The sequence below is a fragment of the Pseudoflavonifractor phocaeensis genome (assembly GCF_021531375.1).
Lineage (GTDB): Bacteria > Bacillota > Clostridia > Oscillospirales > Oscillospiraceae > Lawsonibacter > Lawsonibacter phocaeensis_B.
The window spans coordinates 1-55,654 of sequence record NZ_JADYTU010000007.1; the positions used below are offsets into that span (position 1 = coordinate 1).

Annotated in this window: 59 protein-coding genes and 2 pseudogenes (1 of these 61 cut by a window edge); 49 read left to right on the forward strand and 12 right to left on the reverse strand. The window is 62.0% G+C overall.

Annotated features, from left to right (window positions below):
- Window positions 1-265: 265 nt before the first annotated feature.
- From I6E39_RS04135 to I6E39_RS04265, 27 genes are all read left to right on the forward strand, one after another.
- Complete coding sequence (locus tag I6E39_RS04135) at window positions 266-469, forward strand: DUF1858 domain-containing protein (RefSeq protein ID WP_235380296.1); 204 nt, start codon at window positions 266-268, stop codon at window positions 467-469.
- Window positions 470-575: 106 nt separating this feature from the next.
- Window positions 576-1,184, forward strand: a complete 609-nt coding sequence (locus I6E39_RS04140; RefSeq protein WP_235380298.1) for a flavodoxin family protein — start codon at window positions 576-578, stop codon at window positions 1,182-1,184.
- Window positions 1,185-1,247: 63 nt separating this feature from the next.
- Window positions 1,248-1,955, forward strand: coding sequence for a tRNA (adenine(22)-N(1))-methyltransferase (locus I6E39_RS04145; RefSeq protein ID WP_235380300.1), 708 nt, complete (start codon window positions 1,248-1,250; stop codon window positions 1,953-1,955).
- Complete coding sequence (locus tag I6E39_RS04150) at window positions 1,943-2,740, forward strand: Nif3-like dinuclear metal center hexameric protein (RefSeq protein WP_235380302.1); 798 nt, start codon at window positions 1,943-1,945, stop codon at window positions 2,738-2,740. Before I6E39_RS04145 ends, I6E39_RS04150 begins: the two co-directional genes overlap by 13 nt.
- Complete coding sequence (locus I6E39_RS04155; protein WP_235380305.1) at window positions 2,727-4,376, forward strand: hypothetical protein; 1,650 nt, start codon at window positions 2,727-2,729, stop codon at window positions 4,374-4,376. Before I6E39_RS04150 ends, I6E39_RS04155 begins: the two co-directional genes overlap by 14 nt.
- 156 nt (window positions 4,377-4,532) lie before the next feature.
- Window positions 4,533-4,874 carry a 50S ribosomal protein L19 gene (rplS, locus tag I6E39_RS04160; RefSeq protein ID WP_276530266.1) on the forward strand — a complete coding sequence of 114 codons (342 nt, stop codon included), beginning with the start codon at window positions 4,533-4,535 and terminating at the stop codon, window positions 4,872-4,874.
- A 124-nt stretch (window positions 4,875-4,998) separates the two neighbouring features.
- Window positions 4,999-5,880, forward strand: coding sequence for a ribosome biogenesis GTPase YlqF (ylqF, locus tag I6E39_RS04165; protein WP_235380308.1), 882 nt, complete (start codon window positions 4,999-5,001; stop codon window positions 5,878-5,880).
- A gap of 276 nt (window positions 5,881-6,156) precedes the next feature.
- Entirely contained in the window at window positions 6,157-6,762 is a 606-nt protein-coding gene (locus tag I6E39_RS04170) for a ribonuclease HII (RefSeq protein WP_235380310.1), read from the forward strand.
- Window positions 6,759-7,127 carry a YraN family protein gene (locus I6E39_RS04175; protein ID WP_235380312.1) on the forward strand — a complete coding sequence of 123 codons (369 nt, stop codon included), beginning with the start codon at window positions 6,759-6,761 and terminating at the stop codon, window positions 7,125-7,127. Before I6E39_RS04170 ends, I6E39_RS04175 begins: the two co-directional genes overlap by 4 nt.
- A 133-nt stretch (window positions 7,128-7,260) precedes the next feature.
- On the forward strand, window positions 7,261-8,745 hold the full coding sequence (gene thrC / locus I6E39_RS04180; protein ID WP_235380315.1) for a threonine synthase: 1,485 nt from the start codon (window positions 7,261-7,263) through the stop codon (window positions 8,743-8,745).
- A 4-nt stretch (window positions 8,746-8,749) separates the two neighbouring features.
- On the forward strand, window positions 8,750-9,436 hold the full coding sequence (locus I6E39_RS04185; protein ID WP_235380316.1) for a metallophosphoesterase: 687 nt from the start codon (window positions 8,750-8,752) through the stop codon (window positions 9,434-9,436).
- A gap of 140 nt (window positions 9,437-9,576) precedes the next feature.
- Window positions 9,577-10,941 (forward strand): trigger factor, encoded by a 1,365-nt coding sequence (gene tig / locus I6E39_RS04190; protein ID WP_235380318.1) that lies wholly within the window; start codon window positions 9,577-9,579, stop codon window positions 10,939-10,941.
- A gap of 188 nt (window positions 10,942-11,129) precedes the next feature.
- Entirely contained in the window at window positions 11,130-11,711 is a 582-nt protein-coding gene (gene clpP, locus I6E39_RS04195; RefSeq protein WP_235380321.1) for an ATP-dependent Clp endopeptidase proteolytic subunit ClpP, read from the forward strand.
- 84 nt (window positions 11,712-11,795) lie between these two features.
- On the forward strand, window positions 11,796-13,109 hold the full coding sequence (gene clpX, locus I6E39_RS04200; RefSeq protein ID WP_235380323.1) for an ATP-dependent Clp protease ATP-binding subunit ClpX: 1,314 nt from the start codon (window positions 11,796-11,798) through the stop codon (window positions 13,107-13,109).
- A gap of 89 nt (window positions 13,110-13,198) precedes the next feature.
- A complete protein-coding gene (gene lon, locus I6E39_RS04205) occupies window positions 13,199-15,643 on the forward strand; it encodes an endopeptidase La (protein WP_235380325.1) in 2,445 nt (814 codons plus the stop codon).
- Window positions 15,644-15,662: 19 nt separating this feature from the next.
- Window positions 15,663-16,253, forward strand: coding sequence for a ribosome biogenesis GTP-binding protein YihA/YsxC (gene yihA / locus I6E39_RS04210; RefSeq protein ID WP_235380420.1), 591 nt, complete (start codon window positions 15,663-15,665; stop codon window positions 16,251-16,253).
- Window positions 16,254-16,438: 185 nt separating this feature from the next.
- The gene (gene murD / locus I6E39_RS04215; RefSeq protein WP_235380327.1) at window positions 16,439-17,824 is read left to right on the forward strand and encodes a UDP-N-acetylmuramoyl-L-alanine--D-glutamate ligase; all 1,386 of its coding nucleotides are present in this window, start codon (window positions 16,439-16,441) and stop codon (window positions 17,822-17,824) included.
- A 14-nt stretch (window positions 17,825-17,838) separates the two neighbouring features.
- Window positions 17,839-18,879 (forward strand): zinc-binding metallopeptidase family protein, encoded by a 1,041-nt coding sequence (locus I6E39_RS04220; protein WP_235380329.1) that lies wholly within the window; start codon window positions 17,839-17,841, stop codon window positions 18,877-18,879.
- On the forward strand, window positions 18,872-19,897 hold the full coding sequence (locus I6E39_RS04225; RefSeq protein WP_235380331.1) for a M42 family metallopeptidase: 1,026 nt from the start codon (window positions 18,872-18,874) through the stop codon (window positions 19,895-19,897). The genes I6E39_RS04220 and I6E39_RS04225 overlap by 8 nt, the downstream gene beginning before the upstream one ends.
- Before the next feature lie 26 nt (window positions 19,898-19,923).
- Window positions 19,924-20,934 (forward strand): M42 family metallopeptidase, encoded by a 1,011-nt coding sequence (locus tag I6E39_RS04230; RefSeq protein WP_235380333.1) that lies wholly within the window; start codon window positions 19,924-19,926, stop codon window positions 20,932-20,934.
- Window position 20,935: 1 nt separating this feature from the next.
- Complete coding sequence (locus tag I6E39_RS04235; RefSeq protein WP_235380334.1) at window positions 20,936-21,406, forward strand: SufBD protein; 471 nt, start codon at window positions 20,936-20,938, stop codon at window positions 21,404-21,406.
- A gap of 1 nt (window position 21,407) precedes the next feature.
- Window positions 21,408-22,655 carry a methionine gamma-lyase family protein gene (locus tag I6E39_RS04240; protein WP_235380335.1) on the forward strand — a complete coding sequence of 416 codons (1,248 nt, stop codon included), beginning with the start codon at window positions 21,408-21,410 and terminating at the stop codon, window positions 22,653-22,655.
- 54 nt (window positions 22,656-22,709) lie between these two features.
- A complete protein-coding gene (gene yunB / locus I6E39_RS04245; protein WP_235380336.1) occupies window positions 22,710-23,417 on the forward strand; it encodes a sporulation protein YunB in 708 nt (235 codons plus the stop codon).
- A 23-nt stretch (window positions 23,418-23,440) separates the two neighbouring features.
- Window positions 23,441-24,094, forward strand: coding sequence for a VanZ family protein (locus tag I6E39_RS04250; protein WP_235380337.1), 654 nt, complete (start codon window positions 23,441-23,443; stop codon window positions 24,092-24,094).
- A 2-nt stretch (window positions 24,095-24,096) separates the two neighbouring features.
- Window positions 24,097-26,070 carry an NAD-dependent DNA ligase LigA gene (ligA, locus tag I6E39_RS04255; RefSeq protein WP_235380422.1) on the forward strand — a complete coding sequence of 658 codons (1,974 nt, stop codon included), beginning with the start codon at window positions 24,097-24,099 and terminating at the stop codon, window positions 26,068-26,070.
- 161 nt (window positions 26,071-26,231) lie between these two features.
- Window positions 26,232-27,179 carry a DMT family transporter gene (locus I6E39_RS04260; RefSeq protein WP_235380338.1) on the forward strand — a complete coding sequence of 316 codons (948 nt, stop codon included), beginning with the start codon at window positions 26,232-26,234 and terminating at the stop codon, window positions 27,177-27,179.
- A 48-nt stretch (window positions 27,180-27,227) separates the two neighbouring features.
- Window positions 27,228-28,349: a DUF362 domain-containing protein gene (locus I6E39_RS04265; protein ID WP_235380341.1), complete on the forward strand. Its 1,122-nt coding sequence runs from the start codon at window positions 27,228-27,230 to the stop codon at window positions 28,347-28,349.
- 70 nt (window positions 28,350-28,419) lie between these two features.
- Here I6E39_RS04265 and I6E39_RS04270 read toward each other — a convergent pair whose 3' ends face one another.
- Window positions 28,420-28,929 carry a manganese catalase family protein gene (locus I6E39_RS04270; protein WP_235380424.1) on the reverse strand — a complete coding sequence of 170 codons (510 nt, stop codon included), beginning with the start codon at window positions 28,927-28,929 and terminating at the stop codon, window positions 28,420-28,422.
- Between the two features lie 110 nt (window positions 28,930-29,039).
- On the opposite strand from I6E39_RS04270, the gene I6E39_RS04275 reads away from it, so the two are divergent.
- From I6E39_RS04275 to I6E39_RS04350, 16 genes and pseudogenes are all read left to right on the forward strand, one after another.
- On the forward strand, window positions 29,040-29,600 hold the full coding sequence (locus tag I6E39_RS04275) for a TetR/AcrR family transcriptional regulator (protein ID WP_235380343.1): 561 nt from the start codon (window positions 29,040-29,042) through the stop codon (window positions 29,598-29,600).
- Window positions 29,601-29,672: 72 nt separating this feature from the next.
- On the forward strand, window positions 29,673-30,338 hold the full coding sequence (locus I6E39_RS04280; RefSeq protein ID WP_235380344.1) for a hypothetical protein: 666 nt from the start codon (window positions 29,673-29,675) through the stop codon (window positions 30,336-30,338).
- On the forward strand, window positions 30,338-30,757 hold the full coding sequence (locus I6E39_RS04285) for a DUF2871 domain-containing protein (protein ID WP_235380345.1): 420 nt from the start codon (window positions 30,338-30,340) through the stop codon (window positions 30,755-30,757). Before I6E39_RS04280 ends, I6E39_RS04285 begins: the two co-directional genes overlap by 1 nt.
- A gap of 207 nt (window positions 30,758-30,964) precedes the next feature.
- Complete coding sequence (locus I6E39_RS04290; RefSeq protein WP_235380346.1) at window positions 30,965-31,318, forward strand: hypothetical protein; 354 nt, start codon at window positions 30,965-30,967, stop codon at window positions 31,316-31,318.
- 15 nt (window positions 31,319-31,333) lie between these two features.
- Entirely contained in the window at window positions 31,334-32,374 is a 1,041-nt protein-coding gene (locus I6E39_RS04295) for an alcohol dehydrogenase (RefSeq protein WP_235380347.1), read from the forward strand.
- Window positions 32,375-32,376: 2 nt separating this feature from the next.
- Window positions 32,377-33,081, forward strand: coding sequence for an SDR family NAD(P)-dependent oxidoreductase (locus I6E39_RS04300; protein ID WP_235380348.1), 705 nt, complete (start codon window positions 32,377-32,379; stop codon window positions 33,079-33,081).
- 19 nt (window positions 33,082-33,100) lie between these two features.
- Complete coding sequence (bcp, locus tag I6E39_RS04305; RefSeq protein WP_235380349.1) at window positions 33,101-33,565, forward strand: thioredoxin-dependent thiol peroxidase; 465 nt, start codon at window positions 33,101-33,103, stop codon at window positions 33,563-33,565.
- A gap of 3 nt (window positions 33,566-33,568) precedes the next feature.
- On the forward strand, window positions 33,569-33,958 hold the full coding sequence (locus I6E39_RS04310) for a rhodanese-like domain-containing protein (protein WP_235380350.1): 390 nt from the start codon (window positions 33,569-33,571) through the stop codon (window positions 33,956-33,958).
- Window positions 33,959-33,984: 26 nt separating this feature from the next.
- Window positions 33,985-34,187 (forward strand): annotated as a pseudogene (locus I6E39_RS04315) (EFR1 family ferrodoxin); the annotation flags it as partial.
- Window positions 34,184-34,951: a peroxide stress protein YaaA gene (gene yaaA, locus I6E39_RS04320; protein WP_235380351.1), complete on the forward strand. Its 768-nt coding sequence runs from the start codon at window positions 34,184-34,186 to the stop codon at window positions 34,949-34,951. The pseudogene I6E39_RS04315 and the gene yaaA, both read left to right, overlap by 4 nt.
- On the forward strand, window positions 34,936-35,460 hold the full coding sequence (locus I6E39_RS04325; RefSeq protein WP_235380353.1) for a DUF6933 domain-containing protein: 525 nt from the start codon (window positions 34,936-34,938) through the stop codon (window positions 35,458-35,460). The genes yaaA and I6E39_RS04325 overlap by 16 nt, the downstream gene beginning before the upstream one ends.
- The gene (locus tag I6E39_RS04330) at window positions 35,457-35,837 is read left to right on the forward strand and encodes a DUF5655 domain-containing protein (RefSeq protein WP_235380354.1); all 381 of its coding nucleotides are present in this window, start codon (window positions 35,457-35,459) and stop codon (window positions 35,835-35,837) included. The genes I6E39_RS04325 and I6E39_RS04330 overlap by 4 nt, the downstream gene beginning before the upstream one ends.
- Window positions 35,838-35,857: 20 nt before the next feature.
- Window positions 35,858-36,208 (forward strand): DUF2200 domain-containing protein, encoded by a 351-nt coding sequence (locus I6E39_RS04335; protein WP_235380356.1) that lies wholly within the window; start codon window positions 35,858-35,860, stop codon window positions 36,206-36,208.
- A 49-nt stretch (window positions 36,209-36,257) separates the two neighbouring features.
- Window positions 36,258-36,821 (forward strand): GDSL-type esterase/lipase family protein, encoded by a 564-nt coding sequence (locus tag I6E39_RS04340; RefSeq protein WP_235380358.1) that lies wholly within the window; start codon window positions 36,258-36,260, stop codon window positions 36,819-36,821.
- 117 nt (window positions 36,822-36,938) lie between these two features.
- Window positions 36,939-37,106: a hypothetical protein gene (locus I6E39_RS04345; protein ID WP_235380359.1), complete on the forward strand. Its 168-nt coding sequence runs from the start codon at window positions 36,939-36,941 to the stop codon at window positions 37,104-37,106.
- A gap of 38 nt (window positions 37,107-37,144) precedes the next feature.
- Window positions 37,145-38,701 carry a recombinase family protein gene (locus I6E39_RS04350; protein ID WP_235380361.1) on the forward strand — a complete coding sequence of 519 codons (1,557 nt, stop codon included), beginning with the start codon at window positions 37,145-37,147 and terminating at the stop codon, window positions 38,699-38,701.
- Between the two features lie 38 nt (window positions 38,702-38,739).
- On the opposite strand, the pseudogene I6E39_RS04355 reads toward I6E39_RS04350, so the two are convergent.
- Window positions 38,740-38,934: pseudogene (locus tag I6E39_RS04355) on the reverse strand (manganese catalase family protein); the annotation flags it as partial.
- Window position 38,935: 1 nt separating this feature from the next.
- Window positions 38,936-39,394, reverse strand: coding sequence for a spore coat protein CotJB (locus I6E39_RS04360; RefSeq protein ID WP_235380426.1), 459 nt, complete (start codon window positions 39,392-39,394; stop codon window positions 38,936-38,938).
- 244 nt (window positions 39,395-39,638) lie between these two features.
- Here I6E39_RS04360 and I6E39_RS04365 point away from each other — a divergent pair, with 244 nt between their 5' ends.
- The 4 genes from I6E39_RS04365 (at window position 39,639) to I6E39_RS04380 (ending at window position 43,674) form a co-directional block, all read left to right on the forward strand.
- Complete coding sequence (locus I6E39_RS04365) at window positions 39,639-40,376, forward strand: N-acetylmuramoyl-L-alanine amidase (protein WP_235380363.1); 738 nt, start codon at window positions 39,639-39,641, stop codon at window positions 40,374-40,376.
- 197 nt (window positions 40,377-40,573) lie between these two features.
- Entirely contained in the window at window positions 40,574-41,947 is a 1,374-nt protein-coding gene (radA, locus tag I6E39_RS04370; RefSeq protein ID WP_235380365.1) for a DNA repair protein RadA, read from the forward strand.
- Window positions 41,948-42,317: 370 nt separating this feature from the next.
- The gene (locus I6E39_RS04375; protein WP_268842185.1) at window positions 42,318-43,310 is read left to right on the forward strand and encodes a tyrosine recombinase XerC; all 993 of its coding nucleotides are present in this window, start codon (window positions 42,318-42,320) and stop codon (window positions 43,308-43,310) included.
- 1 nt (window position 43,311) lies between these two features.
- Complete coding sequence (locus I6E39_RS04380) at window positions 43,312-43,674, forward strand: SdpI family protein (protein ID WP_235380366.1); 363 nt, start codon at window positions 43,312-43,314, stop codon at window positions 43,672-43,674.
- 59 nt (window positions 43,675-43,733) lie between these two features.
- On the opposite strand, the gene I6E39_RS04385 is transcribed toward I6E39_RS04380, so the two are convergent.
- The gene (locus tag I6E39_RS04385) at window positions 43,734-44,276 is read right to left on the reverse strand and encodes an amidase domain-containing protein (RefSeq protein ID WP_235380368.1); all 543 of its coding nucleotides are present in this window, start codon (window positions 44,274-44,276) and stop codon (window positions 43,734-43,736) included.
- Window positions 44,277-44,420: 144 nt separating this feature from the next.
- On the reverse strand, window positions 44,421-45,389 hold the full coding sequence (fba, locus tag I6E39_RS04390; protein WP_235380369.1) for a class II fructose-1,6-bisphosphate aldolase: 969 nt from the start codon (window positions 45,387-45,389) through the stop codon (window positions 44,421-44,423).
- Between the two features lie 145 nt (window positions 45,390-45,534).
- On the opposite strand from fba, the gene I6E39_RS04395 reads away from it, so the two are divergent.
- Complete coding sequence (locus tag I6E39_RS04395) at window positions 45,535-46,776, forward strand: 6-phosphofructokinase (protein ID WP_235380371.1); 1,242 nt, start codon at window positions 45,535-45,537, stop codon at window positions 46,774-46,776.
- 123 nt (window positions 46,777-46,899) lie between these two features.
- Here I6E39_RS04395 and I6E39_RS04400 read toward each other — a convergent pair whose 3' ends face one another.
- The 6 genes from I6E39_RS04400 to leuC all read right to left on the reverse strand — a co-directional run bounded on the left by I6E39_RS04400 (window position 46,900) and on the right by leuC (window position 54,324).
- A complete protein-coding gene (locus tag I6E39_RS04400; protein WP_235380373.1) occupies window positions 46,900-48,201 on the reverse strand; it encodes an AI-2E family transporter in 1,302 nt (433 codons plus the stop codon).
- 28 nt (window positions 48,202-48,229) lie between these two features.
- Window positions 48,230-49,666 carry an adenylosuccinate lyase gene (purB, locus tag I6E39_RS04405; RefSeq protein WP_235380374.1) on the reverse strand — a complete coding sequence of 479 codons (1,437 nt, stop codon included), beginning with the start codon at window positions 49,664-49,666 and terminating at the stop codon, window positions 48,230-48,232.
- A gap of 204 nt (window positions 49,667-49,870) precedes the next feature.
- Entirely contained in the window at window positions 49,871-51,070 is a 1,200-nt protein-coding gene (locus tag I6E39_RS04410; protein ID WP_235380376.1) for a pyridoxal phosphate-dependent aminotransferase, read from the reverse strand.
- A 353-nt stretch (window positions 51,071-51,423) separates the two neighbouring features.
- Window positions 51,424-52,500 carry a 3-isopropylmalate dehydrogenase gene (gene leuB, locus I6E39_RS04415; protein ID WP_235380378.1) on the reverse strand — a complete coding sequence of 359 codons (1,077 nt, stop codon included), beginning with the start codon at window positions 52,498-52,500 and terminating at the stop codon, window positions 51,424-51,426.
- On the reverse strand, window positions 52,497-52,982 hold the full coding sequence (locus I6E39_RS04420; protein WP_235380380.1) for a 3-isopropylmalate dehydratase small subunit: 486 nt from the start codon (window positions 52,980-52,982) through the stop codon (window positions 52,497-52,499). Before I6E39_RS04420 ends, leuB begins: the two co-directional genes overlap by 4 nt.
- Before the next feature lie 85 nt (window positions 52,983-53,067).
- The gene (gene leuC, locus I6E39_RS04425) at window positions 53,068-54,324 is read right to left on the reverse strand and encodes a 3-isopropylmalate dehydratase large subunit (RefSeq protein ID WP_235380382.1); all 1,257 of its coding nucleotides are present in this window, start codon (window positions 54,322-54,324) and stop codon (window positions 53,068-53,070) included.
- A gap of 169 nt (window positions 54,325-54,493) precedes the next feature.
- Here leuC and I6E39_RS04430 point away from each other — a divergent pair, with 169 nt between their 5' ends.
- On the forward strand, window positions 54,494-55,138 hold the full coding sequence (locus I6E39_RS04430) for a Crp/Fnr family transcriptional regulator (protein ID WP_235380384.1): 645 nt from the start codon (window positions 54,494-54,496) through the stop codon (window positions 55,136-55,138).
- Between the two features lie 102 nt (window positions 55,139-55,240).
- Here the strand turns inward: I6E39_RS04430 and I6E39_RS04435 are convergent, their stop codons facing one another.
- Window positions 55,241-55,654: the end of a SulP family inorganic anion transporter gene (locus I6E39_RS04435; RefSeq protein ID WP_235380386.1), read on the reverse strand. The gene runs 1,245 nt beyond the window's last position; only the last 414 of its 1,659 coding nucleotides appear in the window; its start codon lies off the right edge, out of view — the gene reads right to left on this strand; the stop codon is at window positions 55,241-55,243.

Here is a 55,654-nt window from a genome sequence, read left to right on the forward strand (position 1 = left end):
GGCCAAAAGGGGGAGGGATAAGCCCCCGCCCTACCAAGCCCTCACCCTACATGAAACGATAAACTAAAATTTACAATTACTGAAAGAGGAGAAGCGATTCCATAGACGCGTCTCGACTTGAACAAAAAGCATCAGAGGGGCGCACAGGCACTGAGAATTCGGCAGAAGCGTCAACCGCCGGGAAAAATATTGAAAACTCCGTTGCAAATTCCGACGTCTTAGGATATACTATCTCCATCCCAAAGAAAAATGGAGGAATCCTGTCATGACTATTACCAAGGACACCATCATCGGTGATATCCTGACCATCGCTCCCCAGACCGCGCCCCTGTTCATGGGCATCGGCATGCACTGCCTGGGCTGTCCCGCCTCCCGTGGCGAGACCGTGGAGCAGGCCTGTATGGTCCACGGCGTGGACGTGGACGACCTGCTGGCGAAGGTCAACGCCATGATCGCCGCTGGCGAGTAAGAACGAAGAAAGGCGGGGGCGGAGTGATCCGCCCCTGTTTTTTTCAAGCCCTTTTCCGGCCCCTTGGCCGGGGACGGGAGCCACGGAGCCGAGAGGGGAGTGCGCCATGAATGTTACCATTTTGTTCGGCAGTCCCAGGCCTGCGGGAAACACTGCCTTCCTGACCGACGCCTTTCAGAAAGCGTGCCAGGCCCTGGGGGCCGGGACGGAGCGGATAGACCTCTACGCCCGGGACATCCGCCCCTGCTTGGGGTGTATGGCCTGCCAGGACTGTCCGGACGGCCTGGGCTGTGTGCAGCGGGACGGCTTTGCCCCGGTGTTCCGGTCCATGCTGGACTGCGACGTGCTGGTGCTGGCCACCCCCATCTATGCCTGGTACTGCACCGCGCCCATGAAGGCCCTGATGGACCGGGCCATCTATGCCGGAAACAAAAACTATGGCCGGGTAAAGGGCCCCGCGCTGCTGGCGGGGAAACGGGTGGCCTCCATCGCCACCTGCGGCTATCCCCCCGAAAAGGGAGCCGACCTGTGGGAGGCGGGGCTGAAACGCTGGTGCAGGCACGGGAAGATGGAATACTTAGGGATGCTGTGCCGCCGGGACCTGGGCAGAGGCGCGCCCTTCGGGGACGAGGAGAAGGCCCGGGCCGCCCGGGAGTTTGCCCGGACCGTCTGCCGCGGTTGTACCCCGGACGGGGATGAACTGGAACGCCGCTGATCCTGCCGGCGCATGAAACAGTGGGATCACCATTGCTATCACGGAAACGGAGGCACGAGGCCTATGAATCGAAAGATTGAACTTTCTCCCCGCCTGCGGATGGTGGCCGACCTGGTCCCGGCGGGGGCACGGCTGGCCGATGTGGGCACCGACCACGCCTATCTGCCCGCCGCCCTGATCCTGGAGGGGAAGATCCCCTCCGCCATCGCCGCCGACCTGCGCCAGGGCCCCTTGGCCCGGGCCAGGACCACCGTGCGGGAGGCCGGACTCACCGGCCGGGTGGCCTTCCGCCTGTGCGACGGGCTGAAGGGCATCGACCCCCGGGAGACGGAGGCTGTGGCCATCGCCGGAATGGGGGGAGAGACCATCGCCTCCATTCTGGCCGCCGCCCCCTGGACCCGGGAACGGGACCTGCCCCTGATCCTTCAGCCCATGTCCTCCATGTCCGACCTGCGGCAGTGGCTGGGAGAGAACGGCTTTTGCATCGTTACCGAGCGGCTGGCCTGTGAGGGAGATACCCTTTACACGGCCATGCTGGTCCGGGCGGGTCAGATGGCCCCCCAGACTCCGGCGGAGCTGTGGGCGGGGCGGAACACCGCCGACCCGCTCCGGGGGGATTGGCTGGACCTGTGGCTGGGCAAGACGGACCGGGCCCTGGATGGTCTGGCCCAGGCCCGGCAGGAGGGGGGGGCCCGGCGCAGGCAGGAGCTGGAGCAGGTCCGTGCCGGACTGCTGGAGATGAAAAAGGAGTGGGAAGCATGGCAACGGTAAGAGAGATCTATTCGTATGTGGACCGGCTGGCCCCATTTGCAACCCAGATGGACTTTGACAACGCGGGCTTTCTGGTGGGCCGGGGAGACCGGCGGGCCGACCGGGTGCTGGTGGCTCTGGATATCACCGAGCCGGTGGTCCGGGAGGCGGAGGAGCTGGGGTGTCAGCTCATCCTGTCCCACCATCCGGTGATCTTCCACCCGGCCAAGTCTATCACCGACGAGACGGTGACCGGACGGGTGCTGCTGGCGCTGACGGAGCATAAGATCGCCGCCATCTGCGCCCACACCAATCTGGACGCGGCGGCGGGCGGTGTGAACAGCTGCCTGGCCGAGGCGCTGGGGCTGACCGGGGTGGGCCAGCTCCACCAGGACGGGGTGGATGACCAGGGCCGGCCCTACGGCATCGGCCGGGTGGGGCTTGCCCACCGGCCCGGCCTGACGGCGGAGGAGTACGCCGCCTATGTGAAGGAGCGGCTTTCCGCCGCCTCCGTCCGGTTTGCCGACGGCGGGAGGCCGGTGACCAAAGTGGCGGTGGGAGGAGGCTCCTGCGGGTCCATGCTGGCCGAAGCGGTGGCCGCCGGCTGCGACACCTTCGTGACCGCCGACGTGAAGTATGACCAGTACCTGGAGGCCAAGGCCCTGGGCGTCACCCTCATGGACGCGGGGCACTACGCCACCGAGAACGTGGTGTGCGCCCCCCTGGTCCGGGCGCTGGCCGGCCAATTCCCGGGGACGGAGTTTCTGCTCTCCGCCTGCCACCGCGAGGTCTATGGCAGTGTGTGACAGGCGTTCCTCCCTGGGGCGGGAGCTGGCGCTCCACGGGGTGCTGCTGGCTCTGGTCATGGTCCGGAACTGCGCCGCCGGTCTGGCCTACTGGCCCCAGCTGGACGACTATATCCAGCACCACAACTACGCCTCCCAGTTCACCTTCTCCCAGCTTCAGGACACCGTGGGGGTGCTGGCCTCCCGGCCCCTGGCGGGGCTGGCGGACTATTTCCTCTGGTCGCCCCTCTTTGACCGGATGATCTGGGGCGTAGTCCTCATGTCCCTGCTGTATGTGGCCGCCATCTGGATGGCGGAGGCGCTGATCCGGCGGTATTTTCCTCTGGGTCCGGTCTTTCCGGTGGTCATGGCCCTGCTGCCCCTGGGGGTGGAGGGGACCTACTGGATGTCCGCCTCCACCCGGGTGGTGTGCGGTCTGTTCTTCGCCTGTCTGGCGGCTCTGGCCTTTGGAAGGTGGCTGGACGACGGCGGCTGGGGGCGGGCCCTGGCCTTTCTGGCGCTGATGACGGTCCCCTTCGGCTTTTACGAGCAGTCGGCGGTGTTGGCCATGACCCTGGTGCTGGGCATGGCGGTGCTGGAGGGACGGCGGCGCTGGAAACGGGGGCTTCTGGCCCTGTGGGCCTTTCCCGCGGCGGGGCTCTATTTCGCCGTCACCGGGCTGCTGTCCAACGGCGGCGTCTACGGCAACCGGGCCCAGCTGTTCCTGCCCAACCAGGCGGGCTACTGGACCGGCTTTTTTCCCAATATCACGGGGCAGATATGGAACGTGTTGGGACCGGGCGGCTGGGCCGTCCTGTCCCGGGGCTTTCTCCGGGGGCTGGAGCTGGTCTGCCGGGAAGGGATGTTCCTCTGGGCGGTGCTGGCCGCGGCCCTGTGCCTGCTGTACGGCTGGCTGGCCGCCCGGCAGGGAGGGGGGGAGGAACGGCCCCGGACGGCCCTGGCCCTGGCGGTGGGGGCATTGCTGGCCGCGGCTCCCCTGACCGTCTTTCTCATTCTGGCCAACCCCTGGTTTTCCTTCCGGGGGGCGGTGACCTCCTTTGTGGGGCTGGCGCTGATGGCGGACACCCTTGTGTCCGCCCTGTGGCGGCGGCTGCCCGGGAAACGAGTGGGACCGGCGGCGCTGAGCGCCCTGCTGGCTCTGGTATTCTGCGTGGCCGGGGCCTCGGAGATCCGGGACTACCGGGACACCTGGGCGGCGGACCAACAGGCGGCCCGGGCGGTGCTGGACACCCTGGACCGGGACCTGCCGGAGGCGGAGGACCGGGCCGGCCTGCGGGTTGGGGTCCTGGGGCTGGAGCCCACCTTCCTGCCCGGCCAGAACTTCCCCTGGCATGAGCACGTCCATGGCTGTACCGAGAGCGGCTGGGCCTTTACCGGACTGCTGGTCAGTCTGGCCGGGGGAGACGTTCTGCCCTCGGTGACGCCCCTGCCCACCGATCCCATCTACCGTCCATGGAACGCGCCGGTCAACGACCCCCGGGGCTTTGACGTGCTGTACTACTACCGGGATGGGGCGCTGAGCCGGGTCTTTCTGGCGGAGGACGGAACGGGAGGACTGCTGGTGACAGACGGCCAGGGGAGGACCCTGGGCGCCATCCGGGAAGAGAACGGCGTGGGCCGGTTCCGGGCGTTCTGAAAAAACAGGAAATTAAATGAAAAAATCCTTGCAATTTCGGGAATGCTGTGGTAAACTACATCAGTCTGAAAACGGGCGGTCCTCTGCGTCAGTTCTTCCACAGGGGTGAAAGACGCCATTGCCGCATGAACGCCTATATAACAGGAGGAAAATAAAATGGATTTGATGCAGGCTTTTACCGAGAAGTACAAGAAGGCTGAGCCCCCCGTTGTTGAGGTGGGCGACACCGTCCGGGTGCACCTGAAGGTCAAGGAAGGCAACCGTGAGCGGATCCAGGTCTTTGAGGGCACTGTGATCGCCAAGAAGCACGGCGGCATCGAGGAGACCTTCACCGTTCGCCGCGTCTCCTACGGCGTCGGCGTGGAGAAGGTGTTCCCCGTTCACGCTCCTTCCATCGAGAAGATCGAGCTGGTGCGTCACGGCAAGGTCCGCCGCGCCAAGCTGTACTACCTGCGCGACCGCGTGGGCAAGGCTGCCAAGGTCAAAGAGGCCCTGTAATCCACCAGAAAAGGAGCGGTTCATGCCGCTCCTTTTTTGTATCTTTCCAGCCGGACCAGGAACGGCAGAGACGGCCCCGTGATGACGGGACCGCAAAATAAGAAACGGTAGAGGGGGAATTCCCTTGAATATTCAGTGGTATCCCGGTCATATGACCAAGACCCGCCGCCAGATCGAGGCGGATCTGAAGAACGTGGACATCGTGGTGGAGATCATCGACGCCCGCATCCCGGTGTCCAGCCGCAACCCGGACATCGACTCCATCTGCGCCGGCAAGCCCCGTCTGGTGGTGCTGAACCGGGCGGACCAGGCCGACCCAGACATGAACCGGCAGTGGTCCGCCTACTTCCGGGGCTGTGGCTTCTCCGTGCTGGAGACCGACGCCAAGACGGGGAAGGGCGTCAACCAGTTTTCTCCCATGATCCAAACCGCTTTACGGGACCAGATCGCCCGCTGGCGGGAAAAGGGCCAGGTGGGCCGTCCCGTGCGGGCCATGGTGGTGGGGGTGCCCAACGTGGGCAAGTCCACCTTTATCAACAAGGTGGCCCGGAAGAAGTCCGCCCTGGCGGGGGACCGGCCCGGCGTCACCCGGGGCAAACAGTGGGTCAATGTGGACCAATCCCTGGACCTGCTGGACACCCCGGGCATCCTGTGGCCCAAGTTCGAGGACGAGACCACCGGCATGAACCTGGCCTTCACCGGGGCGGTGAAGGATGACATCATGGACGTGGAGACGCTGGGCTGCCACCTGATGGCCCTGATGGCCCAGCGGTACCCCGAGGCCCTGAAGGCCGGGTACAAGCTGACCGCCCTGCCGGAGCGGGAGGAAGCGGAAAACGACGTGGCCTACGGCTACCGGCTGCTGGAGACCTGCGCCCAGAAGCGGGGAATGCGGATCTCCGGCGGCGAGTTCGATACCGAGCGCATGGCCCGGGTCCTGCTGGACGAGTACCGGGGCGGCAAGCTGGGGCGGTTTACCCTGGAGACGCCTCCGGAAGGGGCCTGAACAGGAACGGTAAAGTTTAGTTTATCGTTTCATGTAGGGCGGGGGCTTATCCCTCCCCCTTTTGGCCTTCGGCCATTTCCCCCCGACGGGGGGAATCGTCCCCCGCCGTCCGACGGCTGCCATTTTGGCGGCGGCCCCAAGGGGCCGCCCTACGGGCGGGGCGTCCAGAGGCCGCCCCCTACGAAGCCATATTGTGAACCGTGCGTAGGGGGCGGTGTCCCCGACGCCCCCTAAAATTTACTACTCCAAACGCTCTGCTTGAAAGGAGCATGAACCATGGACTTTTGGCAATACGAACGGGAAGCCCTGGCGGAGGGCCACACGGTGGTCTGCGGCTGTGACGAGGCGGGGGCCGGCCCTCTGGCCGGTCCGGTGTACGCCGCCGCGGTGGTCCTGCCTCTGGGCTTGGACCTCCCCGGCCTGAACGACTCCAAGAAGCTGACGGAAAAGAAGCGGGAGGCCCTGTTCCCGGTCATTCAGGAGCGGGCCGAAGCCTGGAGCGTGGCCTTTGTGGACGCGGCGGAGATCGACGCCACCGACATTCTCAGCGCCCGGATGAAGGCCATGCAGCTGGCCATCGACGACCTGCCCCAGGCCCCCGATTTTGCCCTCATCGACGGCAACCGGGACCACGGGAAGTCCGCTTCCATCACCGCCCCCCACCGCTGCATTGTAAAGGGAGACAGCCTGGCAGCCTCTGTGGCGGCGGCCTCCATCCTGGCCAAGGTGAGCCGGGACCATTTCATGCTGGAGATGGCGGAGCAGTACCCCCAGTACCGCTTTGAAAAGCACAAGGGCTACGGAACGAAGCTCCACTATGAGCTGCTCCGGACCTACGGTCCCAGTCCCATCCACCGCCGGACCTTTTTGAAAAACCTGTGAGCGGCGCCGAGAGCAGGGCCCTGGGCCGCTGGGGAGAGGCCCAGGCGGCGGACTGGCTGGAGAAGCGGGGCTGCGTCCTGGTGGCGGCCAACTGGCGGTGCCGCTTCGGGGAGATCGACCTGATCGCGGAGGACGGGGACTTCCTGTGCTTCGTGGAGGTGAAGCTGCGCAAAAGCGACGCCTACGGCGGGGCGGGGGAGGCGGTGGACCGGCGGAAGCAGGAGAAGCTGAGGGTCACGGCCCAGCTGTACCTGGCCGAACACCCCACCCGGCTCCAGCCCCGGTTTGACGTGGTGGAGGTCTATGCTCCGCGTGGGAGAGACACCCTGCGGCCCACTGTCCGCCGGATAGAAAACGCCTTCTGAGTTCCCGGCGAAGTTGGCCTTTTTCCGGGGAATCCCTTGACCTGGAACGGGGAAACTGGCATAATATAGCTTTAGTGAACAAACTGGCCGGTCCAGGCCGGTTTCAGCGAAAACACAAGATGGGGATGATTTGATGCAGTACATCAGTACAAGAGACGCCGGGGCGCGGTTCACCGCTTCCCAGGCGATCACCCGGGGACTGGCCGCCGACGGCGGCCTGCTGACCCCCTACTATATTCCCAAGCTGCCCAACAAGGCGCTGGATGACCTGAAGGACATGTCCTACCAGCACCGGGCGGTCTACGTCATGAAGCAGTTTTTGGAGGAGTTTTCCGTCAAGGAGCTGACCGACTTCGCCGCCGCGGCCTACGGTCCGGCCAAGTTTGACACCCCCGCCGTGGCTCCGGTCCGGACGGTGGACGGGAACACCCACTGTCTGGAGCTGTGGCACGGTCCCACCTGCGCCTTCAAGGACATGGCCCTCCAGATGCTGCCCCACCTGCTCACCGCTTCCCTGACCAAGACGGAGGAGTTCAAGACGGTGTGCATCCTGGTGGCCACCTCGGGCGACACCGGCAAGGGCGCCCTGGAGGGCTTCCGGGACGTGCCCAAGACCCGCATCCTGGTGTTCTACCCCAAGGATGGCGTGTCCCAGGTCCAGGAGCTCCAGATGGTCACCCAGGAGGGCGGCAACGTGGGCGTGGTCTCGGTGGTGGGCAACTTTGACGACGCCCAGACCGGCGTGAAGCGGCTGTTCTCCGACGAGGACCTGCGCGCGGAGCTGGAGCGCCGCGGCTTCTTCTTCTCCTCGGCCAACTCCATCAACTGGGGCCGGGTGCTGCCCCAGATCGTCTACTACGTCTCCGCCTACTGCGACCTCCTCCGGGACGAGAAGATCCAGCCCGGCCAGACCATCAACGTCTGCGTCCCCACCGGCAACTTCGGCAACATCCTGGCCGCCTATTATGCCCGGGAGATGGGCGTGCCCATCGGGCGGCTGATCTGCGCTTCCAACAGCAACAACGTCCTCACCGACTTTATCCGTACCGGCGTTTATGACCGGAACCGGACCTTCTACAACACCATGTCTCCCTCCATGGACATCCTGATCTCCTCCAACCTGGAGCGGCTGCTGCTGTCGCTGACCCAGGACGTGGACGAGGTAAAGGGCTACATGGAGCAGCTGAACGCCACCGGCCGCTACGAGGTCCGGGAGAAGGTGCGGGAGAAGCTGCAGAAGCTGTTCTGGGGCTACTGCTGCGACGACAAGGAGACCCAGCGGGTCATCGGCGAGATGTACAAGACCCACGACTACCTCATCGACCCCCATACCGCCGTGGCCTTCTCCGCGCTGGAGCAGTACCGGAAGGAGACGGGGGACGAGACTCCCTGTGTGGTGGCCTCCACCGCCAGCCCCTTCAAGTTCTGCGGCAGCGTGCTGGGCGCTCTGGGGGAGACGGAGGTGGCCTCCGGTCTGGACGCGCTGGACCAGCTGTCTGAAAAGACAGGCCTGCCCGCCCCGGCCCCCCTGGCCGGCCTGCGGAGCAAGACGGTCCGATTCAATACCACGGTGGAGAAGGACCACATGGTGGACGCCGTGCTGTCCATGCTGGAGTGAGCCTATGGCCCTCTACGCGATCGGAGACACCCACCTGTCCTTTGGCAGCAACAAGCCCATGGACGTGTTCGGCAGTGGCTGGACGGGATATGTGGAGCGGCTGCGCCAGGGCTTTGAAATCGTGGCGCCGGAGGACACCGTGGTGCTGTGCGGCGACTTGTCCTGGGGCATGAGTCTGGAGGAGGCCCGGGAGGACTTTGCCTTTCTCAACGCCCTGCCCGGAAAAAAGCTGATCCTCAAGGGCAACCACGACTACTGGTGGACCACCGCCGCAAAGATGGAGCGGTTTTTCCGGGAAAACGGCTTTGACACCCTTGCCATTCTGCACAACAACTGTCACCTGTATGGCGATACGGCCCTTTGCGGCACCCGGGGCTGGTTCTACGAGGAGGACCGCGGGGAGCACAGCGCCAAGATCTTCAACCGGGAGCTGCTCCGGCTGGAGGCCTCGCTGAAGGCGGCGGGAGAGCGGGAAAAGCTCTGCTTTCTCCACTATCCCCCCGTGTACCAGGGCTACCGCTGCCGGGAGATCATGGACCTGCTGGAGCGGTACGGCGTGAAGCGCTGCTGTTACGGACACCTCCACGGCGGAAGCCACCGTCTGGCGGTCTCCGGCCCCCTTGGAAACGTGGACTACCAGCTGGTCTCGGCGGATTATTTAGGGTTCCGCCCGAAAAAAATCATGGATTGAGCAAAAATTCATGGAAATTTCTTAAAATTGCTCTGGTCAAACAGGGATATATCTGATAAAATATCGTGGCGAAAGTAAAAAGGCGCTGTTGTTTCCGAGAACGTCGGGGCAAAGGTGCGCCGACAGGAGGAAATTGACAAATGAAGGTCACCAGTGTTGAAAAGAAAGAAAAGAGCACCGTCGAGCTGACGATCCAGGTCGAGGCTGATGTGTTTGAGGCCGCTGTCCAGCAGGCTTACCTGAAGAACCGGGCCAGCATCAACGTCCCCGGCTTCCGGAAGGGCAAGGCTCCCCGGAAGGTCATCGAGGGCATGTACGGCTCCGGCGTGTTTTATGAGGACGCCATCGAGGCCGTTTACCCCGGCGCTTATGCCGAGGCCGTGAAGGAGCAGGGCCTGGACGACGTGGGCTACCCCAAGGTGGAGCTGGTCGAGGTCGGCAAGGACGGCTTTACCTTCAAGGCTCTGGTCTCCGTCCGTCCCGAGGTGAAGCTGGGCGACTATAAGGGCCTGACCGCCCCCAAGAACGAGCCCGCCGTCACCGACAAGGATGTGGACGCCGAGCTGAAGCCCTACATCGACCGCGCCACCCGTCTGGTCAGCGTGGAGCGCGAGGCCCAGAACGGCGACACCGTGGTCATCGACTTTGAGGGCTTTGACAACGGCGTGGCCTTCGAGGGCGGCAAGGGCGAGAACTACGATCTGAAGCTGGGCTCCGGTTCCTTCGTTCCCGGCTTTGAGGAGCAGCTGGTGGGCGCCAAGGCCGGCGAGGAGAAGGATCTGAACATCACCTTCCCCGAGGACTATCACGCCGACCTGGCCGGCAAGGCCGTGGTCTTCCACGTCAAGGTCAAGGAGGTCAAGGAGTCCCAGGTCCCCGAGGTGGACGACGAGTTCGCCAAGGACGTGTCCGAGTTCGAGACTCTGGAGGCCTTCCGCGCCGACCTGAAGTCCAAGCTGGAGCTGCGCCGTCAGACCCACGCCCAGAACGACTTTGAGAACCAGGTCATGGAGCGCCTGATCGCCAACATGGAGTGCGAGATCCCCGACGGCATGGTGGATGTGGAGCTGGACCGCATGATGGACGATTACGCCATGCAGCTGCAGAACCAGGGCATCTCCATGGAGGACTACCAGAAGATGCTGGGCGTCAACGGCGACATGATCCGTGATTCCGCCCGTCCCGACGCCCTGCGCCGGATCCAGACCCGTCTGGCTCTGACCGCCGTGGCCGACGCCGAGAATCTGGAGGTCAGCGACGAGGAGGTTGAGGCTGAGATCAACCGTCTGGCCAAGCAGTACCAGCTGGAGGCCGACCAGGTGAAGGCCGCCATCCCCGCCGAGGATCTGAAGCGGGACCTGAAGATGAGAAAGGCCAGCGATCTGGTCATCTCCTCCGCCAAGGTGGGCAAGGCCCCCGAGGCCGCCGAGGAGGCCCCCGCGGAGAAGCCCAAGCGCACCCGCAAGAAGAAGGCCGAGACCGTCGAGGAACCCAAGGCTGAGTAAATCCCTTTCGTCCCGGGGCGGCCTGTCCGCCCCGGGCGCCTGTTATTTCGTGGGATGAGGCGTTTCCCCAAGCGCGGCCCAGTCCCACCTGCTGCCGGGAGCCGTTTCATGTCTGCGCTGGCCGGAGGAATGGTTTTCCGGCAGGACGGGTATACTTTGGTATCCCGTCTGTAAAAATGGAGGTTTATATGAGTTTAGTTCCCTATGTAGTAGAGCAGACCAACCGGGGCGAGCGGTCCTATGATATTTTCTCCCGCCTGCTCAACGACCGCATCATCATGCTGTCCGAAGAGGTCAATGACACCACCGCCTCTCTGGTAGTGGCCCAGCTGCTGTACCTGGAGGCCCAGGACCCGGATAAGGACATCCAGTTCTACATTAACAGCCCCGGCGGCTCCGTCACCGCGGGCATGGCCATCTACGACACCATGCAGTATATCAAGTGCGACGTGTCCACCATCTGCATCGGTATGGCGGCCTCCATGGGCGCCTTCCTGCTGTCCTCCGGCGCCAAGGGCAAGCGTCTGGCGCTGCCCAACGCCGAGATCATGATCCACCAGCCCTCCGCCGGCACCCAGGGCCAGATCACCGATATGGCCATCCACCTGAAGCGGCTGGAGATCGTCAAGACCCGGATGAACCGCATCCTGTCTGAAAATACCGGAAAGCCCATCGAAGTGGTCACCGCCGACTGCGAGCGGGACAACTTCATGACCGCTCAGGAGGCCATGGAGTATGGCCTCATCGACAAGGTCATCGACCACCGCTGAGCGCCGGACCTGTCGGCGGGGGAGAGGGGAGAACCTTCCCCCCGCCGCCCATCTGTCTAACAGAACGTTTTAAGAGGTGTATCCATGGCTCGAAACGACGAGAAAAATATCCGCTGCTCCTTCTGCGGAAAGCATTCCGACCAGGTCCGCCGGATCATCGCCGGCCCCAACGCCTACATCTGCAACGAGTGTGTGCAGCTGTGCATGAGCATCCTGGACGACGGCTATGCCCCGGAGGAGCCGTCCCTTGACAATGAAATTCCCGACGTGATCCCCACCCCCAAGGAGATCCACGCCGTTCTGGACCAGTATATCATCGGCCAGGAGAAGGCCAAAGTGGCCCTGTCCGTGGCCGTCTACAACCACTATAAGCGCATCTACTTCGGCGGCGCGGAGGACGTGGAGCTGCAGAAAAGCAACATCCTCCTCATGGGCCCCACCGGCTGCGGCAAGACCCTCTTCGCCCAGACCCTGGCCCGGGTGCTGAAGGTGCCCTTCGCCATCGCCGACGCCACCACCCTCACCGAGGCGGGCTATGTGGGCGACGACGTGGAGAACATCCTGCTGCGACTGGTCCAGGCCGCCGATTACGACATCGAGCTGGCCGAGCGGGGCATCATCTACATCGACGAGATGGATAAGATCGCCCGGAAGAGCGAGAATACCTCCATCACCCGGGACGTGTCCGGCGAGGGCGTTCAGCAGGCGCTGCTGAAGATCCTGGAGGGCACCGTGGCCAACGTGCCGCCCCAGGGCGGACGGAAGCACCCCCACCAGGAGTTCATCCAGATCGACACCAAGAACATCCTGTTCATCTGCGGCGGCGCTTTCGACGGCATCGACAAGATCATCGAGAACCGTCTGGACAAGCGGTCCATGGGCTTCGGCGCCGAGATCCAGAGCCGGAAGGACCGGAACGTGGGCCAGCTGATGGCGGAGATCCAGCCCCAGGACCTGCTGAAGTTCGGCATCATCCCCGAGCTGGTGGGCCGACTGCCCGTTATCACCACCCTGGAGTCCCTGGACCGGGACCAGATGGTCCAGATCCTCACCGAGCCCAAGAACGCCCTGGTCAAGCAGTATCAGAAGCTGCTGGAGTACGACGAGGTGGAGCTGGACTTCGGCCGGGACGCCCTGGAGGCGGTGGCCGACCGGGCGGTGGAGCGGGGCATCGGCGCCCGCGGCCTGCGGGCGGTGCTGGAGGAGGTCATGACTCAGGTCATGTACGACGTGCCCTCCGATCCCACCATCGTCAAGGTCTCCATCCACGCCGACTGCGTGAAGGAGGGGGCCCAGCCGGAGCTGACCCGGGACCCGGAGCGGACCCAGCGCCCCAAGCTGGGACGGGCCGCTCTCCGGACCCAGCAGGGCGGCATCCCCGGTACCAATGCCGGCTGACCCGGAGCAAAATACCGATCAGCGCCCCGCGGTGCCCCCGGAACGGCGGGCCCCGGGGCGTTTTTTCCTATGAGAGGAAGTGAAGCGCAATGAGTAAAGAATGGAACCTGGCCGACGTCTCCACCATGCCCACCATCGCCCTGCGGGGGCTGACGGTGTTTCCCAATGTGATGATCCACTTTGAGGTGGCCCGGGATATGTCCATCAAGGCGCTGGAGGAGGCCATGAACGCCGGCAGTCCGGTGTTCCTGGTGGGACAGAAGGACATTTCCGTGGAGCAGCCGGAGCAGTCCGACCTGTACACGGTGGGCACCGTCTCCAGCATCCGCCAGATCCTCCGGATGCCCGGGGACAACGTCCGGGTCATGGTGGAGGGCCGGAGCCGGGGCAGGATGCTCCGTCTCATGCGTACCGAACCCTACCTGGAGGCGGAGGTCCAGACCATCTCCGCCGAGGAGCCGGGGACCCGCGCCTCGGCCAAGCAGGAGGCCCTGATGCGGGCCACCTATGAGCTGTTCCAGCGGTACGCCGAGCTGAGCCCCAAGGTGTCCCCCGACCTGCTGATCCATGTGCTGGCCAGCCAGGACCCGGGCTATATCGCCGACTATATCGCCCAGAACATCGCCATGCGCAACAGCGACAAGCAGGAGATCCTGGAGGAGCTGCGGCCGGTCCGCCGGCTGGAGAAGCTCCACCGTCTGCTGGAGCGGGAGGTGGAGATCCTGTCCCTGGACGCCGAGATCCAGAACAAGGCCCGGGAGCAGATCTCCGGCCACCAGCGGGACTACTATCTGCGGGAGCAGATGAAGGCCATCCAGAACGAGCTGGGGGAGGGGGAGGACTCCGATGAATTTGAGGAGTACCGGAAGAAGATTGCCCAGGCCCAGCTGCCCGACCAGGTCAGGGAGAAGCTTACCAAGGAGCTCAGCCGCCTGACCAAGCAGCCCTTCGGCTCCTCGGAGGCCACCGTGCTCCGCAGCTATCTGGACGTGTGCCTGGAGCTGCCCTGGGGCAAGACCACCAAGGAGAAGGTCAGCGTCGCCGCCGTGAAGAAGATCCTGGACCAGGACCACTTCGGTCTGGAAAAGGTGAAGGAGCGCATTTTGGAGTTTGTGGCCGTCAAGCAGCTGGCCCCCGAGCTGAAGGGGCAGGTGCTCTGCCTGGTGGGCCCCCCCGGCGTGGGCAAGACCTCCATCGCCATGTCCATGGCCCGGGCCATGAACCGGAAGCTGGCCCGCATCTCTCTGGGCGGCGTCAGCGACGAGGCGGAGATCCGGGGCCACCGCAAGACCTATGTGGGCGCCATGCCCGGCCGCATCATCAACGCCATCAACCAGGCGGGCAGCTGCAATCCCCTGATCCTCCTGGACGAGATCGACAAGCTGGGCCACGACCACCGGGGCGACCCGGCCTCGGCCCTGCTGGAGGTACTGGACGGGGAACAGAACGCCACCTTCCGGGACAACTTCCTGGAGGTGCCCTTCGACCTGTCCCAGGTGCTGTTCGTCACCACCGCCAACACCACCGAGACCATCCCCCGGCCCCTGCTGGACCGGATGGAGATCATCGAGCTGTCCAGCTATACCGACGAGGAGAAGCTCCAGATCGCCAAGGGCCACCTGCTGCCCAAGGAGCTGAAGCGCCACGGCCTGACCCGGACCCAGCTGAAGGTGACCGACGGAGCCATCCGGGAGATCATCGCCTCCTACACCCGGGAGTCCGGCGTCCGCGTGCTGGAGCGCAAGCTGGCCGCCATCTGCCGAAAGGCGGCCATGCGAGTAGTATCAGATGATGTAAAGTCTATCCGCGTTACAGAGAAACAGCTCCAGGAGTACCTGGGCGCTCCCCGGTATTATCCGGAGCGCCAGGCGCTGGAGGAACGGGTGGGCGTGGTCAACGGTCTGGCCTGGACCTCCGTGGGCGGCGAGCTGCTGGAGGTGGAGGTCAACGTGGTCCCCGGCTCGGGCAAGGTGGAGCTGACGGGCAATCTGGGCGACGTGATGAAGGAGTCGGCCCACGCGGCCCTCAGCTATATCCGCAGCCAGTCCGACCGGCTGAACATCCCCGCCGATTTCTATCGGGAAAAGGACCTCCATGTCCACTTCCCCGAGGGAGCCGTCCCCAAGGACGGGCCCTCCGCCGGCATCGCCATCACCACCGCCATGGTATCCGCCCTCACCGGGACCCCGGTGCGGCGGGGCGTCGCCATGACCGGCGAGGTGACCCTGCGGGGCCGGGTGCTGCCCATCGGCGGTCTGAAGGAAAAGACCATGGCCGCGTTCCGAAACGGCATCAAGACCGTCATCATCCCGGCGGACAACGGCAAGGATCTGGAGGAAATCGACCAGACCGTGCGCAAGGCCCTCCGCTTTATCCTGGTGGAGCGGGCGGACCAGGTGCTGGAGCAGGCTCTGGTCCAGACTGTGGTCCCCGCCGGGGTGCCCGCCGGCGGCGGCAAGGCGTCCTGCGGGGAACAGGCGGACGCTCTCATTCCCCCCGCCAAGAAGGGGCCCGCGCCCCAGCTGCGCCAGTAAAGGAGGGGGGACCATGGCGATCAATCTGCAAAATGCGGAGTTCATCCTCTCCGCCGCCGCCCCCAAGAGCTTTCTGCGGGACGGCCTGCCCCAGGTGGCCTTTGCCGGCCGGTCCAACGTGGGCAAGTCCTCGGTCATCAACCGGCTGCTGAACCGGAAGAACTTCGCCCGGGTGGGAGCCGCCCCCGGCAAGACCATCCACATCAACTACTTCAAAATCGACAGGGCCTTCTATCTGGTGGATCTGCCGGGCTATGGCTACGCGAAGGTGTCCAAGTCCGAGCGGGACCGCTGGGGCAAGCTGATGGAGTCCTACTTCGCCCATCCCGAGCTGATGACCCTGGGGGTCATGATCGTGGATTCCCGGCACAAGCCCACCGCCGACGACTGCACCATGGCCCAGTGGTTCAAGGACACGGGCTGCCCTCTCATCGTGGTGGCAAACAAGCTGGACAAGCTGAAAAAGAGCGAGATCGAGCCCAGCCTTCAGACCATCCGGGAGACCCTGGAGCTGGGGGAGGAGACGACCCTCATCCCCTTCTCCGCCGAGAAGGGGACGGGCCGGGACGAGCTGCTGTCCTCCATCCTGTCCGGTGCCGGCCTGATCTGAACACAACGCCCCGGCGCATTGACCGCGCCGGGGTGTTTTTGCGAAAAGCCGCGGGAAGGGATGGGCACGTTCCGGCTGTTCCCTATCCCCAAGGTGCCGCCGAAAGGATTGTTTCGATTGAATTTTCAGACGGTTTATGATACTATAAATCAGTTATAAAGAAAAACATGGAAGGAGGACGTTTTATGTCCACCATTGCGGAATATTTTGAGAGCCTGCGGGGCCAGTCCATCGCGGTCATCGGCATGGGCGTCAGCAACACCCCCCTGATCCGGATGCTCCTCCGGGCCGATTTGAAGGTCACCGTCTGCGACAAATCCCCCCGGGAGCGGGTGGAGGAGCAGGCGGCGGAGCTGGAAAGCCTGGGGGCCAAGCTCCAGCTGGGTCCCGACTATCTGAGCAAGCTGTACAAGTTCGACGTGATCTTCCGCACCCCCGGACTCAGCCCCAACGACCCGGAGCTGCAAAAGGCCGTGGAGAAGGGGAGTCTGGTCACCTCGGAGATGGAGCTGTTCTTCCAGCTGTGCCCCTGCAAGATCCTGGGCGTCACCGGCAGCGACGGAAAGACCACGACCACTACCCTCATCAGTGAATTTTTGAAGGAAGCCGGGTATAATGTCTATGTGGGCGGCAACATCGGCAAGCCGCTGCTGCCCGACGTGGCCGGGATGGTGCCCGAGGACATGGTGGTGGTGGAGCTGTCCTCCTTCCAGCTCATGAGCATGAAGCGCAGCCCCAACGTCTCCGTTTTCACCAACCTGTCTCCCAACCATCTGGACTACCACCATACCATGGAGGAGTATACCGCCGCCAAGCTGAACATCTTCACCCACCAGGGCGAGGGGGACCGGGCGGTGTTCAACTATGACAACGACATCACCCGCTCCCTGTCCAAGCAGGCCCCGGCGGGCGTCATGCTGTTCAGCCGCCAGCACAAGCTGGAGGAGGGGGTCTACCTCCGGGACGAGGCCATCTGGCTGACCAACGCCATGGGCAGCCGTGAGGTCCTGCCGCTGGCGGACATTCAGATCCCCGGCGTCCACAACATCGAAAACTACATGGCCGCCATTGCCGCCGTGGACGGCCTGGTCCCCGACAAGTGCGTCCGGGCGGTGGCCCAACGGTTCACCGGCGTGGAGCACCGCATCGAGCTGGTCCGGGAGCTGAACGGCGTGAAGTATTATAACGATTCCATCGGCACCAGCCCCACCCGGACCATGGCCTGTCTGGATTCCTTCGATCAGAAGCTGATCCTCATCGCCGGAGGCTATGACAAGGGTGTTCCCTTTACCCAGCTTGGAGTGGAAATGACCAAGAAGGTCAAGACGCTGGTCCTCTGCGGCGCCACCGCCCCCGCCATCCGCAAGGCGGTGGAGGAGGCCCCCGGCTATGCCGGGAGCGGCATGGAGCTGGTGGAGACCCAGGACCTGGCCTCCGCCGTTGCCGCCGCCCAGGCCGCCGCCGTCAGCGGCGACGTGGTGGTGCTCTCTCCCGCCTGCGCCGCCTTCGACCAATTCAAGAACTTTATGGAGCGGGGCAAGCGCTTTAAAGAGCTGGTCAACGCCCTGTAACCGGGAGGAGTACCATGGATCATCAAGAAGTTTTGGGCCGTCTGTGCGCCCTGGCCGGGCCCAGCGGCTTTGAGGGCACGGTGGCCCGGGAAGCCGCCCGCCTGCTGGAGCCTCTGGTGGACCGGGTGCAGGTGGACCGGATGGGCAGCGTGGTGGGCCTGCGCAGCTGTGGGAAGGAGAACGCTCCCAAGCTGCTGCTGGACGCCCACCTGGACGAGATCGGTTTCCTTGTCACCGGCCACGAGGAGGGCTTTCTCCACATCGCCCCCTTGGGCGGCGTGGACCCCCGGATGCTCCCCGACCGGGAGCTGACCATCCTGACCCAGCCCCCCATGCTGGGGGTGGCGGCCTGTCTGCCGCCCCACATCCAGACCCGGGAGGAGATGGACAAGTCCCAGCCCATGAAGGAGATGGTGGTGGACGTGGGCCTGACCCAGGAGGAGGCCCAGCGCCTCGTCCCCATCGGCACCCCCGCCGTCTACCGCACCGGCTGCGCTCCCCTGGGGGAGGAGCTGCTGTGCGGCAAGGCGCTGGATGACCGGGCCTGCTTCGCCATTCTGCTGGACACCCTGGAGCGGCTGGCGGGGGAGGAGCTGGACGTGGACCTGTATGTCCTGGGCTCCACCCAGGAGGAGACCCACAGCACCGGCGCCATCACCGCCGCCTTCGGCGTCATGCCCGACCTGTGCGTGGCGGTGGACGTGACCCACGGGGACAGCCCCGACGCTCCCAAGGACAAAACCTTCAAGCTGGGGGGCGGCCCCGTCATCGGCGTGGGCCCCAACTGTACCCGATGGATGTCCAAGCGGCTGGAACGTAAGGCAAAAGAACTTGACATGGACTGCCAGATCGAGGTCATGGCGGGTCACAGCGGCACCAACGGCTGGGACCTGCAGATCAGCCGGGAGGGGGTAGCCACCGCCGTGCTGTCTCTGCCTCTGCGGTATATGCACACCCCCGTGGAGACCGCCAGCCGGGCCGATATGACCGACTGCGCCCGGCTGCTGGCCCAGTTTATCCGGGACATCGGGAAGGAGGTGCCCTCCTATGCTTGAGCTGGTCAAGGAATTATGCGCCCTCAACGGCGTGTCCGGGGCGGAGGAGGAGGTCCGGGACTTTATCCGGGCCAAAGCCGCCCCTTACGCCGATTCCATCCGCACCGACGCGCTGGGCAACCTGATCGTCTATAAAAAAGGCAAAAAGCCCACCGGGAACAAGGTGCTCCTGGCCGCCCACATGGACGAGGTGGGGGGCATCGTCACAAAGATCACCGACGAGGGCTTTTTAAAATTTGATTTCGTGGGCGGCGTGGACCGCCGGGTGGCCATCGGCAAGCCGGTGGTGCTGGGGGAGAAGAAGGTCCCCGGCATCATCGGGCTCAAAGCCATCCATCTGGTGAGCCGGGAGGAGGAGAAAAAGGTCCCCAAGACCGATTCCCTCTACATTGACATCGGCGCCAAGGACAAGGAAGCGGCGGAACAGCTGGTGGAGCTGGGGACCTATGGGGCCTTTGTGGGCGCGCCCGAGGAGTTTGGAACCGGCCTGCTGAAGGCCAAGGCCATCGACGACCGGGTGGGCTGCGCCGTCATGCTGGAGCTGCTGAAGGAGGACCTGCCTCTGGACGTGACCTTCGCCTTTACTGCCCAGGAGGAGGTGGGCACCCGGGGAGCTTTCGGGGCGGCGTTCTCCGTCACGCCGGAGGTGGCTCTGGTGCTGGAGACCACCACCGCCGCCGACCTGCCCGGCGTAGAGGACCACCGGAAAGTGTGCGCCCCCGGCAAGGGCCCCGTCATCTCCTATATGGACGGCGGCACCATCTATGACCGGGAGCTGTTCGAGACCCTGCGGGACCTGGCCGAGGACAACCACATCCCCTGGCAGACTAAGGAGTATATCGCCGGGGGCAACGACGCCCGGACCATCCAGCGCTCCAAGAAGGGCGTCCGGGTGGCCGCCATGTCCGCCGCCGTCCGGTACCTCCACGCCCCCGCCAGCGTGGGCAGCACCGCCGATTTTGCAGATATGCTGCGCCTGACCCGGCTGTTCCTGGACCGGATGGCGGAGTCCTGCTGATTTCAACACGTCAAAGGTGATATGATATGGAATTGATCGAACTCATTGAGACTTTGAATACCGCCCACGGCCCCTCGGGGGACGAGGGCGGCGTCCGGGCGGTCATGGAGCATTTGGCGAAGCCTTACGCCGATGAGATGACCGCCGACACCCTTGGCAACCTCATTGTCCGCAAAAAGGGCAGCGGCCCCAAGGTTATGTTTGCCGCCCACATGGACTCCATCGGCTTCATCGTCACCCACATCGAGAAGGAGGGCTTCCTCCGGGTGGGACGTCTGGGGGGCGTCAGCCCCAAGGAGGTCCTCTATACCCCGGTCCGTTTCAAAAACGGACTCCGGGGCGTGGTGGTCCCCGAGGAGAAGGCCGACTTCGGCAAGCTGAAGCTGGACGAGTGCTTTCTTGACATCGGCGCCCGAAGCGAGGAGGAGGCCAAAAAGCTGGTCCGGGTAGGGGATACCGCCGTCTACGACACCGCCGTCTTTACCAACGGCGGCGGCAGACAGGTGTTCTCGCCCTATTTGGACAACCGGGTCTCCTGCGCCATCCTGCTCTCGGTCCTGGAGCGGCTGCCCGCCCATTGCCCCAACGACCTGTACTTTGTCTTTACCGTCCAGGAGGAGGTGGGTCTCCGGGGCAGCCGGACCGCCGCCTTTGGGGTGGACCCGGACTACGGCATCGCCGTGGACGTGACCGACGTGGACGACACCCCCGGCTCTGAAAAGTCCGGCACCACCCAGTTGGGGAAGGGCGCGGCCATTAAGGTCATGGATTCCTCCGTCATCTGCCACCCCGCCGTGGTGGCAAAGCTGGAGGAGCTGGCCCGGGAGGGGAACATCCCCGTTCAGCGGGACATCCTGCGCGCCGGCGGCACCGACGCGGGCGCCATCCACATCACCCGGTCCGGGGTGCGGACCGGCGGCATCTCCGTGCCCTGCCGGTACATCCATACCCCCGCCGAGGCGGTGGACCTGACCGACGCCAAGGCCTGCGCCGACCTGGCTCTGGCCTTTGCCCAGGCGGAGCTGGAGGAGTGCTGACATGGAGGATCTGGACCAACTGGTGGCCAACCTGACCGCCCCCGTGAACAAGGTGGGCTGCGGAGCCATGAGGGAGCTGGAGGCCATCGCCCAGACCTCCGACCAGGTCTACCCCTATTTTGACCACTTTCTCGCCCTGCTGGACCACCCCAATTCCCTGGTCCGGAACCGGGCCCTGACGCTGGCGGCCCAGAACGCCCGCTGGGACGGGGAGGGAAAGCTGGACCGGGATCTGGACCGCTATCTGGCCCATATCAACGACGAGAAGCCTATCACCGCCCGCCAGTGTATCCAGAACCTGAGCCACATTCTGGCCGCCAAGCCCCACCTGGCCCCCAAAATCCGGGAGGCCTTGGAGGGGGCGGACTTTACCCGCTATCCCGACTCCATGGCGCCGCTGCTTCAAAGGGACGCCATCAAAATTTTAAAACAGATCGACGCAATATCAGAGATAGATAGGAATGAACAGTAAAATGCCTTTACAGATCAGCGACAAGGTCAAAGTTCTGGGCTATCAGGCCCAGTCGGAGTTGACCGAGGAATTTGCCCGCATCGACGCCGTGGCCCAGGAGAACACCGCCCGGGTCCTGGCCGCTTTCCAGAAGCACCGGGTGGCCGAGGGCTATTTTGCCGGTACCACCGGCTACGGCTACGACGACCTGGGCCGGGACAAGCTGGACGAGATCTACGCCGACCTCTTCGGCACGGAAGCCGCCCTGGTCCGCATCCAGTTCGTCAACGGTACCCACGCCATCGCCTGCGCCCTGTTCGGCGCTCTGAAGGCGGGGGATGTGCTGGTATCCGCCGTGGGCGCGCCCTACGACACCCTCCTGGGCGTCATCGGCCAGGGGGACAAGGGCCACGGCTCCTTGAAAGACTACGGGGTCGAGTATCGTCAAGTGGAATTACTTGACAATATGCCCGACCTGGAAGGGATGGCCAAGGCCGCCTCCGACCCCCGGGTGAAGGCGGTGCTCATCCAGCGGTCCAAGGGCTATTCCACCCGCGCCTCCCTGTCGGTGGAGGAGATCGGGGAGATGTGCCGCCGTATCAAGGCGGCCAACCCCAACGCCGCCATCATCGTGGACAACTGCTACGGGGAGTTCGTGGAGACGCTGGAGCCCACCCATGTGGGAGCCGATCTGGTGGTGGGCTCCCTCATCAAGAATCCCGGCGGCGGGCTGGCCCCCACCGGCGGTTATCTGGCCGGACGGCGTGACCTGGTGGAGGGCGCGGCCATGCGCCTCACCGTCCCCGGCATCGGCGGCGAGTGCGGCTGCACCCTGGGCCAGAACCGGCTGCTGTACCAGGGCCTGTTCCTGGCCCCTCATACCGTGGCCCAGGCCCTGAAGACCGCCGTCTTTGCCGCCAAGGTCATGGAGAAGCTGGGCTATGAGACCGAGCCCCGCTCCAACGCCGTCCGTCACGACATCATCCAGATGATCCACATGAAGGAGCCCGAGGCCCTGAAAAAGTTCTGCAAGGGCATCCAGTTCGGCGCTCCCGTGGACTCCTATGTGACTCCGGAGCCCTGGGACATGCCGGGCTACGACTGCCAGGTCATCATGGCCGCCGGGGCCTTTATCCAGGGAGCTTCCATCGAGCTGTCCGCCGACGCCCCCATGCGTCCGCCCTACACCGTCTATCTCCAGGGCGGTCTGACCTTTGAGTCGGGCCGGCTGGGGGTACTGCTGGCGGTCCAGGAGCTGCTGGGCGGCTAAGGCGGCATAGGGCAAGCTCCCCGGGGAATATCCTCTCTCCGAGGGGGTGAGGCTATGGCCGGAGGCAGACTGGGACGGAGCCTGCGCCGAACCGCCGCCCGGGCCCGCCGGCGTGGAGCCGGACGGGGAGAGGGAAGACCTCCCGTCCTGCTGACGGTGGCGGCCGCCCTGCTGGTCGCCCTGTTTCTGGTCCGCGCTACGGAGCGCCGTCTCCGCCCCACGCTGACCATTTTGGCAGCCGCTCAGGTCCAGAACCAGGTCGCCGCACTGTTGGAAGAGGCGGTGGCCCAGGACCTGGCCCAGCGTCAGGTGGGCTACGGCGATCTGGTGACGATCCACCGGGACGCTTCGGGGGCGATCACCGCCCTGACCACCCAAACGGGAGAGCTGAACCTGCTGCGGGCGGAGCTGGTCTCCCAGATGCTGGAAGCCCTGGGGAAAAGGTCGGCCACCGACCTTCAGATCCCACTGGGCAGTCTGCTGGATTCGGAGATTACCTGGGGACGGGGTCCCGCCCTGACGGTGCGGACGGCGGCGGCAGGCACGGTGTCCGCCGAATTTGAGAGTGAATTTTCCGCGGCAGGGGTCAACCAGACCGTCCACCGCATTGCGCTGGAGCTGGCCGTCCCCATGACGGTGCTGCTGCCGGGCGGCCCCATGGAGGTGCCGGTCCGGACCTGCCTGCCGGTTGCGGAAACGGTGATCGTGGGCCAGGTGCCCGACACCCATTTGCAGCTGGAGGGCCTGCCGGCCTCCGGCTGAATCCCAGAGTAAGGGGTTTACCAATGAGTTTAAGCGAAACACTATGGTGGTATCTGGGCAATATCTTGGAATACGCCATGCAGATGCTGCCCTGTATGCTGGGCGCGCTGGCGGTATTTCTCCTGGTCCGGCCCGGCCAGCTGCGCCGGCTGGAGGGCCGGGGGCTGGTCAGCGGCCCGTGGCGGGAGGGGGCCCTGCTGCTGTTCGTCATGTTCGGGGCGGGACTGGCCGCCCTGACTGTGTTCCCGGCGGGGTTCTGGCGGGTGCGCCACTGGTCCGCCTTCCTGCGGGGGGAGCGGCCCCTGTTCCCTCCGGTGGACTGGCATATCCAGCTTCAGACCCTTCAGCTGACCCCGCTGCAGGAGATCTACCGGGCGTTCCGGGGGCCCTGGGTCATGTTCCTCATGCTGGCCAACATCGGCATCTTTCTGCCCGTGGGGTTTTTTATCGCCCTGCTGTGGCGGCGGCCCAGGTGGTGGAAGTCCGCCGGGCTGGGCTGCCTCTGCTCCTGCGCCATTGAGTTTGTCCAGATTTTTATCGGCAGGAGCACCGACGTGGACGACGTGATCCTGAACACCGCCGGGGCCTTTCTGGGTTACTGGCTGTTTCGGCTGCTGCGGGCCCTGTTTCCCCGGTGCTTTGCCAAGTTCCAATGCCACGAAAGAGGTGCCATATGACCATGGACTATCAGACTGAGATCGCGGACCTGCGCCGGGAGCTGGAGCGGGCCAGCTATGAGTACTATGTACAGGACGCCCCCACCATGTCCGACTATGACTATGACCACAAGCTGCGCCGCCTGGAGGAGCTGGAGGCGGCCCACCCGGAGACCGTCACCCCCGACTCGCCCACTCAGCGCGTGGGTGGGAAGGCCCTGGAGTCCTTTACCCAGGTGGAGCACAAGGTCCCCCTGGAGTCCCTCCAGGACGTCTTTGACTTTGACGAGCTGCGCGCCTTCGACCAGCGGGTCCGGAGCGTGGTCAACGACCCCTCCTATGTGGTGGAGCCAAAGGTGGACGGCCTGTCGGTGGCGCTGGAGTATGTGGACGGCCTCTTCGTCCGGGGCGCCACCCGGGGCGACGGCCGGGTGGGGGAGGACGTGACGGAGAATCTCCGGACCATCCGCTCCATCCCTCTTCGCATCCCGGACGCCCCCGCCCAGTTCATTGTCCGGGGGGAGGTCTTTATGCCCAAAAAGGTGTTCCACGCCCTGAATGAGGAGCGGGAGCGCAGGGGTGAGGCCCTGTTCGCCAACCCCCGGAACGCCGCGGCCGGCTCTCTGCGGCAGCTGGACCCCAGGATCGCCGCCTCCCGGAAGCTGGACATCCTGGTGTTCAACGTCCAGTGGGCGGAGGGTGAGACCTTCCGTACCCATCTGGACACTCTGGACTACTTGAGCGCCAAAGGCTTTAAAGTGATTCCACATGTCAGCTGTTCTACCGTGGAGCAGGTGACGGAGCAGATCGCCAAGATCGGAGACAGCCGGGAGGGGTACCAGTTTGACATTGACGGCGCGGTGGTAAAGGTCAACGACCTGGACCAGCGCCGCCAGCTGGGCTCCACCGCAAAGTTCCCCCGGTGGGCGGCGGCCTATAAGTATCCCCCGGAGGTAAAACCCTCCAAGCTGCTGGACATTGTGGTCCAGGTGGGCCGGACCGGAGTGCTGACCCCCAGGGCGGTACTGGAGCCGGTGCGGCTGGCAGGCACCACCGTCACCAGCGCCACCCTCCACAACCAAGATTTTATCACGGAGAAAGACATCCGCATCGGGGACACGGTGCTGGTCCGCAAGGCCGGCGAGATCATCCCCGAGGTCCTCTCCGTGGTGCCGGACCTGCGGCCCGAGGGGGCGCAGCCCTACGTTCTGCCCACCCTCTGTCCCGTCTGCGGCGCCCCCGTGGAGCGGGAGGAGGACGGGGCACATGTCCGCTGCACCGGAGCCGAGTGCCCCGCCCAGCTGCTGCGGAACCTGGCCCACTTCGCCAGCCGGGACGCCATGGACATTGAGGGGCTGGGCATCGCTGTGGTGGAGAATCTGGTGGGAGCGGGACTGGTCAAGACCCCCGGCGACCTGTACTTCCTGAAGGAAGAGGATGTGGCCGGCCTGGACCGGATGGGCAAGAAGTCGGCCCAGAACCTGCTGGCCGCCATTGAGAAGTCCAAGGGGCAGGACCTGTCCCGGCTGATCTACGCCTTTGGCATCCGTCAGGTGGGACAGAAGGCGGGCAAGATCCTGGCCGCCCGGTTCCACACCCTGGAGGCTTTGGAGAATGCCTCCCTGGAGGAGCTGACCGCCGTGGACGACGTGGGGGAGATCACCGCCCGGAGCATTCTGGAGTGGATGTCCAGCCCCCAGAGCAAGCACCTGATGGCCCGTCTGCGGGAGGCGGGAGTCAACATGACGGCGGCGGAGCAGGGCAGCGACCAGCGGTTCCAGGGGATGACCTTCGTCCTCACCGGCGGGCTGGAGCAGTTCACCCGGGAGCAGGCCTCGGAAATGATCGAGGCCCGGGGCGGCAAGTCCTCCGGCTCCGTGTCCAAAAAGACCACCTATGTGGTGGCCGGGGAGGGAGCGGGCTCCAAACTGCGGAAAGCCCAGGAGCTGGGCATCCCGGTCCTCAGTGAAGGGGAGTTTCTGGCCCTGATGGAATAATTTAATTTTTTTCATATGTAATGGAAAGCGCCCGGGGCCTGGGGTCCCGGGCGTTTCTGCGCCCAGCCCTGGCACGGCCGGTAAATTATCATTTCCTTTTTGTGGGGTTTGTGCTATAATAATTTGGCATTGTGCGCAATGCACAGAAAGGTCGGATCCCCGTGAAAAAAGGATACCTCTATATTGCCGTGGCAGTGGTGATGTTCAGCTCCTTTGAGGTGGTGCTGAAGTACATCGCCGGACAGATCAACTCCGTCCAGCTCACCCTGGCCCGGTTCACCATCGGCTTTCTCTTCCTGTTGCCCCTGGCCCTGCACACCCTGAAAAAGCGGGGGAAGCGGCTGGACGGGAGGACTTTGGGCTACTTCGCGCTGCTGGGCCTCACCGGCATTGCCCTGAGCATGCCCATTCTCCACCTGTCGGTGAACTACACCGACTCGGCGGTGGTGGCGGTGCTGTTCAGCTGCAACCCGGTCTTTGTCACCTTCCTGGCCTTCTTCTTCCTGGGCGAGCCCATCAAACGGCGCCATGTGGCCGCCCTGGTCCTGGAGATCGCGGGCACCGTGGCCCTGATCAATCCCCTCCACACCAGCCTGAACATGACCGGCGTAGCGCTGGCCCTGCTGTCCACCCTGCTGTTCTCTCTGTACGGAGTGATGGGGAAGCGGAAATGCGCCGAATACGGAGGCGCCGTGGTCACCTGCTTCAGCTTTTTCTTCGGCAGCCTCATCGTCCTGGCCTTCATCCTGGTCACCCACATCCCGGCGGTGGCCGACGCCATCATTGCCGCCGGCCTGCCCAACTTTGCCAACATCCCCATCCTGGCAGGGTACACCATGGAGAACCTGCCCTATGTCCTCTATGTCTCCGCCGGCGTGGCGGGGGTGGGCTTCTGCGCCTACTTCCTGGCCATGGAGTACCAGCCGGCCAGCGTGGTCTCCCTAGTCTATTTCTTCAAGCCCGCCCTGTCGCCCCTGCTGGCCTGGTGGCTCCACGGGGAGGCGGTCTCCGGGAACATGCTGCTGGGCATCGTCCTCATCGTCTGCGGCTCCCTATGCTCCATCATCCCGGGCATTCTGGAGGCCAAAACCGCAAAAACCATTGGTTAATCAAGCGTTGTTTAGTAAATTTACCTTACAGTTGAGAGGAGAAGCGTCATGAACCCTTCCAAGGTCTATTTTACCGATCTTCGTACTACCATCGGGGTCAGCCAGCTGGATAAGCTGGAGCGGCTGATCCGGGCCGCCGGCATCGGAGACATCGACTTTGACCACAAAATGACCGCCATCAAGATCCACTTCGGCGAGCCCGGCAACCTGACTTTCCTGCGGCCCAACTACGCCCGGCGGGTGGCCGACGTGGTCAAGTCCCTGGGCGGCGTGCCCTTTCTGACCGACTGCAACACCCTGTATCCCGGCCGGCGGAAGAACGCCCTGGAGCACATCGAGAGCGCCTATGAGAACGGCTTTACGCCTTACGCTACCGGCTGTCAGGTCATCATCGGCGACGGCTTGAAGGGCAGCGACGACATTGAGGTGCCCGTACGCAATGGCCAGTATGTGAAGGCGGCCAAGATCGGCCGGGCCATCATGGACGCCGACGTGTTCATCAGCCTCAGCCACTTCAAGGGCCATGAGCAGACCGGCTTCGGCGGCGCGCTGAAGAACATCGGCATGGGCTGCGGCAGCCGCCGGGGCAAGATGGAGCAGCACGCGGCGGGCAAGCCCGAGGTCAGCCAGAGCCGCTGTGTGGGCTGCCGCCAGTGCGCCAAGCAGTGCGCCCAGGATGCCTTTACCTATGAGAACAAAAAGGCCTCCATCGACCACAACAAATGCGTGGGCTGCGGACGGTGTATCGCCGCCTGCAACTTCGACGCCATTTACAACCCCAACGACAGCGCCGCCGAAATGCTGGACCGGAAGATGGCCGAGTACGCCATGGCCGTGGTGGACGGCCGTCCCCACTTCCATATCAGCCTGGTCATCGACATCTCCCCCTACTGCGACTGCCACGGCGAGAACGACATGGCCATCCTGCCTGACGTGGGCATGTTCGCCTCCTTCGACCCGGTGGCCCTGGACCAGGCCTGCGCGGACGCCTGTCTGCGGCAGCAGCCCATCCCCGGAAGCCTGCTGGACGAGAACATGCACCGGGAGGGCTTCTGCGACCACCACGACCACTTCAAGAACACCACCCCCGCTTCGGAGTGGAAGGCCTGTCTGGAGCACGCCGAGGCCATCGGCCTGGGCAGCCGGGCTTACGAGCTCATTGAGGTCTGACACTCTGTTGATCTTCTCTCATTCAAAGCGCCCGGAGCGAACGCTCCGGGCGCTGTTTGCATGGAAAGACTTACTCCGCAGGTTTGGACATGGCCGCCTTGGGCGCGGCGCCTTTGTCAAAGGCAGGGTTGGTGAAGTAGATGTTTTTGTCGTTCATCTTGTCCTTGCACAGGCGCAGACACTCGCCGAAGCGCTGGAAGTGGACGATCTCCCGCTCCCGGAGGAAGCGGATGACGTTGTTCACGTCGGGGTCGTCGGACAGCCGGAGAATGTTGTCATAGGTCTTCCGGGCCTTTTGTTCCGCAGCCAGGTCCTCGGTCAGGTCGGCGATCACGTCGCCGGTGGACTGGATGGACGCGGCGGTCCAGGGGAAACCGGAGGCGGCGGTGGGGTAGACGCCGGTGGTGTGGTCCACGAAGTAGGCGGCGAAGCCGGGATTGGCCCGGATCTCCTCGTCGGTCAGATTCCGGGTCAGCTGGTGGACGATGGCCGCCACCATTTCCATGTGGCCCAGTTCCTCGGTGCCTAGAGAGGAATCGTCATGCGCCGGCGCGGCCGGGCTGTGCGCAACTCTATGAATTCGGCGGCATCAAGGGCCAGCCTTATACGGCGGAGCGGTGGCCGGTGCCACTTGACAAGTCCGGTCAATCGGGCCATAATGAACATTGTTCAGTTTGGGAGGTGGGCAGCATGAACACCGTCATCACATCGCAAGAAGCCATTATGCAGGTGTGCAGGCGCATCGTGGCGGAGAAGGGCCTGAAGGCGCTGAATATGCGGTTGGTTGCCGATGAATGCCATATCGCCCTGGGAACGCTGTACAACTATTATGCGGATAAAGATGAGCTTGTGCTGGCCACGGTAGAGAGCATCTGGAGAGATATTTTCCATGCGGGCCAGCGGAGCGAGGCGGACGTTTCCTTTGTCGGCTATGTGGCGGATCTGTACGCACGCATTTGGAAGGGGGCGGAGGAGTACCCCAATTTTCTGACGGGACATTCCATTAGCATCGCCAGCGCCAAGCGGGGCGAGGCCAAAAGCGCCATGGAGCACACCTTTGCCCACATGAAGGCAGGGATGCTGGAGGTGTTACAAACCGATCAAGCTGTACGGGGAAACACCTTTACATCGTCCTTTTCCCAAGAAGACCTGATCGGTTTTGTACTGGATCACATGCTGATCCTGCTTGTACAGGGACAGCCGGACTGCACCGTGCTGCTGGAGATCATCCGCAGAGCCATCTATGGATAGCGGGAGCCATACCAACAGGCAGGCACTCTTTTTCAGTAAAATGAACATTGTTCAAATTAGGAGGAATGAACCATGCAGGCAATTTTTGAAACGCTGTTTGACGTCGTGTATCTGGTGACCGTCATCACCCTGGGCATCCTCATGATCCGGGGCAGCAAGGGGAGAAGGCAGTATCTGCTGTACGGCGTCATGGCGGTGACGCTGGGCTGCGGCGACGCGTTCCATCTGGTGCCCCGGGCCATTGCCCTTTGCACCACGGGACTGGACCACTACACAGCGGCCCTGGGCATCGGCAAGCTGGTGACCTCGGTGACCATGACGCTGTTCTATGTGCTGCTCTACTATGTGTGGCGGGCCCGGTATCAGGTCAGCGGTCAAAAGGGAACCACGGCCGCCGTGTGGGTACTGGCCCTGGTCCGCATCGCCTTGTGCCTGATGCCGCAGAACGCATGGACCAGCGCAAATCCGCCCCTCTCCTGGGGGATCTACCGGAATATCCCCTTTACGATCCTGGGTGTGTTGATCGTGGTGCTGTTTTACCGCAGCGCGAAGGAAAAACAGGACAGGCCCTTCCGGCTTTTGTGGCTGGCCGTGGTGGTGAGCTTTGCCTGCTACATCCCCGTGGTGCTGTTCGCGGATACGGTGCCGGCGGTGGGAATGCTGATGATCCCCAAAACCTGCTCCTATGTCTGGGCCGTCCTGATCGGATTCAACGCCATGAAAGGGAGGAATGACTGATGAAAAAATACCTGAATATTTCTCTTGCCTATGCCATTGCGGCGATGGCGGGCGGCGTCTTTTACCGGGAATTCACCAAGTACAGCGGCTTTACCGGCGTGACAGCCCTGGGCAAGGTCCACGCCCATCTGTTTCTGCTGGGCATGCTGGTTTTCCTGGTGGTGGCGCTGTATGGGGCCCATAACGACCTTACAAAGATCAAGACCTTCCGGGCGTTTCTCTGGACCTACAACATCGGCGTTCCGCTGACGGCGGTCATGCTGGTCATACGCGGCGTGGCCCAGGTGAAGGGACTTGCGTTGTCCGCCGCCGCCAATGCCTCCATTTCGGGAATTGCGGGCATCGGCCATATTTTGACCGGGGCCGGCATCATCCTGCTGCTGTTGTCCTTAAAAACGGTGGCAAAGAACGAAAAGTGAACTATCCGTATCAAAAAATGAGCGTTTCGGCTGCCGAAACGCTCATTTTATAGTGTTCTGAAGCGCCAGGGATTCACGGAGCGTCGCGGATGGGATCAGTAGTCAGATTGGCTACTGTGGTTTGTAAGGTTCTTGGGGATAGAATTTTTCTCGACTCTATGCTATACTCGCTGTGAACCTGACTGATAAAGAATGGGAGGAATCTGTATGGATATTGCGCGTGCGAAAGAATTGCTCACCGCTTTGGCTGATGGCGTCAATCCTTTGACTGGAGAAATCCTTCCTGATGACTGTATCTGTAATCAAGCGGAAATCATACGTGCGTTTCATTGTATTCTTGCGAATATAAAAGAAAAACCAGCAAAAAAACTGCCGGAAAACGCGGGAAAACCGTGGACATCGGAAGAAGAAGCCGCTTTGGTCCGTATGTTTGACGCAGGAAGTACACGCAAAGAAATGTGTGCGTACTTCAAACGTACCAAAGGTGCATTGGCTGCGAGACTTGTCCAAATTGGAAAACTCCAAAATCGAGAGGAATTTGACTTTCGCGTGAATGAGTAAGGGAGAACAAAGGATATGCTGGCCTATACCTATGTGGACCACGGAAAATTTGAACTTTTGGACAAGCCGAAGCCCGTTCTGCTGGACGACCGGGACGCCATCGTGCGGGTGACGCTGGCCAGTATCTGCACCAGCGACCTGCACATCAAGCACGGCTCGGTGCCCCGGGCCGTCCCCGGCGTCACCGTGGGCCATGAGATGGTGGGCGTGGTGGAGGAGGTAGGCTGCGCCGTTGCCGCCGTCAAGCCCGGCGACCGGGTGACGGTGAATGTGGAGACCTTCTGCGGGGTGTGCTTCTTCTGTCAGAACGGCTGGGTGAACAACTGCACGGACCCCAACGGCGGCTGGGCCCTGGGCTGCCGCATCGACGGAGGACAGGCGGAGTATGTCCGGGTGCCTTATGCCGACCAGGGGCTGAACAAGATCCCGGACACCGTCAGCGATGAGCAGGCCCTGTTCGTGGGCGACATTCTGGCTACCGGCTACTGGGCCGCGCAGATCTCCGAGATCAAGCCCACGGATACCGTACTGATTCTCGGTGCCGGTCCGACAGGCATCTGCACTTTACAATGTGTGCGTTTGAAGGAGCCGCGCCGCATCATTGTCTGCGACAAGGACCCGCGGCGGCTGAAATTCGTCCGGGACTGCTGCCCGGAGATCCTGACTGCCGGCCCGGAGCAGGTACAGGAGTTGGTGCAGGCATACAGCGAGCACGGCGGCGCGGATGTGGTGCTGGAGGTGGCCGGCAGCGAGGAGACCTTCCGGCTGGCCTGGGAATGTGCCCGGCCCAACGCCGTGGTGACGGTGGTGGCACTGTATGACGGCCCTCAGACGCTGCCCCTGCCCGAGATGTACGGCAAGAACCTGACCTTCAAGACCGGCGGCGTGGATGGCTGCAACTGCGCCGAGACCCTGGAGCTGATCGCGGACGGGAAGCTGGACACCACGCCGCTGATCACCCACACCTATCCGCTGCGGGACATTGAGGCGGCCTACGACCTCTTTGAGAATCACCGGGACGGCGTGATCAAAGTCGCCATCCAGATGGAGGAGTGACCATGTTTCAGGATAAAATCGTGGTGATCACCGGCGGCGCGGGGGGTATCGGCAGGTGCATCCGCGGGGAATTTGAGAAAGCCGGAGCCAAAGTCTGCGTCATTGACCTTGCGGACAACCCCTATTTTGTGGGGGACATCGGGGAGGAAGCCACTGTGCGCCGTTTTGCGGAGAAGGTCATCGCGGACCACGGCCATGTGGACTATCTCATCAACAACGCGCCGCCTCTGTTCAAGGGAATTGACCAGTGTACCTACGAGGAATTCAACTACGCCCTCCGGGTGGGCGTCTCCGCGGCCTTTTTGCTAACGCAGCTGTTTCTGCCCCACTTTGCCCCCGGGGCCAGCATCGTCAACATTTCCTCCAGCCGTGACCGCATGAGCCAGCCCTTCAGCGAGAGCTACACCGCCGCTAAGGGCGGCATTGCCGCGCTGACCCACGCGCTGGCGGTGAGCCTGTCCGGAAAGGTGCGGGTGAACTCCATTTCTCCCGGCTGGATCGACACCGGATACACGGTCTACCATGGCTCGGACGCCCTCCAGCAGCCAGCCGGACGGGTGGGCAATCCCCTGGACATCGCCAATATGGTGCTGTACCTGTGCTCGGACAAAGCGGGCTTTATCACGGGAGAAAACATCTGCATCGACGGCGGAATGACCCGCCAGATGATCTACCACAACGACTGGGGCTGGACGTACCAGCCTTGACAAAGGAGGATATTGCATCATGTTGGAAGTTGGAACCAAAGCGCCGGAGTTTACCTTGTGCGACCAGAAGGGAAACAGCGTCAGCCTGTCTGATTTTCTGGGCAAGAAGGTCGTGTTGTATTTTTATCCCAGGGACAATACCCCCGGCTGCACCCGGCAGGCCTGCGCCTTTGCCCAGAGCTATGGCGATCTTCAGTCCAAAAATACCGTTGTCATCGGCGTCAGTAAGGATTCCGTGGCCTCCCACCTGAAATTTGCCGAAAAGTACGAGCTGCCCTTCGTGCTGCTCTCCGACCCGGAGCTGCAGGCCATCCAGGCTTACGGCGTCTGGCAGGAGAAAAAGCTTTATGGCAAAGTCAGCATGGGCGTGGTGCGCAGCACCTACCTCATTGACGAGCAGGGCGTGATCGAGCGCGTGATGCCCAAGGTCAAGCCGGATACCAACGCCGCCGAGATCCTGGCCTATCTGAATGGCGAGGGATAAGGGATGAAGCGTATCTTACCTGCTGTTTTGACCGTGCTCCTGTTATTGACCGGATGCGGGGGGAGCGGCGCGGAGCAGAACAGTTACCGGCAGATCACCCAGGAAGAGGCCAAACAAATGATGGACGAGGGAGAGGAAGCCGTGGTGCTGGACGTCCGGGAGCGGGACGAGTACGACGCCGGGCATATCCCCGGTGCGGTGCTGCTGCCGGTGGGCACCATCGACGGGGACACCGCCGCCCAGGTCATCCCGGAGAAGGACACGGTGGTTCTGGTCTACTGCCGCAGCGGCAACCGCAGCAAAACGGCTTCCCAGGCTCTGGCGGACCTGGGCTACACCCAGGTCTATGAGTTCGGCGGCATCCGGGACTGGCCCTATGAAATCGAGGAGTGACGGACGAGGATCGTATACCTGTTTACGCTACGGCGGCCTGTATCGTCTGCGGGAAGTGCGTGACGGCCTGCCCGCTGAACAACATTCGCCTGTCTGACGGCCTGCGTGGGGGAATGCCTGCACCCACTGCATGGCCTGCATCTGCGGCTGTCCGGCGCAGGCCATCGAGTATGGAAAAAAGAGCCTTGGGAAGCCCAGGTATCAATGTCCGGAGATTGGAACGCCATGAAAATCATCATTTCACCAGCCAAGAAAATGAACCGGGATACGGACAGCCTGCCTTGGCGGGATCTGCCCTGCTTTCTGTCCCGGACGGAGGAGCTGCTCGGCCGGCTCCGGGGGATGGACTATGCCGCCTTGAAAAAGCTCTGGAAGTGCAGCGACCAGATCGCCGCGCTGAATGTCAGCCGGCTGGAGACCATGGACCTGCGCCAGGGGCTGACGCCCGCGGTCCTGGCCTACGAGGGCATCCAGTACCAGTACATGGCCCCCGGCGTGTTCACGACCCGGGAGTATGACTACATCCAGGAGCATCTGCGCATCCTCTCCGGCTTTTACGGCCTGCTGCGCCCCTTTGACGGTGTGACGCCCTACCGTCTGGAGATGCAGGCAAAGCTGAAAATATGTGATGCAAACGACCTTTACAGCTATTGGGGCGGAACCATTGCCGAGAAGCTGTTTGAAGGAACCGACTGCATCCTCAATCTGGCCTCCAAGGAATACAGCCTGTGCGTCTCCCGTTACCTGCCGCCGGAAAAGCGTTTTATCACCTGCGTGTTCGGCGAGGAGAAAGACGGGAAGATTATGGAAAAAGGTACCATGTGCAAGATGGCCCGGGGGGAGATGGTCCGTTACATGGCCGAGAACCAGATCGAGGCCCCGGAGGACATTCAGGCATTTGACCGGCTGGACTACCGCTTTGACCGGGCGCGTTCCGATGATGGGACCTATGTGTTTGTCCGGAGGGGGAAGGCGCCATGCAGCTTGGATTGACCTGGCCCCTCCAGCGGCTGTTACGTACAGCGGTGCCTTACGGCCAGCCGCTGGACAGGGGATTTTGCTGGGATGCCCACTGTATCACCCTCCATGGCCGCAGCAGTCTCCTGCTGGTCCACTGTGAGAGCCGGTACACCTGTGTCCGCTTTGATCTGTCCGCCTCAGACTGGGGCCGTCTGGACGAGATCGCGTGGGAAGAGATCGAGCTTGGCCTGCTGGAGGCCGGAATAGACGGGGACCAGGTAAAGAAATATCTTGCGGACGCCGGTGCGGTCCAGATGACCCGGACCCACGGCAGGAGGGAAGTGGCCTTTCTCAACCGTTCCTGGGAGGATGTGTTGTCGGCCGACCTGTTGGTGGAGGAAGGCAGCCAGCGTCAGCCCGCGCTGAACCACGCGGTCAACAGCCGCCCTTGCCGCTGTGCCGGGGAGGACGGCCCCGCCGCGGCCCGGGCGCACCTGGAGCGGTATTTCGCGCGGCGCCTGTCAGAAAAGGGGGAGCTATGAATCCGGATATTCTGTTCTTTTTCGGCGAGCATATGGACGCCCTGCCGCTGTATGAGCGGCTGGAGGAGTTGATCTCAGACCAGATCCCCGATGTGAAGATCAAGGTCTCCAAGACACAGATCACCTTTTCCAATAAACGCGGGTTTGCTTTCGTGTCCTTCAATCCCTGCCGCAGAGCCAAGGAGCGCCCGAAAGTCTGGATGACCGTCACCTTTGGTCTGAGCTACCGCAAGGAATCGCCCCGCATTGATGTGGCTACGGAGCCTTATCCCAACCGCTGGACCCATCATGTGACGGTGTCCGGTTTGGACGAGATCGACGGGGAGCTGATGGGCTGGATCAGGGAAGCGGCGGCCTTTTCCGCAACCAAAAGGTGATAACAAATGGGAGGGGCAGCATGAAGAACGAAGCGATTTTTGCCATGGAGTTTTCCAAGGTCTACCCGCTGCTGATCGCCAAAGCGGAGCGGAAGGGGAGGACCCGGGAAGAAGTGGATCAGGTCACCACCTGGCTCACCGGCTATACGGCGGCCGAGCTTGACCGCTTTCTGGAGACGTCTATTTCTTACGGCGCGTTCTTTGAACAGGCACCCCGGCTCAACGAGAACCGCCGGCTGATCAAAGGCTCTGTCTGCGGCGTCAAGCTGGAGACCATCGAGGACCCGCTGATGCTGGAGATACGCTATCTGGACAAGCTGGTGGACGAGCTGGCCAAGGGGAAGGCCATGGAAAGGATCTTGCGGAAATGAGATGATACCATTGGAACATGAACATGCGGCTGACGCAGAGGTGACGAGAATGCGGATTCTTTGTTTCGGAGATTCCAATACATATGGCTATGACCCGCGGTCCTATTTTGGCAGCCGCTATCCGGCGGAACACCGCTGGGTGGATCTGCTGGCCCAAAGGAGCGGGTGGGAGGTCCTGAACGCCGGGGAAAACGGACGGAAGATCCCAAGAACGGAAGGGGAGCTGGGCCGCTTTGCACAGCTGCTGTCCGGCTGTCAGCCGGTGGGTCTGCTGTTGGTCATGCTGGGGGGCAACGACTTGCTGCAGGGGGCAGACGCTGCCGGAGTTGCCGCCCGTATGGAGGCGTTTTTGACGCAAATACCCCTGCCTCGGGAGCAAATCGTGCTGATCGGACCGCCGCCTGTGAAACCTGGCGCATGGGTGACGGAAGAGCGGCTTTTGGCCGATTCCGTGGGGCTTGCCGCCGCGTATCAGGCCCTCTCCCAGAAGCTGGGGACCCGCTTTGTTGACGCGGGAGGCTGGGAAATCGCTCTGACCTTCGACGGCGTTCATTTCTCCGAGGAGGGGCACGGAACCTTCGCGGAAAACCTCTATTTAGCGCTGAAGCAATAAGCGGGGCCCGGCCTAGACCAAGTTCCAGGCCGGGCCAAATTTATGCGCTCTCCATGTTCGGGAGAACGGAAAGTTCGCCTGCCGCCCCGCATACCCTGAACGGAAGGGAGGGGCAGGATGGCGAAAAAAGCGGAGTTTGTGGGCAGTCAGAACAACGAAAGACCGGGGAAAGCATTTTTGCTGGAGTACCAGAGAAGTGTCCTGCTGGCGCTGGAACAGGAGGGGATTCTGGACCGGGAGCAGCTTGCCGATTGCATCCGGAAACTGGAAAAGCAATCTGGATGATCTCCGCGCTGTATCATCTCCTGGGAGGAGGCGGTTTTATGATTCGCGTAGCGGCCTATTGCCGCGTATCCACCGACAAGGACGACCAGGCCAACTCGTTTGAAAGCCAGCAGCGTTATTTCCGGGAGTGCATCCACCGGAACCCGGACTGGGAATTACAGGACATCTACGCCGACGAGGGCCTGTCCGGTACGGAGACGAAAAAGCGGACCCGGTTCAAGCAGATGATCCGGGCGGCCCGGGAGGGGAAGCTCGACCTGATCGTCACCAAAGAGGTCAGCCGGTTTGCCAGAAACACCGTGGACACCCTGGAATACACCCGGGAGCTGAAAAAGCGGGGCATCGGCGTCATTTTCCTCATCGACAACATCAATACCCTGGAGCCGGATGCGGAACTGCGGCTCACCATCATGTCCTCCATCGCCCAGGAGGAGAGCCGCAAGACCTCGGAACGGGTGAAATGGGGCCAGAAGCGTCAAATGGAGCGGGGGGTGGTCTTTGGCGGCTCGCTGCTGGGCTACGACGTGGCGGACGGCAAAATGTCCGTCAACCCAGAGGGGGCCAAGGTGGTAAAGTACATCTTTCATAAATACCTGGACGAGGGGAAAGGCTCCAGTGTGATCGCCAGGGAACTGAGGGAGGAAGGCATTTTATCCAGCCGGGGCAATCTGAACTGGTCTGCGCCCACGGTGCTGAAGATCCTGAAAAACGAGAAATACTGCGGAGACCTGCGCCAGAAAAAAACCTACACGCCGGACTATCTGAGCCACGAAAAAAAGTACAACAAGGGCCAGGAGGAGTACATTTTCCTCCGGGACCACCACGAGCCCATCATTGACCGGGCAGCCTGGGAGGCGGTCCAGCGGGAGCTGGCAAGGCGAAACCATGGCAGTACCCAGAGCATGGGACACGGCAACCGCTATCCGCTGTCGGGCAAGATCAAATGCGCCGCCTGCGGCAGCACCTTCCTGGCCCGGAGGAAGAAAACCGCGTCCGGCAGTCCCTACCGGGTCTGGCGCTGCGGCAAGGCCACACAGGAGGGGAACGCTCACACCGACGGGCAGGGAAATCCCGTTGGCTGTGACGTGGGCCGCCAGCTGCGGGAGGACGTGGCCATGGACCTTCTGAAACGCTCCGTGCAGGCCGTCCAGATGGACTCTGAGGCCGTTATCCGCAATCTGACCCGCATTGTAGAGGAAACGCTCCGGGACAGCCGGGACGACGGCAGCACCGAGATCCACAAGCTGGAACGGGCGTTGGAGGGGGAGCGGGAGAAGAAACAGCGGGCCTTGGAGGAATTCTTTGACAAGACCATCTCAAAATCCGACTTTCAGTTTATCAACCAGCGCTGTGACAGTACCATTACTCAGTTACAGGGGCAGTTGGCCGCTATTCAGAAGCGGCAGATGTTGGACACCCAGTCCAAAGGCGCACGCAGGGACATCCGGGCGGCTGTCCGGGGAATCGTCACCGGAGAGACGGCGGACGGTAATTTCTATGGCCGCCTGCTCCACCACATGACCGTCCACAGCGACGGCAGGGTGGAGGTAGCCCTGAAGCTGCTGCCTGCCCGGTGGTCCTTCCTGCTGGACTGATTGGCGGAGTACAAGCGTCAAAAGACGGTGCAAAAAGGTTCCTCGGTCCCGATGTCGGTCAGCACACCTTTTGCTTCGGCATAGGGCATGGCATACCGCTGGGATAGGTAGCGCATGGAGGCGCCAAGCTCTCCGTCTGGACCTCCGTATTGACTGATAATAAAGGAGGCCAGCTTAGGGTTGGGCGTGGCGATCTTAACTGGGAACTGCAATTTTTTCTCGTATATAAACATCTCACTTCACCTCATTCTGCTGATAATTCCAGGGCCAGGGCTCCTGGAGCCAGCGGTAGCTGTCCCCGGAGGCAGCGGAGGACTTCATCAGGGGGCCGAACTTGGCCTCGTAGGCGGCTTTGGCTGACTTCTCCATGGCTGCATACTGCTTGAACATGGTAAATGCCTCCGCGTCGTCGGGGTGTGTATCCAGATACATGCCAAGCTCCAATACCACGAACTCCAGCGCCTGGAGTTCCACCAGTGGATTGGTAGGCAGAGTGCTGCCCTCCGTCTTCAAGTGGAAGGGCAGATTGAGGCCGGGGAACAGCGTGCCGTTGCTCAGGGCCTCGGCCTGGGCGTATTTTTGAGGATTGTCCTGCTGGAAGGGGACGTATGGCACCGCCAGTCCGGCACAGGGCGGCATGGTGCCGCTGTGATCAGGGCAGCTTGGCATTGGGCAGGAGCTGCCGTTTTCCATATTCAAAGGGAATTCCCTCCTTTGATCAGATTGTCGGGGCCTGCGCCCCACAGATCATTCTATGATTCCCGCCGCCATTTGCCCCGGGTCCGGATGGGGAGGCGGGGGACGGGCAAGGGGAGAGAGGGCCTTTTCCCGGGAAACGGCAAAGACCGGCGACGGAACGTTGCCAAAACTTCCCGCCTGCGGATTTCAGTCATACCGGCAGTCACCGCCGCCATAGGATAGGGGGAGGTGGTGCTGATTGAAACGATTGTTCGGTTCTGCGGCGGTTCTGGTCTTGACAGCATTTGGCCTGACCGCCGCCCTGGGGTACTTCTGCCGGCAGAGCACGCCGGTTATCGCCCCGTCTTCCGTAAGTCCCGTCCGGCCTCTGATCCTGGACGCCGGCCACGGCGGGGAGGACGGCGGGGCAGTTTCTCCGTCCGGAACCGTGGAGAGCCAGATCAACCTGGCCGTGGTACTGAAGCTGGATGACGTTCTGGGCCTGTACGGAGCTCCCCACACGCTGCTGCGCGGGGAGGATGTCTCTCTCCATGACCCGGAGGCAAATACTCTGCGGGAGAAAAAGGTGTCCGACCTGAAAAACCGGGTGACTGCCATCACCGCGACCGAAGGGGGCACCTTGTTGAGTATCCACCAGAACTCCTATCCCGACAGCCGCTACCACGGCACCCAGGTATTCTACGCCCCCACCGAGGGGTCCCAGGACCTGGCGCGGCATATCCAGGCCGCCATCCGGGCCGCGCTCCAGCCTGAGAACAGCCGGGAGTGCAAGCAGATCCCGGACACCGTCTATCTGATGAACCACATCGACTGTCCCGCTGTGCTGGTAGAGTGCGGTTTCCTCACCAACCCGGAGGAGGAGGCTATGCTGTGCGAGGAAAGCTACCAGAAAAAGCTTGCGGCAGTGCTGGCGGCGGCCTGGCTCACCGCCCCGGAGACAGGGGAGGACGTGTTCCAAGGAACCGCGGTTCCTTGATCTGCCGAACGGAACGGTGCAGCTGACTCATAATAGGAGACGGCTGCGCACAAAGCCGGAATCAGGGCGGTCAAACCAGCGTGAAGTTGAGAAGGGCGTTATAGTGGTTTGGCAGAGGCTCGGGAATCCTCCGTTTACAACCGGGGAGAAATCTGGTACAATACAAAAAAGTTTTGTTGACCAAAGAGGAGCACCCTATGAAGGCAAAAACACTGTTTTACTGTACCGAGTGCGGCAATGAGACCCCCAAGTGGCAGGGGAAATGTCCCGCCTGCGGCGCTTGGAACACCGTGGTGGAGCGCCCGGCGGAAAAGACGGCCAAGAAAACAGGCCCCGCCATCGGCCGCGGTTCGGCGCTGGGGGTGGCTGTCCGCCGTCCCAAGCCCATGACCGAGGTGGAAACCACCGACGAGCTGCGCTTCTGCACCGGAATGGGCGAGCTGGACCGGGTCCTGGGCGGCGGCGCGGTGAAGGGCTCGCTGGTGCTGGTGGGCGGCGCCCCCGGCATCGGCAAATCCACCCTGATGCTGCAGATCTGCGACAATCTGTGCCGCTTTGCCACGGTTTTGTATGTATCCGGTGAGGAGTCGGAGCGGCAGATCAAGCTGCGGGCCGAGCGGCTGAAGGTGAGGGGAGAAGGGCTCTACCTGTTGGCGGAGACCAATCTGGAGAATCTGGTGGACGCGGTCCATCAGCTCCAGCCAGACGTCCTCATCGTGGACTCCATCCAGACCATGTACAACGGGGACGTCAGCTCGGCTCCCGGCAGCATTTCACAGGTGAAGGAGTGTACCATGACCCTGATGCAGCTGGCAAAAGGGGAGGGGCTCACTGTTTTTGTGATCGGGCATGTAAACAAGGAGGGGTCCATTGCCGGTCCCAAGGTGCTGGAGCACATGGTGGACTGTGTACTCTATTTCGAGGGCGAGCGCCATATGGCCCACCGCATCCTGCGCGCGGCTAAGAACCGCTTTGGCGCCACCAACGAGATCGGCGTATTTGAAATGGAGGACGGCGGGCTGGCCGAGGTACCCAATCCCTCGGAGACCCTGCTGGACGGCCGGCCGACGGAGGCTCCCGGTACCTGCGTCACCTGCGTCATGGAGGGTGTGCGGCCGGTGCTGGCCGAGATCCAGGCCTTGGTGGTCCCCAGCAGTCTGGGCAATCCCCGGCGGGTGAGCAACGGCTTTGACTACAACCGGGCCATGCTGCTGCTGGCTGTGCTGGAAAAGCGCGGGGGACTGCTGGTGGGCAACTGCGACACCTATATGAACGTGATTGGAGGACTGTCTCTGGACGAGCCTGCCGCCGATCTGGCCGCGATGCTGGCGCTGGCCTCCAGCTTCCGGGACCGGCCGGTGCCTCACGACCTGGCTGCCATCGGGGAGATCGGCTTGACGGGGGAGCTGCGGTCAGTCAGCGCCCTGGGGCAGCGGCTTGCCGAGGTCCGGCGCCTGGGCTTTACCAAATGTCTGATCCCCAAGAGGACCCAGGGGAAGCTGCTGGTTCCCGACGGACTGGAGCTGATCCGGGTGGCCAACATCCGGGAGGCACTGGCGGCCCTGTTGTAACGGTCCGGGATGACGGACCGGCACAAAGTTCACGCAGCCCCGTCCGTCCGGTATCCCGGCAGATAAGGCCCGCGACAGACAACAGCGGCCGTCTTTTTGATAGACACAGGGTTCGATACAGGCGATAAGGCTCACGGGCGATCGACCTCGGTTTCGGATCAAGTTTTGTTTCTTAGCATCTCCAAAAGAAAGGTTCCTATACTGACGAAGGGAGGGACGGCAGTTCCTCAAAACGGATACGGTGTCAGGTCAACAAAATAAAAATTTTGTTGACCTGAGTGGAGGTGAAAACCTCTGTCTGCCCCTTTTGAGGCCCCTGCCGCGGATCACGGACTACCGCACTGACGCACCGCCGCTGCTGCGCGATTTTTTGGTTTATCACGAAACGATCCAGGGACATTCCCGCCAGACTGTGGACGAGTACTTTCTGGATCTTCGGAACTTTTTCCGGTACCTGAAACAGGAAAAAAATCTGGCGCCCAGAGATATTCCGCTGGACGACATCTCCATTGACGACGTTGACCTGTCTCTGGTACGGGACGTCACGCTGACGGATATTTACAGCTACATGAATTACCTGTCCCGTGACCGCGGCCTGAATGCCGCTTCCCGGGCCCGCAAAGTCGCCACCATCCGTTCCTTTTACAAATATCTGACAAATAAAGCGAAGCTGCTGGAGCAAAACCCTGTCCAGGACCTGGACTCGCCCAGAATGAAAAAATCCCTGCCCAAGTACCTGAATCTGGACGAAAGCGTCAGTCTGCTGGAGTCTGTAGACGGCAAAAACGCCAGCCGGGATTACTGCATCCTGACCTTGTTCCTGAACTGCGGACTGCGTATCTCAGAGCTTGTCGGCCTGAATACAACAGATGTTCGAGGCGACCATCTGCGGGTGTTGGGCAAAGGCAACAAGGAACGGGTCCTTTTTTTGAACGAAGCCTGCCAGAAGGCGCTCCAGGACTGGATGACCGACCGCGACGCTTTGACGCTGGTAGACCAGAACGCCCTGTTCGTCACGCTGCAGAACCGGCGGCGCATCTCCAAGGCAGCGGTCCATAAGCTGGTCAAAAAACATCTGGCCGCCGCAGGTCTGGACAGCACCCAGTATTCCTCCCACAAGCTGCGCCACACCGCGGCGACGCTGATGCTGCAAAACGGCGTGGACGTCCGCACGCTCCAGGAGGTCCTGGGACACGATCATCTGAACACCACCCAGATTTACACCCATGTGGACAGCGACGACCTGCGCTGCGCCGCCCGGGCCAATCCTCTGGCCCAGGTGAAGCGCCGGGGCCGCCCCTCCAAAAAGCCCGCGGACGGCTCTGAAACGCAGCTCCAAACAAAAGAAAAGGATGTGGATTGACATGTATTATCTCGCTTTCCTGCTGGTGATGGTCACCCCGCTGGCGCTGCTGGCCATCGGGCTTCGCTGGCGCTCCCACCCGCCCAAGCGCACAGGCTCCGGACTGGCTTACCGCACGGCTCTGTCTGAACGCAGTGATGAGACCTGGGCCTTTGCCCACCGCCGCATTGCCCAGCTCTGGATCCGGATGGGCCTGCTGCTTACGTTGGTCTCCGCCCTTCTGATGATCCTGCTTCGGGACCATTTCACCAGCTTTTTCCTCTGGCTCATCGGCGGCCAGATGGTGTTCCTCTGCATCAGCGCTTTTCTGGTGGAAGGACTGCTGAAGGTCGCCTTTGATGAGGACGGCAACCCTTTGAGCTGAGGGAACGGCAACTATAAAACCAACCCGGTACACATAAGAAAATGTGTACCGGGTTTCCTTTACAGCCATTGATTTTTCTTGGTTTTTTCGGCCCATGCAACCCCAGGCCGTGCCCCCAGAATATGGATGAAGCGGATCTCCTGGAACTGGTAGGAATCCAGGGGCCGAAAGTCGGCGTCCAGGCTATGGGCGGCCACCAGAATATTGCTCAGGGCGGGCGGGTCCCCCACCTCTACGATGATGGGCGTATGTCCAAAGCGCTCTTGGGCAAATCGGAGCTGAACAAAGTCACCGGGCATCAGCATATTCAGGGAGGCCTCCAGACCAAAGGGCCCCTGGGACTGCTCCTCCCGGGTCATAAAATTGAAGAAATAGGGCACCCCGGTCCAGGCTGGAGCCTTGTCATTGGGGCTCAGATAGTACCAGCCGTAGGTGGGGGTATAATTCATGATCCCGGTCCCGGCATAGAGGCACTGGGAGGCAAAATTGGTGCAGTCTCCCCCCAGCTCCTCGTAATCATAATACTTCGGGTTCCGCCCATAGGCCCAGCGGTGGGCGTAGCGGACCGCCGCTTCACGGTCATATGGGATGATCTCAGCCATGGTTCCCTTCTCCCCTTTTCGGTTTCAGTCTATGCGCTCCAAGGCAAAAAAGTACCGCCCCGGCCCTTTTCCGAGCCGGGGCGGTTTTGTTATCCTTCGCAAAAAGCTTGCGGCGGCACGTCGGGTGATAGGGTCCGGTTAAGCTCAGGCCTTGCCGTCGCAGCCCAGGACGTTGATCAGCTTGTGCTTGACCAGCTCCTTGATGTTGGCGCGGGCGGGCTTCAGATACTCGCGGGGATCGAACTTGTCGGGGTGCTCATCGAAGAACTGACGGATGGTGCCGGTCATGGTCAGACGCAGGTCAGAGTCGATGTTGATCTTACACACGGACATGGAAGCGGCCTTACGCAGCTGATCCTCGGGGATGCCGATGGCGTCGGGCATCTTGCCGCCGTGCTCGTTGATCATCTTCACATACTCCTGGGGCACGGAGGAAGAGCCGTGGAGGACGATGGGGAAGCCGGGCAGGCGCTTGGAGACCTCCTCCAGCACGTCGAAACGCAGGGGAGGCGGAACCAGGATGCCCTTCTCGTTGCGGGTGCACTGGGCGGGAGTGAACTTGTAAGCGCCGTGGCTGGTGCCGATGGCAATGGCCAGAGAGTCACAGCCGGTCTTGGTCACAAACTCCTCGACCTCCTCGGGACGGGTGTAGGAGGAATCCGCGGCGGAGACCTTCACATCGTCCTCAACGCCGGCCAGGGTGCCCAGCTCAGCCTCGACCACCACGCCGTGGTCGTGGGCATACTCCACGACCTTCTTGGTGATCTCGATGTTCTCGGCGAAGGGCTTGGAGGAGGCGTCGATCATGACGGAGGTAAAGCCGCCGTCGATGCAGGCCTTGCAGGTCTCAAAGTCGGGGCCGTGGTCCAGATGCAGGGCGATGGGGATCTCGGGGCACTCAATGACAGCGGCCTCGACCAGCTTCACCAGATAGGTGTGGTTGGCATAGGCGCGCGCGCCCTTGGAAACCTGGAGAATCAGGGGAGCCTTGACCTCACGGGCGGCCTCGGTGATGCCCTGAACGATCTCCATGTTGTTAACGTTGAAAGCGCCGATGGCGTAGCCGCCATCGTAAGCCTTCTTAAACATTTCGGTAGTAGTGACCAATGGCATAGTTACCATCTCCTTATAAAATTTGGCGTTTCTTATTGTATCATTAACGGTTGATAAATACAAGTGTTTGTGTTATTCTTTAAAAGAGAATTTCCACGTTAAATCCATTTCATTCTTATTTATTTCGATTAAGGAGGAACCAAACATGGAGAAATTGACTGGCGCCTGTATTATCGGCCAGTCCGGAGGCCCCACCGCTGTCATTAACGCCAGCGCTCAGGGTGTTATCCAGACCGCTTTGAAGGCTGACTGCATCACCCGGGTCCTGGGCGCCGCCCACGGCATCAAGGGTGTTCTGGAGGACAAACTGTACGACATGTCCCAGGAGGACCCCGCTGAGCTGGACATCCTGAAGTACACCCCCTCCTCCGCCCTGGGTTCCTGCCGCTATAAGCTGGCTGACCCCGATAAGGACGACACCGATTACAAGCGCATCCTGGAGATCTTCCAGAAGTACAATGTCCGCTACTTCTTCTACAACGGCGGCAACGACTCCATGGACACCTGCAACAAGATCTCCAAGTATATGCAGAAGGTCGGCTATGAGTGCCGCATCATGGGCGTGCCCAAGACCATCGACAACGATCTGAACGGCACCGACCATTGCCCCGGCTTCGCCTCCGCCGCCAAGTATATCGCCACCTCCTGCGCCGAGGTCTGGCAGGACGCCCACGTCTATGACACCGGCATGGTCACCATCATTGAGATCATGGGCCGCCACGCCGGCTGGCTGGCCGGCTCCGCCGCTCTGGCCTCTCTCACCGGCTGCGGTCCCGACCTGGTCTACCTGCCCGAGACGGATTTCGATATGGATCAGTTCCTGGCCGACGTGAAGGCCACCTACGCCAAGACCGGCAAGTGCATGGTGGCTGTCTCCGAGGGCATCCACTACGCCGACGGCACCTTCGTCTCCGAGGCCAAGACCTCTGCCACCGACGGCTTCGGCCACGCTCAGCTGGGCGGTCTGGCCGCCATGCTGGCTGAGACCGTAAAGCAGGCCACCGGCGCCAAGGTCCGCGGCATCGAGCTGTCCCTGCTCCAGCGCTGCGGCTCCCATGTCGCGTCCAAGACCGACGTGGAGGAAGCCTGGCTGGCCGGCTCCGCCGCCGTGGAGGCCGCTGTCTCCGGCGTCACGGACAAGATGGTCGCCTTCAAATGTACCCGCGAGGGCGGCTACAAGTGCGAGACCAGCCTGGAGCCTCTGGACATCGTAGCCAACTTTGAGAAGAAGGTCCCCCGCGAGTGGATCAACGAGGCGGGCAACGGCATCGAGCAGCCCTTCATCGACTATGTGCTGCCCCTGATCCAGGGTGAGTCCCAGGCTCCCAAGGAGAACTCCCTCCCCCGCTTCGCCCATCTGAAGAAGGTCCTCACCACCGAGATGTAATGGTATCCAACGTCCCGACGCGCAAGCGTCGGGACATTTTTTATGAGAAGAACAAACAGGCTCCCATATCAGAGATATGGGAGCCTGTTATCTTAATTTACGCTTGAGAAGAATTGCAGACGCTCAATCGGACTTCTCCCCTGCCCCGTCGCGGTTGGTTTGGGCCAAAGCCGTTGTTTTTCCGAGATAATATTCCGTTTCCACCGGCAGGCCGTGGTTCCGCAGTCCCCGCCGGACCAGACGGGTGATAATGCTGTACAGCATGGCAAACACCGGCACGCCCAGCACCATCCCCATAAAGCCGAACAGGCCGCCGAACAGGAGAATGGAGAACAGCACCCAGAAGGAGGCAAGCCCGGTGGAATCGCCCAGGATCTTGGGGCCCAGGATATTGCCGTCAAACTGCTGGAGCACGATGATGAAGATGACGAAATAGACGCACTGGATGGGGCTGACCAGCAGGATCAGGAACGCGCAGGGCACCGCCCCGATGAAGGGACCAAAGAAGGGGATGATATTGGTGACGCCGATGATGGTGGCGAGCAGCGCCGGATAGGGAAATTTAAGCAGGTTGCAGCACACCAGAGTAATGACCCCGATAATCAGGGAGTCCAGCAGCTTGCCATTGATGAAGCCGCTGAGGATGCGGTAGGCGTTCCGGGTCTCGTCCACGATCAGATCCCCCACCCGGGTGGGAAACAGGCTGTAGACGATCTTCTTGCTCTGGGCGGCGAAGGTATCCTTGCGGGCCAGCAGATAGACGGAGACGATGAGCGCGATCAGCAGATCCTTCATCAGCAGCAGGAAGGCGATGATGACGGCAGAAACGTTGGAGACCACGCCGGTAATGTTGGGCAGGATAGACTCCTTGATCCACTTGATGGTGGAGGTCACTGACTCCAGATTGGGCAGGATATCGGAAACGAGCCACTGCTCCAGAGAGGCCGCCGCCGAATTATACAGGGGCATGACGGCAGATTGGATCTCCGGATTGTTTTCCAAAAAGGCCAGCAGCCAGGTCTGAACACTCTCAATATAGCCCGGGAAAGCCTGGACCAGCCCCACCACGCTGAGATAGACCTGGGGAATCACCATGGCCATCAGCAGATAGAGCAGGAAGAAGGCAAAAAACAGGCTGAAGATAATGGCCAGGATATTCAGGAAGGCTACGTCCCGTTGGTTCTCCAGCCTGGAGTTGGGCGTCATAGCCATCATGAATCTCAGGATGCCCCGGTGGATGGGCAATAGAAGAAAAGCGATGATCATGCCCAGGAAAATGGGCCGCAGAATACGGGCCAGCATAGTGAGGAATCCACGGACCACAGAGGCGTGGAACAGCAGGAAAAAGAGCAGGATGGCCGCCGCGATCACGCAGAAAGCCGTGACTCCCGCGGCAAAATAGGATTTGTAATGGCTGCGCTTCAAGGCACTCCACCTGTCCTTCCCTGTCGATTTATACCTTCAGCTCCGTCTCCTTGTTCTTCAAAACATCCGCGTAGCGCTCCAGCACGGGCGCCACCTCCTCGGCCAGGAACTCCTCCACCTGCTGGGGGCAGCGGCCGATGTAGCGGCTGGGCTCCAGATGGGCGGTCAACTCCTCGCGGGTCAGGCCGAAGGCGGGGTCCTCCGCAATGAGATCAATGAGATTGTTCGTAAGGCCAAGATCCTTTACATTCTTTCCTGCCTCAAGGGAGTGGATCCGAATACGCTCGTGGAGCTCCTGGCGGTTGCCGCCCTTTTTCACCGCATCCATCATAATGTTCTCGCTGGCCATGAACGGCAGCTCCTCCAGGACATGCTTTTCAATGACCTTGGGGTGGACGATCAGGCCGGAGGCCACGTTGAGGTAGATGTTCAGGATAGCGTCCACTGCCAGGAATGCCTCGGGCACCGAGAGGCGCTTGTTGGCCGAGTCGTCCAGCGTCCGCTCGAACCACTGGGTGGCGGTGGTGATGGCGGGGTTCCCCACGTCCACAATAACATACCGGGCCAGGGAGCAGATCCGCTCGCAGCGCATGGGGTTGCGCTTATAGGGCATGGCGGAAGAGCCGATCTGGTTCTTCTCGAAGGGCTCCTCCACCTCCTTCAGGTGGCAAAGCAGACGCATATCGGTGGCAAACTTGCTGGCGGACTGGGCGATGCCGGCCAGGGTGGACACCACATTGTAATCCATCTTACGGGAATAGGTCTGTCCGCTTACGGGGACAAAGGATGTAAAGCCCATTTCCTTCGCAATCTTCATCTCCAGCTGCTTGACCTTCTCGTGGTCTCCCTCAAACAGCTCCAGGAAGGAAGCCTGAGTGCCGGTGGTACCCTTGGAGCCAAGCAGCTTCAGGGTGGAGATCCGGTACTCCACCTCCTCCAAATCCATGAGCAGCTCGTTCATCCAGAGGGTGGCGCGCTTGCCCACGGTGACCAGTTGGGCGGCCTGGAAATGGGTAAAGCCCAGGGTGGGCAGGGCCTTATACTCGTCGGCAAACTTGGCCAGCTTGGCAATGACCTGGACCAGCTTGTTCCGGACCAGCTCCAGACCCTCCCGCATGAGGATCACATCGGTATTGTCGCCCACATAGCAGCTGGTGGCGCCCAAATGGATGATGGGCATGGCTTTGGGGCACAGCTCGCCGTAGGTGTGGACATGGGCCATTACGTCGTGACGCAACTTCTTTTCCCACTGGGCGGCTTTTTCGTAGTCGATGTCGGTGATATGAGCCTCTAGCTCATCCACCTGCTCCTGGGTGACGGGCAGGCCCAGTTCCATCTCGGCCCGGGCCAGGGCGACCCAAAGACGGCGCCAGGTGGAGAATTTCTTGTCCGCGGAGAAGATGTACAGCATCTCATCGCTGGCGTAACGGGAGGACAGCGGGCTTTCGTAGGTATTGGTAGCCATGTTATTTCAACCTCTTTTATCTAAAGTGTTGGAAGAAAGGAAGGCGTTCCGCCTCCGCCCTGCCCCTCCGGCAGGAGCTGCGGCAGAGTTAAATTTATTATATCGTATTTCCCTTGCCTTTGCCACACTTTCAGAAAACTTTCAGGAAAATTTCATCAAAAAAGGATGCCGCTTACGCGGCATCCTTTTCGCATTTGATTTCACTCAGACGGTCTCGCCCTTGAGGAACTTCTCCAGGCGCTTCAGGCCCTCTTTGATGTTTTCAATAGACGTGGCGTAGGACCAGCGGACGAAGTTGGGGGCGCCGAAGCTGGTGCCGGGGACCACAGCCACCTTGCCGTACTTCAGGAACAGGGTGCCGAAGTCGTCGGCGTTCCGGATGACCTGGCCGTGCATCTCCTTGCCGATGAGCTTCTCAATGTTCATCATCACATAGAAAGCGCCGTGGGGCTTGTTGCAGCTGACCCCCTCGATACTGTTCATCCGGTCCACCATGTAGTTGCGGCGGCGCTCAAAGGCCAGACGCATGCTCTCCACGCTCTCCTGAGAGGCGGTCAGGGCCTCCAGGGCGGCCTTCTGGGAGACTGCGCAGGGAGAGCCGATGCAGTGGCTGAGGTAGTTGGAGATGATCTTGGCGATCTCGTGGTTGGCGGCCACATAGCCGATCCGCCAGCCGGTCATGGCATAGGACTTGGAGACGCCGTTGATCAGGAGGGTGCGCTCCTTCACGTCGTCGCCCAGAGAAGCGAAGCTGACAAATTCCGCGTTGTCATAGACCAGACTGTAGTAGATCTCGTCGGAAATGACGTAGATGTCCTTCTCGACGCAGACCTTGGCCATGGCCTCCAGCTCCCGGCGGTTGTACATGGAGCCGGTGGGGTTGGAGGGGTTGTTCAGGATCATGCACTTGGTATTGGGGGTGATGGCAGCGGCCAGGCTCTCGGCGGTGATCTTGAACTCATTGGCCTCGGTGGCCTCCAGGATCACGGGCACGCCGCCGACCATGCGGATCAGCTCGGCGTAGCTGACCCAGTAGGGAGAGGGCAGGATCACTTCGTCCCCGGGGTTGACCAGGGCCCGCAGGGCCACATAGACGCAGGGCTTGGCGCCGCTGGAAACACAGATCTGCTTGAAGTCATACTCCAGGCCGCAGTCGGCCTTCAGACGGTCACAGATGGCCTGGCGCAGCTCCACGGTGCCGCTGGAAGGAGTATACCGGGTATCGTTATGGTCGATGGCCGCGTGGCCGGCAGCCTTGATGTGGTCCGGAGTGGCAAAATCCGGCTCACCGGCGCCAAAGCCGATGACGTCGATCCCCTCCGCCTTCATCTGCTTAAACATGGAGTCGATCGCCATGGTAGCGGAGGGTTCCACCGCCAGAGCGATTTTGGATAATTCCTTCATACCAATTCCTCCCAAGTTATCTTATGAGCCTGCCGCCCTTCCTGCCTCTGTTTTGCAGGAATGAATCCATCTCGCTTTTCAACTTGCAAGTTTTCCTGCGGATAACCTTGTTTCACGCTTCATTCGACCAAATATCCCGGCTGACTCAGTGTTGCACGGCATATTATAAAAAAAAACTTGCAAAAAAGCAAGGGAAATTTACAAAGATTTTGGAAAAATGAATCTTTCATCATTCTTTCCTTCAAAGCGGGATCAGTATCCCCTTTCTTTCGTCAAATTATGCAAAAAGCAGCGGCCCTCCCGGAGGAGGACCGCTCATGTTCAGAGGTTTTTGCCGTGGGGAACACCGCGGATCAGATCTTCTCGCGGATCAGCTCGCCCATTTTCACGGTTCCCACAGCCGTTTCACCGGGCCCGGCGATGTCGGCGGTGCGCCAGCCCTCGTTAAGGACGGCATCCACCGCTTTCTCAATGGCGTCGGCCTCCGCCGCCAGCTGGAACGAGTAGCGGAACATCATGGCGACGGACAGGATGGTGGCGATGGGGTTGGCCTTGTCCTGGCCGGCGATGTCAGGCGCGGAGCCGTGGATGGGCTCGTACAGGCCGGGGGCGGTATCTCCGATGGACGCGGAGGGCAGCAGGCCGATGGACCCGGTGATCATGGAGGCTTCGTCGGACAGAATGTCGCCGAACATGTTCTCGGTAACCACCACGTCGAACTGGCCGGGGTCCCGGACCATCTGCATGGCGGCGTTGTCCACCAGCACATCCTCATAGGCCACGTCGGAGTATTCCTCCGCCAGCCGGTGCATCACCTTCCGCCACAGACGGGAGGTCTCCAGCACGTTGGCCTTGTCCACGCTGGACACCTTCTTGCCGCGCAGACGGGCCAGCTCGAAGGCCCGACGGCCGATACGCTCGATCTCCATCTCGGAGTAGGCCATCCGGTCGGCGGCCTCCTCTCCCCTGTCCTCGGTTTGGTACTTCTCCCGCTTGCCGAAGTAGATGCCGCCGGTCAGCTCCCGGACGATCATCAGGTCAATGCCCCTGTCCGCCGTCTCCTTCTTCAGGGGGCAGGCGTCGGCCAGCGCGGGCCGGAGGGCGGCGGGACGGAGGTTGGCATACAGGCCCAGGTCCTTGCGGATGGACAGCAGGGCGGTCTCGGGCCGCTTCTCCGCCTCGGTGGCGTGACCCCACTTGGGACCGCCCACGGCGCCCAGAAGCACCGCGTCGCAGGCTCTGCACTTGTCCGCGGTGCCGTCGGGGTAAGACTTGCCCACCGCGTCGATGGCGCAGCCGCCCATCATCACGTCTACAAATTCAAAGCTGTGGCCGAACTTGGCGCCCACGGTCTCCATGACCTTGACCGCCTCGCCCACTACCTCGGGGCCGATGCCGTCGCCCCGGATCAGCGCGATCTTATAGTTCATTTCGCCACCCCTCTCGCCTTCAGGGAATTGAGCAGGCCGCCGCTCTTAATGATGCCGTCGATGAACTCGGGGAAGGGCGCGGCCTGATAGGTTTTGCCGGTGGTCACGTCGGTGATGACGCCGGAGGCGAAGTCCACCTCCACCTGGTCCCCGGACTGGATCTCCTCAGCGGCCTGGGGGCACTCCACGATGGGAAAGCCGATGTTGATGGAATTGCGGTAGAAGATGCGGGCAAAGGAAGGGGCGATGACGCATTTGACCCCGCAGGACTTGATGGCCAGAGGGGCGTGCTCCCGGCTGGAGCCGCAGCCGAAGTTGGGTCCGGCCACGATGATGTCCCCCTCCTCCACGGTGGAGGCAAAGTCGGCGTCGATGTCCTCCATGCAGTGGGAGGCCAACGCGGCGGGAGAGGGGTCGTTCAGGTGCCGGGCGGGAATGATCACGTCAGTGTCCACGTTGGCGCCGTATTTATAAACCTTCATAGTTATCTTTCCTTTCTTTTCCGGCAGGAGCGGGGCGTGGGCTGGGGCGGGACGCCGCAATTCCTGTCTCCTGTCTCCAAACTCCTCACTTGCGCGGGTCGGCCACGCAGCCGGCGATGGCGGAGGCGGCGGCTACGTCGGGGCTGGCCAGGATGACCTCGGAGGACACATGGCCCATACGGCCCACAAAGTTCCGGTTGGTGGTGGAGACGGTGCGCTCCCCTTCCGCCATAACGCCCATGTGGCCGCCCAGACAGGGGCCGCAGGTGGGGGTGGAGACGGCGGCGCCGGCCTCGATAAAGGTCTGGATCAGGCCCTCCTCCATGGCCTGGAGAACGATGGCCTGGGTGGCGGGGATGACCACGCAGCGGACATTGGGCGCTATCTTTTTGCCCTTCATGACGGCGGCGGCGGCACGCAGGTCGCTGATCCGTCCGTTGGTGCAGGAGCCGATGACCACCTGGTCAATGGGCAGGCCGGCCACCTCGCTGACCACCTTGGTGTTTTCGGGCAAGTGGGGCATGGCCACGGTGGGCTCCAGCTTGTCCAGGTCGATGACCACCTCTCTGTCATAAACGGCGTCAGAATCGGCGGAGAAGGCCTCGCAGGGGCGGCTGACCCGGCCGTTGATGTACTCCATGGTCTTCTCGTCCACGGGGAAAATACCGTTCTTGCCGCCAGCCTCGATGGCCATGTTGGAGATGGTAAAGCGGTCGTCCATGGACAGAGAGGAGACGCCCTCTCCGGTAAACTCCAGGGACTTGTACAGGGCGCCGTCCACGCCGATGGTGCCGATCAGATGCAGGATCACGTCCTTGCCGGACACATGGGGCTGAAGCTTGCCCTTCAGCGTCACCTTGATGGCGGAGGGCACCTTGAACCACAGCAGGCCGGTGGCCATGCCGGCGGCCATATCGGTGGAGCCGATGCCGGTGGAGAAAGCGCCCAGCGCGCCGTAGGTACAGGTGTGGGAGTCGGCGCCCACGATGACCTCGCCGGGGGCGCACAGGCCCTTCTCAGGCAGCAGGGCGTGCTCCACGCCCATGTGGCCCACATCAAAGAAGTTGGTGATCTGGTGCTTATGCGCAAACTCCCGGGCCTGCTTGCACAGCTGGGCGGACTTGATGTCCTTGCAGGGAGTGTAGTGGTCCAGAACGATGGCGATCTTGTCCCGGTCAAAAACCTGGGTAAAGCCCGCCTTTTCAAACTCGGTGATGGCAACGGGGGTGGTGATGTCGTTGCCCAGCACCATGTTCAGTCTGGCTTCGATAAGCTGGCCCGGCTCCACCCGGTCCAGACCGGCGGCCTTTGCCAGGATCTTCTGTGTCATGGTCATTCCCATAAAAACGATTCCTCCTATGTGCGGATGGTATTAGTATGACAGGGCCCTTGCCAAAAGAATGTAAACTATGTTATAATCGCAGGCGGTCAAACAAGTTTTTTCCACCGTCTGAGTATTCGAAAACATCCGTCCCATGAGCGAAACACGGTTAATTTGGAGGTGAACTGCCGTGGAACCGCTGTCCCAGGACTCTATGGGCCTTCCCGCGCAAATGTGGAAGCCCTTCGCCGAGCACCGGGCTCCCATCGCCTGCTCTCCCGGTTTTCTCATCTATCTCCAGGGCACCGAAGCCACCTGCTTCTACTTTCTCAAGGAGGGCCGGGTGAAAAGCTTCATCCAGTCTGAGGACGGCAATGAACGGGTGCTGAACATCTACGAAGCGGGCAGTCTTTTCGGCGAGGCCTCTTTTTTTGACGAGATGCCCCGGGTGTCCTCCGCCGTGGCCCTGACGTCCTGCCAGCTGGTCCCCATTGACCGTGAACTGGTGACCCAGGAGATCGCCAGAGACCCGGAGCTGGCGCTGGCCATGATGAAATATCTGGCCCGTACCGTCCGCCTTCTCTCCGGCCAGGTGGACCAGATGGCCTTCCACCCCGCCCGGTGGCGGGTGGCCCAGTACCTTCTCTCCCACAGCAATGCCCAAGGTCTTGTATCCTGCACCCAGGACGACATCGCCGCCTCGGTGTCGGTAAGCCGGGTAACGGTGAGCCGCATTCTCAACGACTTCTCCCGCAGGGGGCTGGTGGAGCTGGGCTACCGCGCGCTGACGCTGCGGGACCGGCGGGCTCTGGAGGAGCTGTGCCAGGAGGAATGAACCGCCTTTCCCATCAAACGGAACACCCCGGCGCCCTTTTGGGCGCCGGGGTGTTGTTTCATAATGAGCGTGGTCGGCGGGGCTGAGATAACAAAACAGCGCTTACGCCTGCTGGTTCTCCGCAAGCTCATCCCGCAGGGCGACCGCCCGCTCCAGAGCGGCGTCGATGTTGGGCTGGAAATAGCTCTCCCCCACCTCATCGTAGAAGCCGGACTTCTTGATCACGGACATGGGCTGCTCATTCACATGGGAGAATACCACACGGATGCCCTTCCGGCGGCATTCCTCCCACAGCCGCTTCAGGCCGTTCAGCGCGGTGATGTCCAGAGCCGGGACCGCCCGCATCCGCAGGATCAGCACATTTTTGTCGGTCTCCTGGTCCATGTGGGGGATCTTGTCGGCGGCGCCGAAGAACATGGGGCCGGTGATCTCATAGACCATGACGTGGGCGGGGACGGGCTTCAGACGGCCCTGATCGTCCTGGGTATCCTCCACATAATCCCACTCCTCGACCAC

What these genes read in the sequence shown, in the direction of transcription:
- I6E39_RS04330 (WP_235380354.1), top strand. Translation starts at nt 35,457, where the DNA reads ATGAATCCGGATATTCTGTTCTTTTTCGGCGAGCATATGGACGCCCTG.
- I6E39_RS04310 (WP_235380350.1), top strand. Translation starts at nt 33,569, where the DNA reads ATGAAGCGTATCTTACCTGCTGTTTTGACCGTGCTCCTGTTATTGACC.
- I6E39_RS04275 (WP_235380343.1), top strand. Translation starts at nt 29,040, where the DNA reads ATGAACACCGTCATCACATCGCAAGAAGCCATTATGCAGGTGTGCAGG.
- I6E39_RS04290 (WP_235380346.1), top strand. Translation starts at nt 30,965, where the DNA reads ATGGATATTGCGCGTGCGAAAGAATTGCTCACCGCTTTGGCTGATGGC.
- I6E39_RS04380 (WP_235380366.1), top strand. Translation starts at nt 43,312, where the DNA reads ATGTATTATCTCGCTTTCCTGCTGGTGATGGTCACCCCGCTGGCGCTG.
- I6E39_RS04230 (WP_235380333.1), top strand. Translation starts at nt 19,924, where the DNA reads ATGGAATTGATCGAACTCATTGAGACTTTGAATACCGCCCACGGCCCC.
- I6E39_RS04145 (WP_235380300.1), top strand. Translation starts at nt 1,248, where the DNA reads ATGAATCGAAAGATTGAACTTTCTCCCCGCCTGCGGATGGTGGCCGAC.
- I6E39_RS04280 (WP_235380344.1), top strand. Translation starts at nt 29,673, where the DNA reads ATGCAGGCAATTTTTGAAACGCTGTTTGACGTCGTGTATCTGGTGACC.
- I6E39_RS04135 (WP_235380296.1), top strand. Translation starts at nt 266, where the DNA reads ATGACTATTACCAAGGACACCATCATCGGTGATATCCTGACCATCGCT.
- I6E39_RS04150 (WP_235380302.1), top strand. Translation starts at nt 1,943, where the DNA reads ATGGCAACGGTAAGAGAGATCTATTCGTATGTGGACCGGCTGGCCCCA.
- I6E39_RS04240 (WP_235380335.1), top strand. Translation starts at nt 21,408, where the DNA reads ATGCCTTTACAGATCAGCGACAAGGTCAAAGTTCTGGGCTATCAGGCC.
- purB (WP_235380374.1), bottom strand. Translation starts at nt 49,666, where the DNA reads ATGGCTACCAATACCTACGAAAGCCCGCTGTCCTCCCGTTACGCCAGC.
- murD (WP_235380327.1), top strand. Translation starts at nt 16,439, where the DNA reads ATGTCCACCATTGCGGAATATTTTGAGAGCCTGCGGGGCCAGTCCATC.
- fba (WP_235380369.1), bottom strand. Translation starts at nt 45,389, where the DNA reads ATGCCATTGGTCACTACTACCGAAATGTTTAAGAAGGCTTACGATGGC.
- clpP (WP_235380321.1), top strand. Translation starts at nt 11,130, where the DNA reads ATGAGTTTAGTTCCCTATGTAGTAGAGCAGACCAACCGGGGCGAGCGG.
- I6E39_RS04385 (WP_235380368.1), bottom strand. Translation starts at nt 44,276, where the DNA reads ATGGCTGAGATCATCCCATATGACCGTGAAGCGGCGGTCCGCTACGCC.
- I6E39_RS04395 (WP_235380371.1), top strand. Translation starts at nt 45,535, where the DNA reads ATGGAGAAATTGACTGGCGCCTGTATTATCGGCCAGTCCGGAGGCCCC.
- I6E39_RS04295 (WP_235380347.1), top strand. Translation starts at nt 31,334, where the DNA reads ATGCTGGCCTATACCTATGTGGACCACGGAAAATTTGAACTTTTGGAC.
- I6E39_RS04155 (WP_235380305.1), top strand. Translation starts at nt 2,727, where the DNA reads ATGGCAGTGTGTGACAGGCGTTCCTCCCTGGGGCGGGAGCTGGCGCTC.
- I6E39_RS04345 (WP_235380359.1), top strand. Translation starts at nt 36,939, where the DNA reads ATGGCGAAAAAAGCGGAGTTTGTGGGCAGTCAGAACAACGAAAGACCG.
- I6E39_RS04335 (WP_235380356.1), top strand. Translation starts at nt 35,858, where the DNA reads ATGAAGAACGAAGCGATTTTTGCCATGGAGTTTTCCAAGGTCTACCCG.
- I6E39_RS04185 (WP_235380316.1), top strand. Translation starts at nt 8,750, where the DNA reads ATGGCCCTCTACGCGATCGGAGACACCCACCTGTCCTTTGGCAGCAAC.
- lon (WP_235380325.1), top strand. Translation starts at nt 13,199, where the DNA reads ATGAGTAAAGAATGGAACCTGGCCGACGTCTCCACCATGCCCACCATC.
- leuB (WP_235380378.1), bottom strand. Translation starts at nt 52,500, where the DNA reads ATGAACTATAAGATCGCGCTGATCCGGGGCGACGGCATCGGCCCCGAG.
- I6E39_RS04360 (WP_235380426.1), bottom strand. Translation starts at nt 39,394, where the DNA reads ATGGAAAACGGCAGCTCCTGCCCAATGCCAAGCTGCCCTGATCACAGC.
- I6E39_RS04250 (WP_235380337.1), top strand. Translation starts at nt 23,441, where the DNA reads ATGAGTTTAAGCGAAACACTATGGTGGTATCTGGGCAATATCTTGGAA.
- I6E39_RS04235 (WP_235380334.1), top strand. Translation starts at nt 20,936, where the DNA reads ATGGAGGATCTGGACCAACTGGTGGCCAACCTGACCGCCCCCGTGAAC.
- I6E39_RS04420 (WP_235380380.1), bottom strand. Translation starts at nt 52,982, where the DNA reads ATGAAGGTTTATAAATACGGCGCCAACGTGGACACTGACGTGATCATT.
- I6E39_RS04300 (WP_235380348.1), top strand. Translation starts at nt 32,377, where the DNA reads ATGTTTCAGGATAAAATCGTGGTGATCACCGGCGGCGCGGGGGGTATC.
- I6E39_RS04140 (WP_235380298.1), top strand. Translation starts at nt 576, where the DNA reads ATGAATGTTACCATTTTGTTCGGCAGTCCCAGGCCTGCGGGAAACACT.
- leuC (WP_235380382.1), bottom strand. Translation starts at nt 54,324, where the DNA reads ATGGGAATGACCATGACACAGAAGATCCTGGCAAAGGCCGCCGGTCTG.
- thrC (WP_235380315.1), top strand. Translation starts at nt 7,261, where the DNA reads ATGCAGTACATCAGTACAAGAGACGCCGGGGCGCGGTTCACCGCTTCC.
- tig (WP_235380318.1), top strand. Translation starts at nt 9,577, where the DNA reads ATGAAGGTCACCAGTGTTGAAAAGAAAGAAAAGAGCACCGTCGAGCTG.
- I6E39_RS04285 (WP_235380345.1), top strand. Translation starts at nt 30,338, where the DNA reads ATGAAAAAATACCTGAATATTTCTCTTGCCTATGCCATTGCGGCGATG.
- ligA (WP_235380422.1), top strand. Translation starts at nt 24,097, where the DNA reads ATGGACTATCAGACTGAGATCGCGGACCTGCGCCGGGAGCTGGAGCGG.
- clpX (WP_235380323.1), top strand. Translation starts at nt 11,796, where the DNA reads ATGGCTCGAAACGACGAGAAAAATATCCGCTGCTCCTTCTGCGGAAAG.
- yunB (WP_235380336.1), top strand. Translation starts at nt 22,710, where the DNA reads ATGGCCGGAGGCAGACTGGGACGGAGCCTGCGCCGAACCGCCGCCCGG.
- I6E39_RS04325 (WP_235380353.1), top strand. Translation starts at nt 34,936, where the DNA reads ATGCAGCTTGGATTGACCTGGCCCCTCCAGCGGCTGTTACGTACAGCG.
- yaaA (WP_235380351.1), top strand. Translation starts at nt 34,184, where the DNA reads ATGAAAATCATCATTTCACCAGCCAAGAAAATGAACCGGGATACGGAC.
- I6E39_RS04340 (WP_235380358.1), top strand. Translation starts at nt 36,258, where the DNA reads ATGCGGATTCTTTGTTTCGGAGATTCCAATACATATGGCTATGACCCG.
- I6E39_RS04350 (WP_235380361.1), top strand. Translation starts at nt 37,145, where the DNA reads ATGATTCGCGTAGCGGCCTATTGCCGCGTATCCACCGACAAGGACGAC.
- I6E39_RS04225 (WP_235380331.1), top strand. Translation starts at nt 18,872, where the DNA reads ATGCTTGAGCTGGTCAAGGAATTATGCGCCCTCAACGGCGTGTCCGGG.
- rplS (WP_276530266.1), top strand. Translation starts at nt 4,533, where the DNA reads ATGGATTTGATGCAGGCTTTTACCGAGAAGTACAAGAAGGCTGAGCCC.
- I6E39_RS04220 (WP_235380329.1), top strand. Translation starts at nt 17,839, where the DNA reads ATGGATCATCAAGAAGTTTTGGGCCGTCTGTGCGCCCTGGCCGGGCCC.
- radA (WP_235380365.1), top strand. Translation starts at nt 40,574, where the DNA reads ATGAAGGCAAAAACACTGTTTTACTGTACCGAGTGCGGCAATGAGACC.
- I6E39_RS04265 (WP_235380341.1), top strand. Translation starts at nt 27,228, where the DNA reads ATGAACCCTTCCAAGGTCTATTTTACCGATCTTCGTACTACCATCGGG.
- bcp (WP_235380349.1), top strand. Translation starts at nt 33,101, where the DNA reads ATGTTGGAAGTTGGAACCAAAGCGCCGGAGTTTACCTTGTGCGACCAG.
- I6E39_RS04170 (WP_235380310.1), top strand. Translation starts at nt 6,157, where the DNA reads ATGGACTTTTGGCAATACGAACGGGAAGCCCTGGCGGAGGGCCACACG.
- I6E39_RS04410 (WP_235380376.1), bottom strand. Translation starts at nt 51,070, where the DNA reads ATGAAGGAATTATCCAAAATCGCTCTGGCGGTGGAACCCTCCGCTACC.